This window comes from Rhodococcus sp. ACS1 (assembly GCF_002300155.1).
GTDB classification, from domain to species: Bacteria; Actinomycetota; Actinomycetes; order Mycobacteriales; family Mycobacteriaceae; genus Rhodococcus_F; species Rhodococcus_F koreensis.
Genome location: NZ_NSDZ01000007.1, coordinates 335,165 through 392,835, shown reverse-complemented (window position 1 = coordinate 392,835; position 57,671 = coordinate 335,165). Strand labels below are relative to the sequence as shown.

Annotated in this window: 43 protein-coding genes and 3 pseudogenes (1 of these 46 cut by a window edge); 30 read left to right on the top strand and 16 right to left on the bottom strand. The window is 66.1% G+C overall.

Annotated features, from left to right (window positions below):
- Positions 1-557 precede the first annotated feature (557 nt).
- Together pabB and CJ179_RS33165 are read left to right on the top strand one after the other, a co-directional pair.
- Positions 558-3,437: an aminodeoxychorismate synthase component I gene (pabB, locus tag CJ179_RS33170; protein WP_095864232.1), complete on the top strand. Its 2,880-nt coding sequence runs from the start codon at positions 558-560 to the stop codon at positions 3,435-3,437.
- A 40-nt stretch (positions 3,438-3,477) separates the two neighbouring features.
- Positions 3,478-7,512, top strand: coding sequence for a non-ribosomal peptide synthetase (locus CJ179_RS33165; RefSeq protein WP_179377716.1), 4,035 nt, complete (start codon positions 3,478-3,480; stop codon positions 7,510-7,512).
- Here the strand turns inward: CJ179_RS33165 and CJ179_RS50765 are convergent.
- Positions 7,509-8,291, bottom strand: coding sequence for an IS630 family transposase (locus tag CJ179_RS50765; protein WP_218834851.1), 783 nt, complete (start codon positions 8,289-8,291; stop codon positions 7,509-7,511). The genes CJ179_RS33165 and CJ179_RS50765 overlap by 4 nt on opposite strands.
- The gene (locus CJ179_RS52225; RefSeq protein ID WP_095863992.1) at positions 8,180-8,650 is read right to left on the bottom strand and encodes a helix-turn-helix domain-containing protein; all 471 of its coding nucleotides are present in this window, start codon (positions 8,648-8,650) and stop codon (positions 8,180-8,182) included. The genes CJ179_RS50765 and CJ179_RS52225 overlap by 112 nt, the downstream gene beginning before the upstream one ends.
- Before the next feature lie 92 nt (positions 8,651-8,742).
- Here CJ179_RS52225 and CJ179_RS33150 point away from each other — a divergent pair, with 92 nt between their 5' ends.
- Positions 8,743-15,015: a non-ribosomal peptide synthetase gene (locus CJ179_RS33150; protein WP_179377715.1), complete on the top strand. Its 6,273-nt coding sequence runs from the start codon at positions 8,743-8,745 to the stop codon at positions 15,013-15,015.
- A 106-nt stretch (positions 15,016-15,121) separates the two neighbouring features.
- On the opposite strand, the pseudogene CJ179_RS54130 reads toward CJ179_RS33150, so the two are convergent.
- From CJ179_RS54130 to CJ179_RS33115, 6 genes and pseudogenes are all read right to left on the bottom strand, one after another.
- Positions 15,122-15,640: pseudogene (locus tag CJ179_RS54130) on the bottom strand (IS3 family transposase); the annotation flags it as partial.
- A 475-nt stretch (positions 15,641-16,115) separates the two neighbouring features.
- On the bottom strand, positions 16,116-16,928 hold the full coding sequence (locus CJ179_RS33135) for a GvpL/GvpF family gas vesicle protein (RefSeq protein WP_095864229.1): 813 nt from the start codon (positions 16,926-16,928) through the stop codon (positions 16,116-16,118).
- A complete protein-coding gene (gene gvpJ / locus CJ179_RS33130) occupies positions 16,928-17,293 on the bottom strand; it encodes a gas vesicle protein GvpJ (protein WP_072947444.1) in 366 nt (121 codons plus the stop codon). Before gvpJ (CJ179_RS33130) ends, CJ179_RS33135 begins: the two co-directional genes overlap by 1 nt.
- Positions 17,294-17,702: 409 nt before the next feature.
- A complete protein-coding gene (gene gvpJ / locus CJ179_RS33125) occupies positions 17,703-18,116 on the bottom strand; it encodes a gas vesicle protein GvpJ (protein WP_072947445.1) in 414 nt (137 codons plus the stop codon).
- Complete coding sequence (locus CJ179_RS33120) at positions 18,113-19,462, bottom strand: SRPBCC family protein (protein ID WP_095864228.1); 1,350 nt, start codon at positions 19,460-19,462, stop codon at positions 18,113-18,115. Before CJ179_RS33120 ends, gvpJ (CJ179_RS33125) begins: the two co-directional genes overlap by 4 nt.
- 6 nt (positions 19,463-19,468) lie before the next feature.
- Complete coding sequence (locus CJ179_RS33115) at positions 19,469-20,074, bottom strand: hypothetical protein (protein WP_072947447.1); 606 nt, start codon at positions 20,072-20,074, stop codon at positions 19,469-19,471.
- 1,403 nt (positions 20,075-21,477) lie between these two features.
- Between CJ179_RS33115 and CJ179_RS33105 the strand changes: the two genes are divergently transcribed.
- Entirely contained in the window at positions 21,478-22,983 is a 1,506-nt protein-coding gene (locus tag CJ179_RS33105; protein WP_083395417.1) for a diguanylate cyclase domain-containing protein, read from the top strand.
- A gap of 378 nt (positions 22,984-23,361) precedes the next feature.
- Here CJ179_RS33105 and CJ179_RS33100 read toward each other — a convergent pair whose 3' ends face one another.
- Together CJ179_RS33100 and gvpJ (CJ179_RS33095) are read right to left on the bottom strand one after the other, a co-directional pair.
- On the bottom strand, positions 23,362-24,147 hold the full coding sequence (locus tag CJ179_RS33100) for a GvpL/GvpF family gas vesicle protein (protein ID WP_095864227.1): 786 nt from the start codon (positions 24,145-24,147) through the stop codon (positions 23,362-23,364).
- Positions 24,144-24,512, bottom strand: a complete 369-nt coding sequence (gene gvpJ, locus CJ179_RS33095; RefSeq protein ID WP_095864226.1) for a gas vesicle protein GvpJ — start codon at positions 24,510-24,512, stop codon at positions 24,144-24,146. Before gvpJ (CJ179_RS33095) ends, CJ179_RS33100 begins: the two co-directional genes overlap by 4 nt.
- Before the next feature lie 863 nt (positions 24,513-25,375).
- Here gvpJ (CJ179_RS33095) and CJ179_RS33085 point away from each other — a divergent pair.
- The 13 genes from CJ179_RS33085 to CJ179_RS53050 all read left to right on the top strand — a co-directional run bounded on the left by CJ179_RS33085 (position 25,376) and on the right by CJ179_RS53050 (position 40,923).
- Positions 25,376-25,771, top strand: a complete 396-nt coding sequence (locus CJ179_RS33085) for a hypothetical protein (RefSeq protein WP_179377714.1) — start codon at positions 25,376-25,378, stop codon at positions 25,769-25,771.
- A gap of 710 nt (positions 25,772-26,481) precedes the next feature.
- Positions 26,482-27,552, top strand: a complete 1,071-nt coding sequence (locus CJ179_RS33075) for a carbon-nitrogen hydrolase family protein (RefSeq protein WP_095864225.1) — start codon at positions 26,482-26,484, stop codon at positions 27,550-27,552.
- Positions 27,545-28,633, top strand: coding sequence for a phenylacetaldoxime dehydratase family protein (locus tag CJ179_RS33070; RefSeq protein WP_095864224.1), 1,089 nt, complete (start codon positions 27,545-27,547; stop codon positions 28,631-28,633). Before CJ179_RS33075 ends, CJ179_RS33070 begins: the two co-directional genes overlap by 8 nt.
- Before the next feature lie 16 nt (positions 28,634-28,649).
- Positions 28,650-29,639, top strand: a complete 990-nt coding sequence (locus CJ179_RS33065; protein WP_095864223.1) for a helix-turn-helix domain-containing protein — start codon at positions 28,650-28,652, stop codon at positions 29,637-29,639.
- A gap of 301 nt (positions 29,640-29,940) precedes the next feature.
- Positions 29,941-31,566, top strand: coding sequence for a hypothetical protein (locus CJ179_RS33060; protein ID WP_095864222.1), 1,626 nt, complete (start codon positions 29,941-29,943; stop codon positions 31,564-31,566).
- Entirely contained in the window at positions 31,559-32,074 is a 516-nt protein-coding gene (locus tag CJ179_RS33055) for an SCO family protein (protein WP_095864221.1), read from the top strand. Before CJ179_RS33060 ends, CJ179_RS33055 begins: the two co-directional genes overlap by 8 nt.
- Positions 32,075-32,252: 178 nt before the next feature.
- Positions 32,253-32,669 carry a hypothetical protein gene (locus CJ179_RS33050; RefSeq protein ID WP_143548940.1) on the top strand — a complete coding sequence of 139 codons (417 nt, stop codon included), beginning with the start codon at positions 32,253-32,255 and terminating at the stop codon, positions 32,667-32,669.
- 63 nt (positions 32,670-32,732) lie between these two features.
- Positions 32,733-34,433, top strand: a complete 1,701-nt coding sequence (locus tag CJ179_RS33045) for a sigma-54-dependent Fis family transcriptional regulator (RefSeq protein WP_179377713.1) — start codon at positions 32,733-32,735, stop codon at positions 34,431-34,433.
- Between the two features lie 74 nt (positions 34,434-34,507).
- Positions 34,508-35,968, top strand: a complete 1,461-nt coding sequence (locus CJ179_RS33040) for an aldehyde dehydrogenase family protein (RefSeq protein ID WP_218834850.1) — start codon at positions 34,508-34,510, stop codon at positions 35,966-35,968.
- A 53-nt stretch (positions 35,969-36,021) separates the two neighbouring features.
- Positions 36,022-37,158 carry an NAD(P)-dependent alcohol dehydrogenase gene (locus CJ179_RS33035; RefSeq protein ID WP_095864218.1) on the top strand — a complete coding sequence of 379 codons (1,137 nt, stop codon included), beginning with the start codon at positions 36,022-36,024 and terminating at the stop codon, positions 37,156-37,158.
- Positions 37,155-38,732 carry a class I adenylate-forming enzyme family protein gene (locus CJ179_RS33030; RefSeq protein ID WP_095864217.1) on the top strand — a complete coding sequence of 526 codons (1,578 nt, stop codon included), beginning with the start codon at positions 37,155-37,157 and terminating at the stop codon, positions 38,730-38,732. Before CJ179_RS33035 ends, CJ179_RS33030 begins: the two co-directional genes overlap by 4 nt.
- Positions 38,733-39,402: 670 nt before the next feature.
- Positions 39,403-39,861, top strand: coding sequence for a nuclear transport factor 2 family protein (locus tag CJ179_RS33025; protein ID WP_179377712.1), 459 nt, complete (start codon positions 39,403-39,405; stop codon positions 39,859-39,861).
- Positions 39,862-40,662: 801 nt separating this feature from the next.
- Positions 40,663-40,923, top strand: a complete 261-nt coding sequence (locus CJ179_RS53050) for a hypothetical protein (protein WP_257015900.1) — start codon at positions 40,663-40,665, stop codon at positions 40,921-40,923.
- Positions 40,924-41,227: 304 nt separating this feature from the next.
- Here CJ179_RS53050 and CJ179_RS51550 read toward each other — a convergent pair whose 3' ends face one another.
- A complete protein-coding gene (locus CJ179_RS51550) occupies positions 41,228-41,398 on the bottom strand; it encodes a hypothetical protein (RefSeq protein WP_179377711.1) in 171 nt (56 codons plus the stop codon).
- Positions 41,399-41,545: 147 nt separating this feature from the next.
- Here CJ179_RS51550 and CJ179_RS51545 point away from each other — a divergent pair, with 147 nt between their 5' ends.
- The 3 genes from CJ179_RS51545 to CJ179_RS33000 all read left to right on the top strand — a co-directional run bounded on the left by CJ179_RS51545 (position 41,546) and on the right by CJ179_RS33000 (position 43,780).
- On the top strand, positions 41,546-41,701 hold the full coding sequence (locus tag CJ179_RS51545; RefSeq protein ID WP_179377710.1) for a hypothetical protein: 156 nt from the start codon (positions 41,546-41,548) through the stop codon (positions 41,699-41,701).
- Positions 41,702-42,038: 337 nt separating this feature from the next.
- Positions 42,039-42,983, top strand: coding sequence for an ABC transporter ATP-binding protein (locus tag CJ179_RS33005; RefSeq protein ID WP_143548939.1), 945 nt, complete (start codon positions 42,039-42,041; stop codon positions 42,981-42,983).
- Positions 42,980-43,780 (top strand): ABC transporter permease, encoded by an 801-nt coding sequence (locus CJ179_RS33000; protein ID WP_257015899.1) that lies wholly within the window; start codon positions 42,980-42,982, stop codon positions 43,778-43,780. The genes CJ179_RS33005 and CJ179_RS33000 overlap by 4 nt, the downstream gene beginning before the upstream one ends.
- A 43-nt stretch (positions 43,781-43,823) precedes the next feature.
- Here CJ179_RS33000 and CJ179_RS53045 read toward each other — a convergent pair.
- Positions 43,824-44,208: pseudogene (locus tag CJ179_RS53045) on the bottom strand (DNA-binding protein); the annotation flags it as partial.
- A gap of 268 nt (positions 44,209-44,476) precedes the next feature.
- Between CJ179_RS53045 and CJ179_RS32990 the strand changes: the two are divergent.
- The gene (locus CJ179_RS32990) at positions 44,477-45,124 is read left to right on the top strand and encodes a ScbR family autoregulator-binding transcription factor (RefSeq protein WP_095864214.1); all 648 of its coding nucleotides are present in this window, start codon (positions 44,477-44,479) and stop codon (positions 45,122-45,124) included.
- A 332-nt stretch (positions 45,125-45,456) separates the two neighbouring features.
- Here CJ179_RS32990 and CJ179_RS32985 read toward each other — a convergent pair whose 3' ends face one another.
- From CJ179_RS32985 to CJ179_RS32975, 3 genes are all read right to left on the bottom strand, one after another.
- Positions 45,457-45,828, bottom strand: coding sequence for a nuclear transport factor 2 family protein (locus CJ179_RS32985; protein WP_095864213.1), 372 nt, complete (start codon positions 45,826-45,828; stop codon positions 45,457-45,459).
- A gap of 20 nt (positions 45,829-45,848) precedes the next feature.
- Positions 45,849-46,562 carry an SDR family NAD(P)-dependent oxidoreductase gene (locus CJ179_RS32980; RefSeq protein ID WP_095864351.1) on the bottom strand — a complete coding sequence of 238 codons (714 nt, stop codon included), beginning with the start codon at positions 46,560-46,562 and terminating at the stop codon, positions 45,849-45,851.
- Positions 46,563-46,744: 182 nt separating this feature from the next.
- The gene (locus tag CJ179_RS32975; RefSeq protein WP_095864212.1) at positions 46,745-47,656 is read right to left on the bottom strand and encodes a LysR family transcriptional regulator; all 912 of its coding nucleotides are present in this window, start codon (positions 47,654-47,656) and stop codon (positions 46,745-46,747) included.
- 96 nt (positions 47,657-47,752) lie between these two features.
- On the opposite strand from CJ179_RS32975, the gene CJ179_RS32970 reads away from it, so the two are divergent.
- From CJ179_RS32970 to CJ179_RS32940, 6 genes are all read left to right on the top strand, one after another.
- Positions 47,753-48,073 (top strand): muconolactone Delta-isomerase family protein, encoded by a 321-nt coding sequence (locus tag CJ179_RS32970; RefSeq protein WP_257015898.1) that lies wholly within the window; start codon positions 47,753-47,755, stop codon positions 48,071-48,073.
- 56 nt (positions 48,074-48,129) lie between these two features.
- Positions 48,130-49,392, top strand: coding sequence for a YbfB/YjiJ family MFS transporter (locus tag CJ179_RS32965; protein ID WP_257015922.1), 1,263 nt, complete (start codon positions 48,130-48,132; stop codon positions 49,390-49,392).
- 1,137 nt (positions 49,393-50,529) lie between these two features.
- The gene (locus CJ179_RS32955; protein ID WP_095864208.1) at positions 50,530-51,054 is read left to right on the top strand and encodes an ester cyclase; all 525 of its coding nucleotides are present in this window, start codon (positions 50,530-50,532) and stop codon (positions 51,052-51,054) included.
- A 241-nt stretch (positions 51,055-51,295) separates the two neighbouring features.
- Positions 51,296-51,568 carry a hypothetical protein gene (locus CJ179_RS32950; protein ID WP_072947473.1) on the top strand — a complete coding sequence of 91 codons (273 nt, stop codon included), beginning with the start codon at positions 51,296-51,298 and terminating at the stop codon, positions 51,566-51,568.
- Positions 51,569-51,721: 153 nt separating this feature from the next.
- Positions 51,722-52,096, top strand: a complete 375-nt coding sequence (locus CJ179_RS32945; protein WP_072947474.1) for a hypothetical protein — start codon at positions 51,722-51,724, stop codon at positions 52,094-52,096.
- Positions 52,093-52,674 carry an AAA family ATPase gene (locus CJ179_RS32940; RefSeq protein WP_072947475.1) on the top strand — a complete coding sequence of 194 codons (582 nt, stop codon included), beginning with the start codon at positions 52,093-52,095 and terminating at the stop codon, positions 52,672-52,674. Before CJ179_RS32945 ends, CJ179_RS32940 begins: the two co-directional genes overlap by 4 nt.
- On the opposite strand, the gene CJ179_RS32935 is transcribed toward CJ179_RS32940, so the two are convergent.
- Positions 52,671-52,868: a DUF6308 family protein gene (locus CJ179_RS32935; protein ID WP_241031204.1), complete on the bottom strand. Its 198-nt coding sequence runs from the start codon at positions 52,866-52,868 to the stop codon at positions 52,671-52,673. The two genes, CJ179_RS32940 and CJ179_RS32935, sit on opposite strands and share 4 nt — an antisense overlap.
- Before the next feature lie 487 nt (positions 52,869-53,355).
- Here CJ179_RS32935 and CJ179_RS32930 point away from each other — a divergent pair.
- From CJ179_RS32930 to CJ179_RS32920, 3 genes and pseudogenes are all read left to right on the top strand, one after another.
- Positions 53,356-54,003: pseudogene (locus CJ179_RS32930) on the top strand (IS21 family transposase); the annotation flags it as partial.
- A 74-nt stretch (positions 54,004-54,077) separates the two neighbouring features.
- Entirely contained in the window at positions 54,078-55,298 is a 1,221-nt protein-coding gene (locus tag CJ179_RS32925; RefSeq protein WP_011600104.1) for a site-specific integrase, read from the top strand.
- A 5-nt stretch (positions 55,299-55,303) separates the two neighbouring features.
- Positions 55,304-57,671, top strand: the 5' portion of a protein-coding gene (locus CJ179_RS32920) for a site-specific integrase (protein WP_237724009.1). 71 nt of this gene lie beyond the right edge of the window; the window shows 2,368 of its 2,439 coding nt (coding positions 1-2,368); it begins with the start codon at positions 55,304-55,306; the stop codon falls past the right edge of the window.

Below are 57,671 nucleotides of genomic sequence, written 5' to 3'. Positions count from 1 at the left end.
ACCACTTGCTCTGTGCACCACTGCCGACTGGGCGATCTTGCTTCCACGGACTTTCGTGACTTAAGGTGGAGTGCGCGCATCGCGCGGCGTGTCGGGGTCTGGGCGGATTGCGTTGATAGACAGGCTAATTAGCCCTTCTAAGGATTGATCATGTCCACCAGACCCAGCCTATCGACGGTACAAATATCCTGTTGCTCCTCAACGGGCTCGTCAGCAGGAATGCACGAGCGGGCATCGCCGGCACTAATGCGCGGATAGTCGGTTTTCCGCAGGTAGCGGAGCCTCCCGACTGGGCCGACGCGTCGAGAGGTCTTGGTGGCAATCATCCGCACCGCCGGGACGGGCGGACTTCACGGCATGGCGCCTCATTCCACAACGTCGGCCGTATCGCCTCCAGTCGGTGAATCACACGAGCTCCCCGTGCTGGAGGAGGGCGCCACAGGGTGCACGCTCAGACGAATTCTCCTGCAACAAGTTCGAGGGACCTCATCAAGTCGTTGCACCGGCGAGAGACAACGCAGTGTCGCATCCCTCACGCGCCGAGAGCCGGGCGAACGATGTTTACCAAGACGTTGTTGATCGACAATTACGATTCCTTCACATACAACCTCTACAGCTTTCTCAGCGACGTCAACGGGTGCCCGCCGACGGTGGTGCGCAACGACGTGGACTGGTGTGCGATCGACCTGGCCGAGTTCGACAACATCGTGATCTCTCCGGGGCCCGGTCGTCCCGCAATCGAACGCGACTTCGGCATCAGCTCGCGGGCCATTCTCCAGGGTGGGCTTCCCACACTAGGAGTGTGCCTCGGTCACCAGGGTTTATGCCAACTGTTCGGTGCGCATGTCGTCTTGGCTCCAGAGCCGAGGCACGGTCGCAACTCAGAGATATTTCACGACCAGAGGGAATTGTTCGCGGGTCTCCCCTCGCCTCTGTCGGTCGTTCGGTACCACTCTCTCGCCGTCGAAGATCTCCCCGCTGAGCTGGAGGCGACTGCGTGGACATCCGACGGGGTTCTTATGGGGGTAAGGCACCGTCTGCGCCCACTGTGGGGGTTGCAATTTCATCCGGAGTCGGTCTGCACCGATCATGGACATGAACTCCTCGCCAACTTCCGCGACCTCACCCCGACCCACCGGAAGGGATCCGTCCCGAAGCCACGACGTCGGCGGCGGACCCTATCTCCATACGTGGTCGAAACACGACGGATAGATCGGCGAGTCGACCCACAGATGGTGTATGAGCGCCTGTTCGCAGACAGCCCCGACAGTTTTTGGCTCGATGGCAGCTCCGCCGTGGAATCGGACGCCCGCTTCACCATCATGGGTGACGCATCTGGTCCACGCGCCGAGTACGTTACCTACGACGTAACGGACGGCACCGTCCTAGTGCACCGTTCCGGCGTTCCGGCCGACAAACGACGCGTGCGATTCTTCGACTACCTCGACGAACAGTTGCGGATCCGCGCGGTGCCGCGATCACCTGACCTGCCGTTCTCATTCAATCTGGGCTACGTGGGCTACCTGGGCTACGAGTTGAAAGCCGAAGCCGACGGCAGTGCACAACACTCCGCGGACACACCCGATGCGGCCCTGGTATTCGCCGACCGCGCAGTCGTGATCGACCATGTCGACGGCAGCTGCTACCTACTGGCGCTCAGCGAGCAGGCACACGAACCCGGAACCCGCGACTGGATGCGCCGTACGGCGCGGGTAATCAACCGGATGCCCGTCACGACCGACGATGCGCTTCCCGCCCGGCCGCTCATCAGGTCGGCGGCAGACCCGCGCATGACGCTGCGCCACAACCGTGAAACCTACCTCAACAAGATCCGCACCTGTTTGGAGAACATTCGGGTCGGCGAAACGTACGAAGTGTGCTTGACGAACCACGCCCAGATCGATGTCGATATAGACCCCGTCGAAACCTTTGCCTACCTCCGATCCATCACGCCAGTGCCGTACGCAGCACTCCTGAGGTTCGAGGCGGCGGACATACTCAGCGCCTCCCCCGAGAGGTTTCTGCGCGTGGGCGCCGACCGGGTCGTGGAGTCCAAACCGATCAAGGGCACCCGACCGCGGGGTGCAACCGCTGCCACGGACGACGCGCTCCGCCAGGACCTTCTGACGAGCGAAAAGGATCGGGCCGAGAACCTCATGATCGTCGACCTCGTGCGCAACGATCTTTCACGGGTCTGCACTCCCGGTTCGGTGCACGTACCGCGATTGTTCGACGTCGAAACCTACGCACCGGTCCATCAGCTCGTGTCGACGGTTCGGGGGACGCTGCGCAGTGACGCGACTGCGGTCGAGTGTGTGCGTGCCTGCTTCCCGGGTGGCTCGATGACCGGAGCACCGAAGCTACGCACCATGGAAATCATCGATCGGCTGGAGGAGGGGCCGCGAGGGGTGTACTCGGGCGCCCTCGGCTGGCTGTCGATCAACGGCACCGCCGACCTCAGCATCGTCATCCGAACCATGGTGTCCCGGCGCGGGACAGTGAGCTTCGGGATCGGGGGCGCCATCGTCGCGTTGTCCGACCCCGACGAAGAGTTCATCGAGACCCTGGTCAAGGCGGCCGCCATGCGCAGGGCCCTCACGATCAGCGCCGGCAGATCGCCCGCCCTCGCCCACCACGTTGGTCCGCCGACCTCGAGTGACACCATCGATCGAGCCGGGCGACTCTCGCGGGCCGAAGTGGGCGGTGTAGAGGTATGGGTCCGCCCCGGTATGCCGGCGCCCCAGGCAAATGCCGAACTTGTACTTGCCGAGGCCCTCGCCGATATTTCACGTATCACGGCTCCAGTGGTCGTGGACCTGTGCACCGGTTCCGGAGCAATCGCCCTGGCGATCGCGCATGCCCGAGCCGATGCCGGTGTACACGCCGTGGATGTGGATCCGGCAGCCCTGAACGTGGCGCGACGCAACATCGAACGTCAGATCCGCCTCGGTGGGAGCCCGATCGTGCTTCACGAAGCCGCCGTCACCGCGCCCAATCTGTTGTCCGGCCTGGACGGAACGGCAGATCTGGTCCTCGCACGTCCACCGTGCATTCCCGACGACAACGAATTTCCCTTGCAGCGCAGCGAGTACCACCGAGGGGCCTTGGTCGGTGGTACAGAGGGGTTGAAGCTCGCCCGGCAAACCATTGTTGCGGCGGCACGGCTCCTGCACGCGGGCGGCAACCTCGTCGTCGAGCACCGTCCCGACCGCTACACGACAGTGCTCGCACTACTCGACGAGAACAAGTGCTTCGCCAACGTGGCAACATATTTCGACCACGCCGGAGAAGCGATCTACACCACCTGCGCGCGGACCTCGATGCCGCCCCAACACACCGAGGTCGGGCCCGAGCCCAACCCCTGCACGCATCCTGGCGCAAAGAGCAGATCGGAGAACAGTCGTGGACGCCGTCCCGCCACGGGTTCCAGGAGTTGAAAAGCGCTCGGGGAACCGTCTTCCGTCGAAGGCGTGCCGTTTGTCTGCCGCGCAAAAGGGCATCTGGTTCGCCCAGCAACTGGCCGGCGAGCTCCCGATCACGATCGCGCAGTACGTCGAGGTCTTCGGCGAGTTGGATATCGATTTACTCGAGGCGACCAGTCGCGTCGCCGCCAGGGAGTTCGGTTCGGGGTTCTTACGCCTGGTCGATCACGACGGTGAGCTGTATCAACTGGTCGACGATTCTTCCGACGACGGGCTCCGGCGAATCGACTTTCGCGCGGAGAACGACCCGAGGGTCGCCGCGCAGCAGTGGATGCGCCGGGAGTTCAGCACCCCGATAGACCTCCTCCGGGATGCGCTCGCAGTCTCGGCCATTCTCCGGATCGGTGACCGGCACCACTACTGGTACTCACGCATTCACCACATCGCGCTCGACGGCTACGGCGCCATGAATCTGGTGCAGCGTATTGCCGAGTTGTATTCGGCCGCAGTTGCCGGTGTCGACGCCCCGCCGCTCCGCGTGCTGGACCTCGCGCAGATCGTTGAACTCGATGCTGCCTACCGGAACTCGGATCGCTTCGAAGAGGATCGGCGGTACTGGGCGGAACGGACCATGGGACTGCCGGAGCCTGCGAGCCTGGCCGGGCGGTCGGCGCCCGTCAAGGCGCATCCGCGAGTGGCCAGCGCGGCCTTGTCACACGACGTAGCCTCAATGCTCGAGTCGGTCGTCGCGAAGCACAACTCGAGTGCGGCGCCGGTCTTGGTCGCTGCTCTTGCCGGCTACCTGTGCCGGATGACAGGCAGATCGGACATCGTACTCAGTCTGCCGGTTTCGGCCCGAACGACCGCACCGCTGCGACGCTCAGGTGGGATGGTGGCCAATGTCGTACCGCTACAACTCGAGGTGGGCCCGGACGTGACGATCGGGACACTGATCAAGTCCGCCCAGCTCGAGTTGACCGGGGCGCTGCGACGGCAGCGGTACCGGCGCGAGGACATCTGCCGCGATCTCGGCAGGGACATCAGCCGAATTCGCTCGTTTGGTCCGACTCTCAACATCATGCCGGCCGACCGTGAGATCCGGCTGGGCCCCCACTTGGGCCGACTACATGTGTTGACCTCCGGGCTCGTCGACGATCTTTTCGTCAACATCTACCCGAGCGTGGGGGGCACCACGACGCACATCGACTTCCAGGCCAACCCGAGCCTGTACGACGGCGACGTTCTCGATCGTCATCACCACCGCTTGTTGTCCTTTCTCGAACGCTTCCTTTCTGCCGATGTGGGGTGTCGGGTCGGTGACCTCGACATCCTCGACGCCGACGAACGACGGAACCTGCTCGACCGCACCGGCGGCCCCGAACACCCCGCCACGACACTGCCCCAACTGCTCACCACCGCCGCCACACACGACCGCACCACACCCGCGGTGCTATACGAAGACCACCACCTGTCCTACCAACAACTCGACACCGCATCCTCCCAGCTGGCACGGATCCTCATCGCCGAAGGCATCGGCACCGAAGACACCGTCGCCATCGCACTGCCCCGCTCCCCCGACGCGGTCCTCGCAGTCTGGGCGACCACCAAAACCGGCGCCGCGTTCCTCCCGATCGACCCGAACTACCCGAAAGACCGCATCACCCACATGCTCTCGGACTCCCGAGCCGCACTCGGATTGACCGCCACCCCACACGCCACAACCCTGCCCGGACCACTGCCGTGGCTCGTCATCGACACCCCCGACTTCGAAACCCGATGCAACACCATGGATTCAGGTCCGATCACCGACGACGACCGACTCCGACCCCTGCACACCACCAACACCGCCTACCTGCTCTACACCTCCGGCTCCACCGGCACCCCCAAAGGCGTCGCCGTCACCCACCAAGGGCTGGCCAACCTTGCCGCCGAACAACGCGAACGATTCACCACCACCCCCGACTCCCGCACCCTGGCCGTGGCATCACCGAGCTTCGACGCCTCGGTCTTCGAACTGCTCCTCGCCGCCGGATCCAGCGCCACCATGGTCATCGCCCCACCCACCGTCTTCGGCGGCGACGAACTCACCCAACTCCTCCACCACAACCACGTCACCCACGCCGTGATCACACCGGCCGCACTGGCCACGATGGACCCCACCCACCTCCACACCCTGCACACCGTCCTCTCGGCCGGCGAGGCCTGCACCCCCGACCTGCTCACCCGCTGGGCCACAAACACCGACACCTCCCGCACCCACGCCCCCCGCCGCTTCTTCAACGGCTACGGCCCCACCGAGACGACCGTGATGAGCAACTGCAGCGGACCACTGCCACCCGGCGGCCCGGTCACCATCGGCGGCCCGATCCGCGGCACCCACGCCTACGTCCTCGACGACCGACTCCGCCCCGTCCCCACCGGCGTGACCGCAGAACTGCACCTGGCCGGGATCCAACTCGCCCGCGGATACCAGAACCAGCCCGCACACACCGCCGAACACTTCGTCGCCAACCCCTACGGCCCACCCGGCCAACGCATGTACCGCACCGGCGACCTCGTCCGCTGGCACCCCGACGGCACCCTCGAATTCCTCGGCCGCCGCGACCTCCAAGTCAAAATCCGCGGCCACCGCATCGAACTCGGCGAAATCGAAGCCACCCTCACCACCCACCCCGACATCACCCACGCCGCGGTGACGGTACACAAAGGCCCAGCCACCGAACAACTGGTGGCCTACGTCGTGCCCACCCCAGGCGCCCACGTCGACCCCACCGCCATCCACACCTTCGCCGCCGAACACCTCCCCGACTACATGCTGCCCAACCCCATCACCATCCTCGACGCACTACCCCTGACCACCAACGGCAAGATCGACCGCCGCGCACTCCCCGCACCCGTACTACCAACACCCCAGTACCGGCCACCGACCACCGCCGTGGAAGGAATCGTCGCCGGCATCTTCGCCGACGTCCTCGGCCACGAGCGGGTCGGACTCGACGACGACTTCTTCACCCTCGGCGGCAACTCGCTGCTTGCGACGCAAGCGGTGTCGCGGCTGGGTGTGACGTTGGATGTGCGGGTGCCGATGCGGGTGTTGTTCGAGGCATCGTCGGTGCAGGCACTGTCGAAGTGGCTCGAGTCCCGGACGGCTACGGGCGCACGCGCACCGCTGCTGCCGCGGACCCGGCCCGAACACATCCCGCTATCGTATGCACAGCAACGGATCTGGTTCCTCAACCGGTTCGACCCACACTCACCGGTCTACAACATCCCATTCGCCCTGCGCCTGTCGGGAACCATGGACACGGCCGCACTGCTGGCAGCGATCGCAGACGTCGTGGACCGACATGAGACCCTGCGGACGATCTACCCCGAATCCGACACCGGCCCGCACCAAGTGGTTGTCCCGGCGGCGGAGGTCAGCGGCGGATTCGTCACCGCCGCCGTGACCGAGAACGAACTCGCCGCGCGGCTGACCGCGATGGCCTCGGCCGAGTTCGATGTCACAGAATCGGTGCCGGTGCGGGCCGCCGTGTTCGAGACGGCCGACGATGAGCATGTGCTCGCCGTGGTGCTGCACCACATCTGCGCCGACGGCTCCTCGATCGCCCCGCTGGCCCGGGATCTCGTGGCCGCCTACACGGCCCGCACTGGCGGACACCCGCCATCGTGGCCACCGCTGGCGGTCCAGTACGCCGACTACACCCTGTGGCAACGCGAACTCCTCGGGTCCGAGGACGACCCCGATTCGTCGATCGCACAGCAGCTGACCTACTGGCGCACGACTTTGGATGGTCTACCGGAACAGCTCGAGCTGCCCGGGAACAGAACACGGCCTGCCGTCACCCGCCGTGGACGAACACACACGTTCACCATCGACGCACGCACCCACGGCGCGGCAGCCGCACTAGCACGACAGCACACCGCGACCGTGTTCATGGTGCTGCACACCGCGTTCGCGGTGTTCCTGGCCCGGATGTCGGGCACCGGCGATATCGTGATCGGCACCCCTGTCGCCGGCCGCGGCGACCCAGCCCTCGACGACCTGGTCGGCATGTTCGTCAACACACTAGTAGACTGTCGCGGCTAAGTGTTGGGATATAGGTGGCGGAGTTTGATGCGGGCGTCGTCGGTGGTGAAGTGCCACTGGACCTGGCGTTGATCGGCGTTGGTCTGTCGTTGCCAGGCGGCGAGTTCGGCGCCCAGGGTCTCGAGGTCCTCGATGCGCCGGTCCAGACACTGGCGGGTCAGCACAGAGAGCTCGATCTCGGCGACGTTGAGCCACGAGCCGTGTTTGGGGGTGTGGTGGATCTCGAGTCGCTGCGCGAGCGCGAACGCCTCGGCCGGCTCGAAGGCCTCGTAGAGCGATCCGATGCCGTGAGTATTGAGGTTGTCCATCACCAGCACCACCGTCTCCGCGTCCGGGTAGTCCACGCACAGAAGCTCTTTGACCTGCCGAGCCCAGTCGATCTTGGTGCGCCGGGGCTGGGCATCGACACGCCGCCAGCCGGCCAGAGGCTCGACCCAGCAGAAGATCGAACAGGTCCCGTGCCGCACATACTCGGAGTCCTCCTTCAGATCGCGTCCCGGGCCTGCAGGGAGCGGGTCACGCACGTGAGCGAGGAGCTGGTAGGGCTTTTCGTCCATGCACACCACCGGGCGAGAGGGGTTGTGGGGGCGGGCGTAGACCGACAGGACATCTTCCATCCGGGCTGCGAACTCCGCGTTCGCCTTTGGTGGGATGGTCCAGCACTTCTTCAGGTGAGGACGAAGTTTCGTTTTTTTAAAATCCGGCCGATGGTCGAGTGGTCCAGGTCGGGGATGTCGTCGATCAGGGCGACGTGCTTCTCCAGCAGTCGCAGCGACCACCGGGCATGTCCCGCCGGGGGCTGTGTGCACGCCAACGCAATCAACCTGGCCTCGATCTCGCCGGTGATCTGCGACGGCACCGGTGGCAGGTCGCGCTGCTTGCGCCCGATCGTGGCCTCCACGTCCTGACTGGTCTCAGCGAACCGCTTGGCCACCAGTCGCACCGTCTCACCCGAGACCCCCAACCGTGCCGCGATCACCTTCTTCTCATCGACCGCCCCGACCGAGGTGTCCAGCGCCAGCAACACCCGGGCCCGCCGGATCATCGAAGCCGGATGCACCCCGGTCGTGGTCAACCGTTCCAAGAACTCACGATCAGCCGAGCTCAACGTCACCGGACGCTTCTTCTGCGAAGGCATTGACAACGGTCCTGACCGGCAGAGGGGAAGGGGAAGTCTGCCGCCTCCAACTTAAACGAAACAAGGCAGAACTAAGCAGCGACACGCTACTAGTGCTGCGAACCCCGGTCGACGGCGCCAGCAACTTCACCACGCTGCTCTCGACGGTCCGGGAAGCCGACCTGGCCGCGTTCGAGCACGCCGACGTGCCGTTCGAACGGGTGGTACAGGCACTCAACCCGGCACGATCGACCACCCGACACCCACTGTTCCAGGTGATGCTCGTCCTCCAGAACCAGGAGCACCCGAAACTGGAATTGGCTGGGCTGAACGCCCGTATCGAGGACATCGACCACGCCGCCACCCAGTTCGACCTCACCCTCACCATCAGCGAACGTTATTATGACAAGGGCGCACCCACCGGGCTGAACGCAGCGTTCACCTACACAGCCGACCTGTTCGACGAGGACACCGTCCGCGGCTTCGCCGACCGGTTCACTCGCCTCCTCGACGCTGCGGTCGCCGATCCCGACAGCCCGGTCGGCGACATCGACCTCCTCGACCCCACCGAAAAACAGCTGATCCTCGCGGACTGGAACCACACCGATCATGCTCCAACCACCGACACACTGGTGTCGATATTCGGTGCGCAGGCCGCCCGCACACCCGACGCGCCCGCGGTGGTGGATGGGGACCGGTGCCTGTCCTATGCCGAGTTCAACGCACGCGTCAACCGTCTCGCCCGACACCTGATCACAGAAGGAGTAGGCCCGGAAACCATCGTGGCACTGCGGATGCGCCGCTCCCTCGACTTCGTCGTCGGAGTCTACGCTACCCTCACCGCCGGTGGAGCATATCTACCCATCGACCCCGACCACCCAGCCGAACGCACCCACTTCATTCTCGCAGTGGCACAACCAACCTGCATGCTGACCACCACCCACGACGACCACATCGATCTGCCGGACCCGGTACCGGTCCTCCACACCGACACCATCGATCTGTCACGGATGTCCGCGGCGCCGGTGACCGACGCCGACCGCCGCGCACCACTGCGCCCACAGAACACGGCATACGTGATGTTCACCTCGGGATCGACCGGCCGCCCGAAGGGAGTGACCGTGGCCCACAGCGCGATCGCCAACGAGGTGCAGTGGGTTGCGTCAGATTACGGCTTCGGTGACCGTCTTTTGCAGAGCAACGCGGTGACCTTCGACGCCTCCACCCCCGACCTCTTCGCTCCGCTGCAGGTCGGCGGATGCGTGGTGTTGGCAGGGCCCGACGGCCAACGCGACCCCGACTACCTCGCCGAACTCATTCACACCCAGGCGATTACCCACATGTCCTCGGTACCGACCGTACTGACCGCCCTGATGGCCAGCCGACCACCCGACGTTCTCCGCAGTGTGCGGGTGATCTACCTCGGCGGTGAAACACTGTCCGGGCGCACGGTGACGCGATTGACCCAGTCCGGTCCGGCAACGGTATGGAACCAGTACGGGCCCACCGAAACCACCGTCAGCGTCATCTGTCACCGCTGCACCCAGCCCGAAGAGTCAGTGGTACCCATCGGCACACCCCAGACCAACTGCCACGCCTACGTGTTGGACCGCCGCTTGCATCCGGTGCCGGTAGGGGTGGTGGGCGAGTTGTATGTGGCTGGGGTGCAGCTGGCGCGGGGTTATCACGGCGCGCCCGGACTGACCGCCGAACACTTCGTCGCCAACCCCTACGGCCCACCCCGCGAACGCATGTACCGCACCGGCGACCTCGTCCGCTGGCACCCCGACGGCAACCTCGAATTCCTCGGCCGCCGCGACCTCCAAGTCAAAATCCGCGGCCACCGCATCGAACTCGGCGAAATCGAAGCAACTCTGGCGGCTGATCCCGACGTCACCCAGGCTGCCGCCGCGGTGCACCACGATCACCACACCGGGGACCGGTTGGTCGGCTACGTCGTCTCCCGTGACGGCGCCCACCTCGACCCGGCTCGTGTCCGCGCGATGGTCGCGGACCGCCTCCCCGACTACATGGTGCCCTCGCCGATAACCGTCGTCGATCGGTTGCCGTTGACGGCGAGTGGGAAGGTGGATCGGCGGGCGTTGCCGGTACCGGTGTTGCCGGCGCCACAATACCGGGCGCCGATGACGGTGGTGGAGGGTGTCGTTGCCGGGGTGTTCGCCAATGTCCTCGGCCGCGAACGGGTCGGACTCGACGACGACTTCTTCACCCTCGGCGGCAACTCGCTGCTTGCGACGCAAGCGGTGTCGCGGCTGGGTGTGACGTTGGATGTGCGGGTGCCGATGCGGGTGTTGTTCGAGGCGTCGTCGGTGCAGGCACTGTCGAAGTGGCTCGAGTCCCGGACGGCTACAAGCGCACGCGCACCGCTGCTGCCGCGGACCCGGCCCGAACACATACCGCTATCGTATGCACAGCAACGGATCTGGTTCCTCAACCGATTCGACCCACACTCACCGGTCTACAACATCCCATTCGCCCTGCGCCTGTCGGGAACCATGGACGCGGCCGGGCTGAGCGCGGCTCTCGGCGACGTCGTGGACCGACATGAGACCCTGCGGACGATCTACCCCGAATCCGACACCGGCCCGCACCAAGTGGTTGTCCCGGCGGCAGAGGTCAGCGGCGGATTCGTCACCGCCGCCGTGACCGAGAACGAACTCGCCGCGCGGCTGACCGCGATGGCCTCGGCCGAGTTCGATGTCACAGAATCGGTGCCGGTGCGGGCCGCCTTGTTCGAGACAGCCGACGATCAGCATGTGCTCGCCGTGGTGCTGCACCACATCTGCGCCGACGGCTCCTCGATCGCCCCGCTGGCCCGGGATCTCATGGCCGCCTACACGGCCCGCACAGGCGGACACCCGCCCTCGTGGCCACCGCTAGCGGTTCAGTACCCCGACTACACCCTGTGGCAACGCGAACTCCTCGGGTCCGACGACGACCCGAACTCGGTGCTCGCACAGCAGCTGACCTACTGGCGTTCCACACTCACCGGGCTACCGGATCAGCTCGAATTGCCGCGTGACCGCACCCAGCCCATGGTGTCGCACCGTGGACGGACACACGCGTTTACACTCGGCGCAGAGACCCACCTCTCGCTCATTGAGATCGCACGAGAACACTCCGCGACGTTGTTCATGATGCTGCACACCGCATTCGCGGTGTTCCTGGCCCGGATGTCGGGCACCGGCGATGTCGCGATCGGCACCCCTGTCGCCGGCCGCGGCGACCCAGCCCTCGACGACCTGGTCGGCATGTTCGTCAACACACTAGTGCTGCGAACCCCGGTCGACGGCGCCAGCAACTTCACCACGCTGCTCTCGACGGTCCGGGAAACCGACCTGGCCGCGTTCGAGCACGCCGACGTGCCGTTCGAACGGGTGGTACAGGCCCTCAACCCGGCACGATCGACCACCCGACACCCACTGTTCCAGGTGATGCTCGTCCTCCAGAACCAGGAGCACCCGAAACTGGAATTGGCTGGGCTGAACGCCCGTATCGAGGACATCGACCACGCCGCCACCCAGTTCGACCTGACCCTCACCATCAGCGAACGTTATTATGACAAGGGCGCACCCACCGGGCTGAACGCAGCGTTCACCTACACAGCCGACCTGTTCGACGAGGACACCGTCCGCGGGTTCGCCGACCGGTTCACTCGCCTCCTCGACGCTGCGGTCGCCGATCCCGACAGCCCGGTCGGCGACATCGATCTCCTCGACCCCACCGAAAAACAGCTGATCCTCGCGGACTGGAACCACACCGATCATGCTCCAACCACCGACACACTGGTGTCGATATTCGGTGCGCAGGCCGCCCGCACACCCGACGCGCCCGCGGTGGTGGATGGGGACCGGTGCCTGTCCTATGCCGAGTTCAACGCACGCGTCAACCGTCTCGCCCGACACCTGATCACAGAAGGAGTAGGCCCGGAAACCATCGTGGCACTGCGGATGCGCCGCTCCCTCGACTTCGTCGTCGGAGTCTACGCTACCCTCACCGCCGGTGGAGCATATCTACCCATCGACCCCGACCACCCAGCCGAACGCACCCACTTCATTCTCGCAGTGGCACAACCAACCTGCATGCTGACCACCACCCACGACGACCACATCGATCTGCCGGACCCGGTACCGGTCCTCCACACCGACACCATCGATCTGTCACGGATGTCCGCGGCGCCGGTGACCGACGCCGACCGCCGCGCACCACTGCGCCCACAGAACACGGCATACGTGATGTTCACCTCGGGATCGACCGGCCGCCCGAAGGGGGTGACCGTGGCTCACACCGCAATCACCAATCAGGTTCGGTGGGTGGTGGAGGCGTTCGATCACCGCGCCGGTGACCGCCTCCTGCAGAGCAACGCGGTGACCTTCGACGCCTCCACCCCCGACCTCTTCGCACCGCTGCAGGTCGGCGGATGCGTGGTGTTGGCAGGGCCCGACGGCCAACGCGACCCCGACTACCTGGCCAAACTCATCCGGGCTCAGAAGGTCACCCACATGGCGTCCGTGCCAACAGTGCTAACCAGTCTGATGGCGAGCCGGTCGTCGGACGCTCTCGGTGGGCTGAAGGTGGTCTACCTCGGCGGTGAAATGCTGTCCGGGCAGACGGTCGCGCAGTTGGCGCAGTTCGGTCCGGCGACGGTGTGGAACCAGTACGGGCCCACCGAAACCACCGTCAGCGTCATCTGCCATCGCTGCACCCAGCCCGAAGAGTCAGTGGTACCCATCGGCACACCCCAGACCAACTGCCACGCCTACGTACTGGACCACCGCTTACATCCGGTACCGATCGGCGTGACCGGAGAACTGCACCTGGCCGGGATCCAACTCGCCCGGGGATATCACGGCCGACCCGCCCTGACCGCCGAACGCTTCGTCGCCAACCCCTACGGCCGACCCGGCCAACGCATGTACCGCACCGGCGACCTCGTCCGCTGGCACCCCGACGGCACCCTCGAATTCCTCGGCCGCCGCGACCTCCAAGTCAAAATCCGCGGCCACCGCATCGAACTCGGCGAAATCGAAGCCACCCTCACCACCCACCCCGACATCACCCACGCCGCGGTGACGGTACACAAAGGCCCAGCCACCGAACAACTGGTGGCCTACGTCGTGCCCACCCCAGGCGCCCACGTCGACCCCACCGCCATCCACACCTTCGCCGCCGAACACCTCCCCGACTACATGCTGCCCAACCCCATCACCATCCTCGACGCACTACCCCTGACCACCAACGGCAAGATCGACCGCCGCGCACTCCCCGCACCCGTACTACCAACACCCCAGTACCGGCCACCGACCACCGCCGTGGAAGGAATCGTCGCCGACATCTTCGCCGACGTCCTCGGCCACGAGCGGGTCGGACTCGACGACGACTTCTTCACCCTCGGCGGCAACTCGCTGCTCGCCACCCGGGTCAGTGCGCGGCTGCGAGAGGCTCTCGGCGTCGAGATCCAAGTTACGTGGCTCTTTGCTGACTCCACGGTGGAGTCGATCGCCAGTAAAGTCGAGGCAGTCTCCGACGATTCGACACATCTTGCACCGACCGGACCTTCGGCGTTCGACGTCCTGTTGCCGATCAGATCAACCGGGAATTCAGACCCTATCTTTTGCATACACCCAGCCAGCGGATTAGCTTGGTGTTACGCAGGTTTGGCTCCACATATCCAACCGGGACGGCGAATGTACGGGCTCCAGTCCCCCGAACTTGTCGAAGACGACCCGCATCCCCGGTCGATCGAGCAGCTGGTGGAGCAGTACGTCCGGGAGATCCAGGCCGTGCAACCACACGGCCCATATCACCTACTCGGCTGGTCATTGGGCGGAGTCATCGCCCACGCCGTAGCCACACGGTTTCGCCATCTGGGGCAAAGGGTCTCACTGCTAGCGATGCTGGACAGCCGGTTACGCGAAGCGGAATCGGCTGCGGCCCCAGAATTCACCGTAAGAGACATTCTGGTCGAGCTATCCGATCTGATTGGATTCGATGCCGAAGACTTCGATGCCGCGGGAGCACCCATGTCGCCTGAACACGCGACCGAACTGATCCACATGCGGACTGGAGCATTCGAGTTTCTCCAGTCATCACATGTGAAGCGGATCGTCGCATCATTCAATGACGCGCCACGGCTGGTCGCCAATTATCAACCCCCCGCGTTCGACGGAGACGTGGTCTATTTCGCCGCCGCTGCAGCCGACGGCATGACCGAAGAGCTTGCCGACAGCTGCTGGAAGCCATACATATCCGGTTCCCTCAAGTACTATCCCATCGATGCCACGCACATTCACATGACCACGCCGCGAGCTTTGGCGGACATTGCACGAGTTCTCAACACCTATCTCGGCGACGGAGCCAGTTAGTTGCGACTCGACATCGGCCAGCGCCAGCTCCGCCGGGTTGGTTAGCGCCCCCATCAGGAGCGGCAGATGATCAGGCGCACCAGGATCAGGGAATCCACCACTATCTGATCAGGTCCGGGACGGCTGGCGCCGACTTGTCCGCGATCGTCGTGCGCTTGCTGCGGCGCAGGTGCCGGCCCACGACGTGGTGGATTCGCATCAGCCGGGCCACCCGCTTGCGGTTGATCCTGCGTCCGCAGGACCGGAGTTCGGCATGCGGGCGGGAGCGCCGTACGCGCTGCGCTGCTCGGTATGGATGGCGCGGCTCTCGGCGACCGTCGTGGCCTCGTCGGCCTGGCGCTCGACCCGGGCCGGCTCAGTAGCCAGGTGCTTGTAGGGACCCGAGCGGGAGATCCCGAGCGCCCGGCACAGCCGCTGCACGTGTCGCGCGTTTTTGTGGTCGACGATCGCGTCCTGCCCCTGACGGTCGGAACACTCGCGGTCCGGTGCGCAGAGATCGGGAACCCCGAGCCGTGCGCCGATCTGCGCCCAGGACGCGCCCTGTGTCAGGGCGGCAGTCACCGCCCGGGCGAGGAGTTCCTCGGCCAGCTCCCCGGGCGGGGCGAGTTGAGTGCGAGCGTCTCAGTGCTGCCGCCGCCGATCCTGATGGTGGACTGGCGCCATCTTCGGGACTGTATCGATTCACGGGCCGGTAAGTGACGACGTTCGCCCGCGGAGACGCCGGAGCCCGAGCGGCCTCACGTGAAGGACGTTTCTTTTCGAAACCTGCGCGCCGCTCCCGCGCACGGAGGTAAGCGATGAGCAGACCACTGACCGGCCCGGGACGCGATGGCGACCCGCGCGGATGGAGCTCGGGGTCGACGACCGCCCGGTCGCTGTTGAGGAGCGGGTGGTGACCAAGCCCGCCCGCACCAGCACGGCCGCGACCTTCGCGCGCCTTCGGGGTGAGGGTGTGGCGATCGCCGGCCTCGTACTGAGTGCGCCTGGCGATCGTCCTCGATCGCCTTCACCGCCGGCGTGGTTCGAGACGCCCGGTGCTGTGGGGTGCTTCAGGGCTGTGGGACCTCGACGTGGCCGGGGAGTTGATCGCGCATCTTGGTTCAGCCCTGCCCCGCCGGATTCTGGGTGACCACGAAGTCGTAGGCGGCCATGGGCCCGAGCAGCTTTATCTCGACCCGGCCGTCCCACTCCTCGGCCAGCGCTCCCACCGCCCGCTCCAGTCCGTCCTGCCGGTCCACGTCGACGAGGACCGCCACGTGCACGGCCTCCTCCTCGTGCGTGGGTTCGCGGCGGTTGACGGAGTCGGTGAGGTCGCCCAGGGCCTCGACCGTCTTGCGGGTGTCTTCCTCGCGCGTGCCGGCGATCGCGTTGTTCACCAGTTCCCCGAGCGCCATCCGCGCCTGGCGGCCGGCGTCCTCCGACTTGTCCCGGATTTCGTCACGCAACTGCGCCGCCTGCTCGTTTTCGTCGAGGATCTCCCGCAGGATCACCTGCTCCACGTACCGGCCCTTCACCACGTACTGGGCCTTGCCCTCCAGTTGTTGAAGGGCCGCCGCGAACTCGTCCGCATGCGCCGAAAGCAGTTCCTCCTTCACGGCGTCGGCGTCGGTGAGCACCGCACCGAACCGCAGAGGCAGCACCGCCGCCACCCGGGACGTCCCGTCCAGCACGTTCGCGTGAGCACGGAGGTCTTCGGGTCTGCCCAGTGGACGGTTCACGGATATTTCGCTGACCACGGCGGCGATGTCACCGTCCGTGACGACGTCCACCTTCCCGTCGGCGACCCCGGTCGCGTCGCCCCCGGGTTCGACGTCGGCCGGGACGATGCCGTAGACGTACACCCCCGTCGTCTGCCTCTTGTCCGACTTCTCTGTGTTCTCGCTCTGCTGGTTCTTCGTCTGCTCCGTAACCATCACCTGTCACCTCGAGTCGACTTGCGCGACGCCCGTTCCCGTTCCGGTTCCTCTTGCCCGCCCAGCAGCCCGCCGAGCTTCTCCTCGATCGCACTCTTCGTCTTCGACTTCGCAATCTTCTCCGTCCCGCCCGACACCAGATCGGACAGCCCCTTCGGCTCGCTGCCGATCGCCAGCCGGTTCGCCGCCTCCGCGAATCGCAGATAGGTGTCGACACTGGCGACCACGACCCGGGCGTCGATGGTCAGCAGTTCGATACCGACCAGCGAGACCCGCACGTATGCGTCGATGACCAGGCCCTTGTCCAAGATGGTGTCAATGACGTCGGCCAGACTGCTCGAACTCGGCCCGCCCGCTGTGGTCATCTCCTCGCTCCTCCCTGCCCCGCTCTCGCCCCTCCCGCAACACCGCGTGCGGGCGGCTCGGTGACGCGTGGCGGTACCGGTCGTTCCTCGGCCCGCTCGGCGCTCTCGCCGCGTCCAGCTCGTCCCGGTGCAGAACCGAAATGGAGATGTACGTGCGGCCTACCGGACTACCCGAAACCCCGGACGCTCAATCCAGCAGAGACCGCTAAGGACTGAGTAATTCGACGCGCCCACCCCTGCGCGAAACGGTCCGACCGGTCGGCTCCTCGGACGCCGGTCACCGTCGGCACGATGCCGTACACGTAGACACCGTTGGGACGTGGCCTCGGGTGTGTCGTTGATGTTCTGTTCCGACGTTTCTGCGCGCCGTCGCCGGTGTCGCGCAGACGACCAGCGGGACGATTTGACATCACTTGTCCTCGCGAGTGGACTTGCGTGAAACCCGTTCGCGCTGAGGTTCTTCCTGTCCGCCGCCGAGGAGGTCGCCGAGTTTTTCGCCGGCGGCTCCGAGTGCGCCCTGGGTTTTCGATTCAGAGTCGCCATCGCCGCCTCCAGCCAGGTCCGTCAGCCCCTTGGGCTCGCTGCCGATCTCGAGCCGGTTCACCGCTTCCGCGAACCGCAGGTAGGTGTCGACGCTGGCGACAACGACGCGGGCGTCGATCGTCAGCAGCTCGATGCCGACCAGCGACACGCGCACGTACGCGTCGATCACGAGGCCCTTGTCCAAGATGGTGTCGATGACGTCGGCGAGGCTGCTCGAGCTGGGCCCGCCGCTGACTCCGCCGCCGCCACCGCCACGACCTGCGGGTTGTATCGACGTCATCGCCGCGCTCCTTGCTTCGAACCGGCGGACTTGGCCGCGGTCTTGCGTGGGCGGCCACGGCGTGCCGGCGCCTTGTCCTCACTCGCGGCCGCCGTCTTGCGCGGGCGACCCCGGCGTGCCGGCGCCTTGTCCTCACTCGCGGCCGCGGTCTTACGCGGGCGGCCACGACGTGCTGGCGGCGGTGATGCCTCCTCGGTCTCCTCTTCGGGCTCCTCAGCCTCCTCCTCGGGCTCCTCAGCCTCGGTCTCGTCTGTTTCCTCCGGCTCCTCGGTGTCCTCCTCGGGTTCCTCGTACTCGTCCGTTTCCTCGGCCTCGTCCTCCTCTGTTTCCTCCGGCTCCTCGCCTTCGTCCGTTTCCTCCGGCTCCTCGTACTCGCCTCCGGTCTCGTCTGTTTCAGCGGGCTCCTCGGTCTCGTCCTCTTCGCCCTCGTCCAGCTGCGCTTCGTCCTGCTCGTCTTCTGGTTCCACTTCCTCGGGCTCGACGACCTTGCCGTCCCGGATTTCTCCGCGCCACCCCTCTATCTCGTCAGGATGGAGAACGGACTGGGTCATGACGTGACGACCGAAGTGCTTCAACTCCAAACGCGCTCGCCGACCCTGCGCACGCCACAGGTTTCCCGTCCTCTCGAACAACCCCTTCGGGTGATACTCGAGGATCAGAAGAATCCGGGTGAGATCGGGAGTCACCTCGTGGAACGTCACCGCACCGTCGATGAAACCCTTGGCACCCTTCGACCGCCACACGATCCGCTCATCCGGGACCTGCTCGAGGATCGACGCCTCCCAGGTGCGATGCGACAGGAAGATCTGCGCCTTCCACTCGAGCTTCTCGTCCGCTTCCTGCTCCACCCGTTCGACCTTCTTCATGAACGAGGGGAAGTCGGCGAACTGGGTCCACTGGTTGTACGCCAGTTGGACCGGGACACCGACATCGATCGTTTCGACGATGTTGGTCAACTTGAGCTTCTTGCCCTTACCGCCACCACCGCCGCCGGTGACCGCGTCCTTCACATCCGACGCCGTGTCCTTCACCTTGTCGGTCAGCCCGGAGAACAGTGACTTGCCGTCGCCCTTCCCGTTCCCGTCACCGTTGCCGTTGCCGTTGCCCTGTTGCTCTTTGCCGGTGACCGCGGACAGTAGGCTGCCACCGCCGCCCTCGGCGTAGTCGGTCAGCCGGCCGGTCGCGCCCGCCACCTTGTCCGAGACGGTGGATAACGCCTTGTCGGTCACGGTGCCGAGCAGGCCCTGCGCCGCCTTCTGCAGCGGTGACACCGAGGCGGCCTCACCGGACGCACCGGAGACATTCTTGCGCAGCTTCTTCGCCGCACTGTCGAGATTCGAGGTCATCGCTGATCACTTCCGGGTGCGTCGAATGGGGATGACATCGGTCGTCGCCTTCGCGCGCGACTTCCGGACACGGGTGGGGGTCTCGTCCTCGTCGTCCTTCTTCGTCGACGACCGGGACCGGGTGGGCCGGGAACCACCACTACTCGAGGAGCGGCGGCGCGGGGCCGGACGCTTCCGGGCGCGAGGCGCCTCCTCCTCGGAACCCTCGTCCTCGTCTGCGTCGGGCTCCTCCTCGACCTCTGCGTACTCCTCGTCGTCGTAGTCGTCCTCAGGCTCCTCACGACGCCTGCGATTGGACCTCTTCCCGTCCGGGGTCTCGTCACCGCCCGATTGCAACCGGGAGTTCAGCGAGTCGATGCGACGACTGGCCGCGGTCACCGCGGCCGTCTTCGCCGCGTTCATCAATTCCTTGCGGACCGTCTCGCCGAGCTTGGCAACCTCGGGTGAGTTCGCGAGCAGCCTTCCTCCTTGTCCGAGAACACCCAGTGATCCGGAAGGAAACCGACTGGATGCTCCGGCACCCGCGAGCATCAACGCCAACTTCATCTTGTGCGTGCGGCCCAGCATGTAACCGGCACCCACGGCCAACGCCATCTGACCTTTGCCTGTCATCGCCCAACCCCTTGTTGTCGAGAAGATGTGGTGCACCTCGGCGCCGGCGTCGGCGAAAAGGATGGGGCCGTGGTCGGTGGGTGGTGCCTTCGTTCCGCCGACTACCCCGGGGCCGCTCCGCTCAATCTGCCGAAGCCCTCGAGTTCCGCGAGGGCGGAGGCGAACTCGTCGTCGTGTTCGGCGAGCAGTACGTTCGTCACCGCGTCACATCGGACAGGACCGCACGGTATGACCGCGGGCCTTCGGGGATACCCGCGTATCGCAGTTGTCTGCGGGTACCCGCTCAGTACGCTGCCCGCGCCGCGAAGGTGGACCGGGCAGCCAGCCCCGCTCGGTCGCCGAACCCCTTCGGCCGGCGGGGCGCCCCGCCGCGCGCGGACCGAGGTCGAGCGCTCGCCCACCCCGCCGTAGCCCACGTGTGGTCCCACCTCCGTAATCTCGTGGATCACGCAAATACACACGAGAGACAAACGCGCCGAGTAATTCGGAGTTGCCCCCATTTCCCAAATTGATTACCCAGGAACATTATGGGCGGTCGTTAATTTGCGCAGAACATTATGGGCGGTTGTTAATTTCATTATGTGAGAAATTCGCTTTTTTTGCGAAACGCTTCCCAGCCCCGAGCGCGATAGGCATGGTAAGCGGGGATCGACGAACCCGTGGATTCATCACCAGGAAAGGCGTGAATTCTGATGGGTTCTGCAGGAATCAACTTCGACGTCGCGTTCGAGGCAGGTGACTGAGCGTCACCTTCGGCGGCATCCGACCGAGCCGACCGACCGAGCAATCCAGGCCAGCGGTGACCCGGCTCACCTGGGGCAGCCGGGCCACCGCCCCGATCAGTACGATCACCGGCCAGGTGACGCCTGTCCCTACCGCCATCCTCGGCCGGCAGGCGAGCTCGGCCTGCGGGGTGCCCGGTCGGCGGGCGATTACGCAGTCGAGTCGAAATTGTCACCTCGAAATCAGGCCGGTCGACCCCAGAATAACCTTGCGCGAAGCGCGGTTCGAGAATGTGGGCCTCGCAGTATGTACACGTGATTTTGCCGACATCGGATATCTGAGGGTCCCGTTTCTGCATTTTCATCTCACCGTGCACGAGAGTGACTGGTCTCGGAAATTCCCGGCCGCAGCATATACAAAGGACACCCTCACGGAGACGACCCGGATGAACACCAGATACGGCCTCGTCACCAGCTCGTTGATCAGCGCGACTTGCCCGAAACCACACCCCGCACCCATGGATCAGCAGGGAGCCCGCGGCGTAGGGCATCGGGCCCCAGGACATCTCCGCCTCGGCATGTCCGCGCCGCCTGGGCGGCCTTCACGCGAAACGAATGCGCCATCCGGTGCGACATACCAATTCACTGAAAGCTGCTGAACGAGAATGAAACCGACCAGTAGTGACTGAATTATCCGAACCATGCCGGGTGCCGGAGGGCGCCGGACAATCCGGGTTCCCCGAAGAGGGGACCCGATCCGAAACGGGATCGTTCCCGGGCGCGGCGATGTCGGCGCAGCTGGCCGCCGCACTGGAATGCGCACCGACCCCCGTAGGACTGTGGGAATTCAGGTCGGGCCGCCTCCGGTACCTCAACCCGGCCGGCGCCGCCCTGCTCGGATTCCCGGACGGCGGCGAGGCGTTCGGGCACACGGTCGCCGACGTCTGCACCGACACCGTGGTGGAACAGGCACCGGAAGTCTCCGCCGCCCTGACCGAACATGGTCGGTGGTGCGGGCAAACGGAGCTGCGGCACCTACGCACCGGAACACCGATCCCGACGGTCCTGTCGGTTTTCGTCACCGAACGCGACACGGACGGGCGGCCACTGCTGATCGGGGCGATCGCCCGGGAGCCGTCCACCTCCGGCGAGCGGGAACACCCGCTGCTCGCCGCTCTCGCGGACGCCGACCGCCGGTGCCGGGAACAACACGTACTCGCCGAACTGAGCCGGCTCGCGGTCACCGCCGACCTCGACACGCTCCTGACCGCGGCGACCGGGATGGTCACCGCGCTGCTGGGGCCGCGGTGCGCGGCGGTCGCCCGGGTGCACGGTACCGGCGGGGCGGCCCTGCCGGTGCTCGGCTACCACGGACCCGGGCCGCGCCCGAGCACCGTCGCCGCCGGCTGCGGCTCGCTGACCGGGTACGCGGCCGCCGAGGCGGTGGTGGTGTGCTGCCCGGACCGCGCCCGCGAGCGACGGTTCGCCACCGCGGATATGGCCGCGCACGGGCTGGGCAGCGGCATCGGCGTGCCGATCGGGCACGATCCGATCTGGGGAGTGCTGACCGCCCATTTCGCCCGACCGCGTGTCGCCCCGGAGCGTGAGGTGGCGTTTGTGTCCGCGGTGGCCGCGGTACTGTCCACCGCGATCGACCGACTCGGCGTGGAGGAGCGGTTGCGGCATCAGAGCCTGCACGACCCGCTCACCGGGTTGCCGAATCGCACCCTGGCCCTGGAGCGGATCACCGCCGCCCTCGACCAGGCGGCGCACACCGGCATTCGGGTCGCGGTGCTGGTGATCGACCTGGACAACTTCCGCCGCCTCAACGCCCGACTGGGGCACGCCGGCGGCGACGCCGCCCTGGTCCGACTCGCAGACCGCCTGCGGTCCCTGGTCCGGCCCACCGACACCGTGGCGCGCCTGGGCGGCGACGAATTCCTGATCCTGTGCCCGGCCGTCACCGGTCCCGCGGAGGCGACCGCGATCGCCGACCTGATCGCCACCGTGGACCCGCACCCGGGGGCTGCCCCGATCACGGCGAGTGTCGGGATCGCCGTCACCGGTGCCGCCGTCTCCCCGCACGAGCTGATTCATCACGCCGACCGGGCGATGTACCGGGCCAAGGCCACCGGCCCCGGCCGGTACGCACTACACAGCCCCGACCCCGCAGACCCAGGCCGCTGAGCGGTACCCCGGGACCGAGGCTCAACAAACCCGCCACGGTATGCGTCAAACCCCCGACATTCTGCCGCTCCAACACCGGCAACGGCGGGAACGCTCCGAGTAACAACTGCTCACCGCGATGTCGTGCCTGCTGAACGTGCAACATCTAGGCCGGTCCACCGCGACACCCGCCCTCGGGTGCGCCCACCACTCCTCATACCGGCCACCGCGGAGGCCCTCGACTGCCGCCGGGAGCACCGCACCGCACCGCGAATGTTCCGACGATCAGCGGCAGAACACGCATCGTCGACCACGAAAGGAGTCCTGTGCTCACAGCGCGTCACCGACTGCAACGATGAACACAGACTCCTCGAATGCTGCACGCCACAGAATCGTTCGTCAGCCCTCCGGTTTCGGTCTCACCACAAAGTCGTAGGGGGCCATGGGGCCGAGGATGCGCATCGTCACCCGGTTGTCCCAGCGTGCGGCCAGCTCTCCCACCGTCTGCTCGAGTGCGTCTTGCCGGTCGACCTCGAGGAGGATCGCGATCTGGACGGCGTCCTCGTCGTGGGTGGGTTCGCGAACGGTGACGGTGTCGGTGAGCGGTGACAACGCGTCGAGAGTGATACGGGTGTCCGTCTCCCGCTTGGCCTCGAGGGCGTGGCCGATGATCTCGCCCAAAGCCATCCGGGCGTCCCGGGTGAGCTCCTCGGGTTGGCCGCGGATCGACTCGAGCAGGGCGGTAGCCTTCGGGCTTTCGTCGACGATCTCCCGCACGATGCTCTCCTCGACGTAGCGGCCCTTGATCATGTACTGCGCGAAACCCTCGAGTTCGTCGAGAGCCGAGGCGAACTCGTCCTGGTGGTCGGCGAGCAACTCGTTGATCACCGCGTCGCGATCGGACACAACGGCACCGAACCGCAGCGGCAGCACCGGGGCCACGTGCGAGGTGCCGTCGAGGATGCGGGCGTGGGCCTGCAGATCCGCGGAGGTGCCGAGTCGGTGGTCCGGGTCGATCTCGCTGACCAAGGCCGCGATGTCGCCGTGCGTGACGATCTCGATCGGGGCATCGTGAATACCGGTCGCATCCTCTTCCGGTTGCACGTCCGCGGGCACGATTGCATACACGTAGATCACGGACGCCGCAGCACCCTCGGTGTCGTCGGTGTCCTCCGGGGAGGTCATTTTTGTCTCCGCCGCGGTGCCGGTTCGCGTTCGCCGCCGGATGATCCGCCGAGCAGCTCACCGAGGGTCTCCCCCACCCCCTCGAGGACACCCTTGGTCTTCGACTTCGTGCTGCCGCTGCCGTTGACGTCGGAGACCAGGTCGGACAGACCCTTCGGTTCGCTGCCGATCTCCAGCCGGTTCGCCGCCTCGGCGAACCGCAGATAGGTGTCGACACTGGCGACCACGACCCGGGCATCGATGGTCAGCAGCTCGATACCGACCAGCGAGACCCGCACGTACGCGTCGATGACCAGGCCCTTGTCCAAGATGGTGTCGATGACATCGGCCAGACTGCTCGAACTCGGCCCACCCGCTGTGGTCATTGCATCGCTCCTCGCTCCCGGCCAACCCCGTCCCGGAACTTTCCGTCTGTGGTCCGCTCGGCGCCCCGGCCGGACTCGCCCCGCGCGGGCATACCCCGAAACGGATGCCCGCGCGCGAACTACCGGACTACCCGCAACGGCCGAAGTTCAATCCGTCAAAACCGCTGGAGGCTGGTCGATTCGGCCCCGAAGGTGTGCTGGATACTGGCGGTTCCTTCGTCACGGCCGCCGCGGCGCCGAGCGTGGCATTGCCCTGCCCTCCTTGAATGTGACCGTGCCACCGGTGAAAGCGGGCGCAACCTGAGCGGTCAAGGTGACTGGGCACGTCGTCGCAGCCATACCCTGGATCGAGACTGTCGTTGTGGTGTTGATGGCCGCAGCTGCGGCGTGCGGAGCCACCAGCATCATTGCCGCGGCGGTCGCTGCAAGGGTCAACATTCCGGCCCGCAGGCGGCGGGCAGGTCTGCGTCGACGATGCGCACCACGGCCTGCAGACTCCCCACCTGACAGGTTGGATGCCACTGATGTGATCATGGCCGCACTCCTTCGATTCGCGCTGTGGGGAACGCGAAGCGGACGACCACGCATCAGATGTTTTCGCGGCCGCCCGGGCCGCTGAAGTTGACGCTACTCGGGGCAGTAGCCACCAACAATGCCAAACCGACCGTTCGGCACTGTGTGGTCGGCGGTACTTCTTTCCTGGCGATCTGGGCATATCGGCAAATCTCGTACCTCCTGACCCCTCGGGGCGGCACGGACGGCGGCCGTGCGCGACATGCGTGCAGTGCTGATGCTTCCCGCGCACCGACCTCGGGCAGCCGATCATCCACATGTTTCCGCCGCGAGGGTTAGCATCCCAGAGCGTGACAACATTGCGGTCGATACCGCTCACGCTTTTGCGAATGAATTACCGAATGTTACGTATCCCTTTGCAATTGATCGAACAGGTCGCGGAATCACGCCTGGATGAGCACGACCGGTCCAGGCTGACCTACGAGGGATTCCTTGTCCAGTGCGACCGAACTGCCGCCACTCATCTCGGTGACACTGTCGCTGCAGAGCGCGCCGAGGAGTTACGGCGCCATATCCTCACCACACAGATGACCGTCGCTCTGCAACGGCGGCGGCTCGAGCAGCGACGAGAAGCCGAGGCCGCCGACAGGACGGCGCAATGGGAGGAGCGGCAGCGACACAAGGAGCGGCTCCGTGCGGCGACGGTGGTACCGCTTTTCGACCCCATCGAACCCCCGTCGCCGTAACATCGCCACGATCATCGCGGATGTCCGGTCGATCCCCCGCCACGTCCTCGAACATTACGCCCGGGATGCGATCCGCCCACCGCGCGTGCACCAGGCCCGCCTGCGCGAGCCAAATCAGCACGTCTCGTGCAACACTCGAGTACAAGCACATTCGCGTCGCAGAAGCCGGTGAAGGTCACGTCAGTACAGTCCGCGGCCTTCTGTCAGGGTCGCCGGCTCCTCCGCGGCGCCAGTTTGTGCAGCACCCTCCCGGCCGCCGTCCCTGGGCGCATCCCAGCGCCGAGCGGGTCATCCCGCGAACCCCATTTTGGCCGCGAGAGGGGGACCGATTGCGGCGGGTCGGCGCCCAGGCACCGCCCGATGCCTCGGGCAGCAGTCGCCGACCATCCCGACACGCAGTAGCTGCCGCACGTGGTTTCGGCCAGTGCTCGCGGCACATTCTCGTGTGAGACTCGACAGGTGACCAGGGCCCACGATCCGGGACCACTGGCCGTCGAGACGGACACCGGCGGTGAGAGCACACGCACGGTGATCATCGCGTTCGGCGCCAATGCCGGGGTCGCCATCGCCAAATCGGTGGCAGCACTGATGACCGGCTCCGGATCCATCGTGGTGTGCGGCTGTCAGTCAAGAAGGTCGCGTCACTGGGGCCACAGCGGGGGTGTTCTGAGGCCTAGGTTTCTCTCTATTCCCCAGCAGAGGAGATTCTCATGGCGTCACATCATTCCTTCCGCGCCGCGGCGGTCCAGGCCGCACCGGTCTTCCTCAACTTGGAAGCGTCAATCGACAAGGCCATCGCACTGATCGAGGAGGCGGCGAACGCCGGCGCCGAGCTGATCGCCTTCCCGGAGACCTTCTTACCCGGTTACCCCTGGCACATCTGGCTCGACTCCCCCGCCTGGGCCTTCCAGTTCACCGCAGAGTATTTCGACAACTCCCTCGAGTACGGATCGGTTGAGGCCGATCGCCTCGCCGCCGCCGCCCGCGATAACCACATCATGGTCGTGATGGGGCTGAGCGAGCGATTCCAGGGCAGCCTCTACATCGCACAGTGGATCATCGGCGCAGATGGCCGCACGATCGCCACCCGGCGCAAGCTGAAGCCGACCCACGTGGAACGGACCGTGTACGGGGAGGGCGACGGAACAGACCTTTCGGTCTACGACACCGATCTCGGCCGAATCGGGGCACTGTGCTGCTGGGAGCACCTTCAGCCGCTGTCGAAATACGCAATGTACGCGCAGAACGAACAGATTCACGTCGGTGCCTGGCCCAGTTTCTCGCTCTACCCAGGCGCAGCGTATGCGTTGGGCCCCGAGGTGAACACGGCCGCCAGCCGCGTGTATGCCGTCGAGGGCGGGAGCTTCGTGATCGCGCCCTGCGCCACGGTTTCGGCGGACATGGTGGAGATGTTGTGCACCGACGACGCGAAGCGGGCGATGCTGTCGGAAGGTGGTGGATACGCCCGGATCTTCGGCCCCGACGGTCAGCTGTTGCACGAGCCCCTCGACCCGTCGACCGAAGGCCTGGTCTACGCCGACATCGACACAAGCGCGATCGCTGTCGCCAAATCCGCCGCCGATCCCGCCGGACATTACGCGCGACCCGATGTAACCCGGTTGTGGCTGAACAAGTCTCCGGGCGATCGCATCATCTCAGGGACGCCCGCCGAAGCCGGTGCGACCCGAATAATCGAGGGAGACGACACCATATCCGCTGATGTCAACAGCCTCCCCGAAGAACTCGCGCTCGTCGACACCGTCACCCGGCAGCATGTCTGATTACGAGTCGGCGATCCCGGCGCACCTGGCCTCGGCGCGGACGTGCCCTGTTCGCACACCCCACAATTTCCGCCCGCCATATCCGTCGTACACGGCCCGCTACGACACCTCAACGACCCGAGTGGTGATGGCCTACTTCGGAGTTCAGTCGATCAGCGACAAACGACACGTCGCACAGGAAGCGGTGACAGGCCTGCGCCGACAACTCGCCGTCGCGGCGGGATCGCCACGGATCGAACGTGCCCGCTACCTCGATGAGAGAGGGTACGAGACGGAGATCGTCATCGGGTATTGGGGCAATGACGAGACGTTCAACCGGTGGTTCACCGAAATAGGTTCGGAGTGGACCGCGCCGAGGCGCCACACCGACGGCATCGGCTTCTTCGTCGAGGTCCTTCACCCCGAGGTCCGACGTTTCGAGACACTCTTCTCCGCCGTCGACCGGCTCGAGGGTGTCGCTCGAATCTCCGAGACCCTCAGTGGTGAGATCGGCGAGCACGGCTACTGGGGAGGTATGCGTGACCGGCTTCCCATCGCCGCTGCGAGCGCCCTCGAACCCTCCGGTACTCCGTCCGTCACCCACGACGGGCCGCGCACACGCGTGCATCCCGTGGACAATCTGTGCCTGATCCGCTCCGGACAGGACTGGACCGACGCAGACGACGATGAGCGGGCGCTGTATCTGAACGACGTCGCACCGGTCCTCCGCACCGGAATGAACTTCCTGCGAGACGCCGGCCGACCCCTCGGGTGCTTCGCGAACCGGTACATGACCGTGCTCTCGGACGACGGCGACCCGCTGGACAAGACGTTCGGGATGAGTTGGTGGCGCAGCCTCGGTGACCTCGAGCGGTGGGCGGAATCCCATCCCACACATGTCGCGATTTTCGGTGCCGCGCTTCGCTACCTGTCCACTCTGGGCCCGGCGGCCACGCTCCGCCTGTACCACGAAGTCACCGTGGCGGCGGCCGACGAGCAGTTCTTCGAGTACCTTGGGTGCCACGATGAAACCGGGATGTTGGCGTCGACCAGCCATCGGTCCGGCGCAGCGCTCGACTCCGAGGTAGTCGAGACGTCGTAGGTCTGAAGGTGAACAGATGATTCACGATCCCGCCGGGCGGACGACATCGAGAACCGTCCTGAGTACCGACTCCGTGGACCATGCCGACCGGAGAGAGTTCTGGACACGGGCCGTTAGCCAGACGTATGTCGATCTCCAGTGCGAGGTGCCGGGTTCCTCGGCTGCGGCCGCCTCGATCGATGGCTCGATCGAGGCGGCCCAGTTGGTGACGCTCGGGTTGTCCAAGGTCACGGCCACGGCCCAGTCCGTTTTGCGGACCCCGGCCGGCATCGCGCGGACCAGTGACGACTACTTCCTTGTCAGTGTGCAGAACCGGGGCAACGGATTCGTCGTGCAGGATGACCGGATCGCCCGACTCGAACCCGGCGACTTCGCGATGTACGACACCACCCGGCCGTACGAACTCCACTTCGCCGACAACTTCGAGCAATACGTCCTCCGGTTGCCGGGCTCGACGCTGCGCACCCTCGTGCGCAACACGGCCGACCTCACCGCCCGCCGAGTCCCCAGCGCTCAGGGCGCCGGGAAACTACTCCTCACTATGGTGCGCACCCTCCTCGACGACACCGAGATAGCCACCCAGTCGGCGGAGGCGCTAGCGCAAAGTGTGGAATACCTCGTAGTCGCAGGCTTGTCCGGATTCACCGGTCTCGACGCACCGCCGCCGCAGCTGGCGGCGCGGCGGCTCGCCGCGATCAAACAGGAGATCCGCGCCCGCCTCCGCGACCCCGACCTTTCCGTCGCTTCGGTCGCTGCGACGCTCCACTTGTCGCCCAGCACACTCCACCGTGCCTTCGCCGACGAACCGCGCTCGGCCAGCGAGTGGATCTGGACGCAACGGCTCGACGGGACGAGGCGGGAACTCGTCGATCCGACTCTGTCGAACATCTCGATTTCCGACATCGCCTTCGGTTGGGGCTTCTCCGACGCCGCGCACTTCAGCCGGGCCTTTCGTGCTCGATTCGGATGCAGTCCCAGCGACTACCGCAGATCCGCGCTCGGGTAGCCGTCCCGCCCGGTGCACCTCATGTGCCCTTCACCGATCGACAACATCGCCCGAAAGGCTGGTGATGCGATTGCGCTCCGCGCGCCCGACACGAAGTCGGGCCCAGTCCGCGCGGACGTGTTCGCGATCGGAACACTTCACCACACCAAAACGCGGCAGTGTGAATCACGTCACGAACACCGGCGGTGGTTTCGGTCAGGGCAACCTCCGAGTGCACGTGCACAACCGGCACTCTCGGAAATCAAATATTCACGCGGAGAACCCGCCCAGACGGGCGAGTTCCAGAGGAAGGGACAAACTAGTGTCGTCGCTGAAGACCGGGCCGGAAGTGGCACATGGACGAGACATCGCTGACGTCGACGCTGTATTGACCGCAGAGCAACTCGGTCACATCCGGCATTTCGACAACCTGTCCCGGCAGCTACCCAACGACTGGTCGTTGATGCAGGGCAAGGGAATCGGCCAGTTCGACTTCGGGGGGATACGGTTCCAAGTTGCCTACATGGCCTACGCGCTTGCGCTGGCCCATGTCCATCGGTTGCCGAACGCACCGGGTGTATTCAAACCCGTATTCGAACGTCTTATCGAGAAGATCTTGATGCCCGAGGCGTGGCTGTACTGGCGCGACGTCAGTCGCGGCGGTGCGGTGTTCAACGCGCACCTGGCCGAGAACTACCACGAGGAGTGGAACCCGGTCGCCCGCGACAACATCATGTACAGCGCCTACGTGCAGTCCATGACCCTGATGTATCACCACCTCTTCGGTGACGACCGATATGCACAGCCCGGCGCCCTGAGCTTCGACTACTGGTCCTTCTTCTGGGGCGGCGAACCGAAACGATTCGAGTATGACGAGAACTCCCTCAACGAGCACCTGTACTGGCAGATGGTCGAGAGCGGCTATCTCGGCGTCGCCTGCGAACCCAACTGCACCTTCCAGATCTGCAATCAACCGGCGATCCTCGGCTTCCGCATGCACGATCTGGTGACCGGAGAGAACGTCGCGGCCGGGGTCACCCGCAGCTACGAACAAGCCTGGAAGCAACTGGGCAGACTCGACTCGACCGGCCACTACAACATGATGCTCACGCAGGATTCCGGCACCGTCGTCCCCAACGAGGCGACAGCACCGTGGATCGACGCCTGGTGCGGAACGTTGATGAACACGTGGAACAGCGAGTTCGTCCACGCCCACTACCCCCAGCAGATCACGGACCTCCTCGTCGACGGCCCGGACGGCACGAAGTCCGTGCGCACCCCACCCGCCCAGCAAGTGATGGGTCAAACCGTCATCAACGACACCTGCGATTTCGGATGGGTCGCGGCGTGGGCATCGGAGATGGGCGACACCACCGCACTCCACGGACTCCTCACTCACGCCGACCGCTTCATGAACCCCACCTGGCGGGACGGGGGCCTGTTCTACCCGCGCAATGACACCGAGGTCGACGAACACGGCAACCGCACCCTGATCGAACCGCTGACCGGCAACGCCTTACTCGGGTACGCCCGACTGAACGTCCCGGACGGTATGCGGAAGTTGTACAACGAACCCTGGGGCCCAGCACATTTCACCGAACCTGTGTTGTCCGATGCGGCTGGTGACATCGCGGTGAGCCAGGCGCGCTTCGATCCCGCCTCGGACGTGCTGACTTTCCGCGTGCAGCGACATGGTGAGCGCGAGGGTGACGGGTCGATTGTGCTCGGCAACGTCGCCGACAGGAAGCACTGGTCGTTGACGGAGAACGGTGTCGTCGTCGCGACGGGCGGGGCCGGCGGACCGATCGCACCGGGACCGCACACCGGCGGTGCACAGGAAATTGCGATCGATCACGTCGAGGGTGGTATCGGAATCCGGGTTCCCGCCGGCGCACCGCGCACATTCCACCTCGAGGTGTCCCCTATGAAGGGACACAGCGATGAATGAGACCACGAGCAACGTCACCGGCCGACACATCGGCGGAACGTTCGACCTCGTCGACCATCACGGGCACGAGGTGAACGAGCGCACCTACCGCGGCACGTACGCGGTGATCTTCTTCGGCTTCACCCACTGCAAGATGGTGTGCCCCCGTGCGCTGCACCGCCTGTCGACGGTACTCGACCGCCTGGGGCCGCTCGCCGAACGCGTTCAGCCGCTGTACATCACCGTCGACCCGGAACGGGACACCCCGGAGGTGATGAAGGATTTCCTCTCCCCCGGTTATCCGCGGTTCACGGGGCTGACCGGTACACCGGCACAGATCGACCGGGCCAAGAAGTCGTTCCGCGTGTTCGCCACCACCGTCGCCGACCCGGATGATCCCCACAGCTACCAGATGCCGCACTCGGCGTTCACCTATGTCCTCGGTCCGGACGGTAACTATCTGACCCATTTCACCGACGCCGTCGACGAAGACGAGCTGGTCACGCGGCTGTCGTCGATCCTTCGGTGACTCAGCACCCCTCCCGCCGTCAACCAACCACATGTGAAGTTCGAAGGTTCCGATGCACGATCTCCCTCTGATCCAAGCGTTTGGGCTTGTTGGCATCATCGGGGCCGCGCTTCCCCTGTTCAGGCCGCGCAGCCGCGCGCGCAGGGTATGGGTTGGACACCTGGCGATGGTGGTGGTGATGGCGGCGATGTTCATCCCCGGCGGCATGACGGGGTGGGTGAGCGTGGGGACGGGATGCCTTCTGATCGCTCTGGCGATGTGGGTGACCGCCGACGCGGCGGACCGCGCGACCGCCTCGTGCGCAGCAGACCTCACGGCAATGGCTCTGATCCTATTGTTCGTTTCACCCGCCCTGACCTATTCCGACGGGGCACCCCGATCGGACGGGTATCAGGTGCCCCTCCACGCACACCAGATGCTCGGTGGGCCGCCGATGATCTTCACTACCTGGCTCGGCCTGCTCGTTCTGGCCTGCTGGGCCACCATCGCGCTGTACCCCCTCCTCTCGCAGCGGGGCCCGATCGGCAGGCAGACAAAGATCACCGTGGCCTCGGGCATACTGATGATTACCGGAATGGTGCCGATGGCAGCATGACGGGAGATGAGGAACGCAAGCGCCTGACATGCGGAATCATTCGCGAGGGCGATGGAGCAAGAGATGACACCTGAGCAGTCCCCGAACGCGTCGTCCCGCCGGCGACCGGAAATCGAGCTGGCGTGGCACCGTGCCACGCTGAGCGGACTCGACCCCGGCATGGAGGTCCGCGAAAGCGCGATCAGTGACATCGAGGTGCGCAGCACCCTCACGATCGCCGCCGGTCCCGTCCTGGACAAAATGGTCGACGAATTGGCGGACACCCGATTTTCGATACTCCTCGCGGACCGGACCTCCCGCATCGTCGACCGGCGCGTGACCAGCAGCACGATCGGCCGTGCCCTCGACCGCGTCCTCGCCGTTCCCGGCTTCCAGTACCTGGAAGAGGTGAGCGGGACGAACTCGTTGGCCACCGCCTTCGAGCTCCGGCGGCCGATCGCGGTGACCGGTGAGGAACACTTCCTCGAGGCGCTGCGGTGTTTCTGTTGCTACGGAGCCCCGATCATCCATCCGGTCACCCACCGGCTCGAGGGCGTCATCGACGTCTCCGGCCCCGTGGCCGACGCGACCACGCTGCTCGGGCCGTTCCTGATGCGGGCCGCACGCGACATCGAAGAACGTCTGCTCGAAGGATCACGGGTGGCGGAAAAGCAGCTCCTCGCCGAATTCCAGGCCCACGCGAACCAGCGAAGGTTCGCGGTGGTCGCCCTCGGTGAGAACCTGGTGCTGACGAACTCCGCAGCCGTCGATCTCGTCAAAGGTTCCGACCATGTCGCCCTGCGTGCCATCGCAGCGGATCTTCCCGGGACCGCGCCGGTCGAATGCTCGCTCACCCTCTCCTCGGGCGCGGAAGTGTCCGTCCGGGCCAGAGCGGTCACCGGGAGCCACGGGGGCGCGCTCTTCGAGATCACCGAAGGCGGGATTCCCAGGACGCGCCGGCCCCGGCCGCGCAGCGCACCCGTGACCGGCGCACCGGACAACGAGCCACACCCGACCGGCCTGGCCCGGACCATCTTGATCACCGGAGAGCCGGGAACCGGCCGAACCACCACCGCGCGGACGATGGGCGGCCCGGAGTGCGCGATATTCGACGCCGCCGACGCGATCGGGGAGGAAGCACAGTGGTTCCTCCCCGTGCGATCGGCTCTGCTCGAGGAAGACAGCTCGATCGTGATCGACAACATCGACGCCCTCAGTGCGTGGTTGGCCGGTCAGCTCGCCGGCCCCGTGCGAGTCAGCCGCAACCAGGTCGTCCTCACCAGCGCGCCCGTACCCGACCTCGACAACCCGCACCGCGCCCTCGCGTCCTTGGCCCTGACCCGGCACGAGCTGCAACCGCTGCGCACCTACCCGCACAAGCTCGCAGCAGTCGCCAAGTCCGTTCTGGCAGAGCTACTTCCCGAATCCACCGTCGAGCTCGCCCCCTCGGCCCTCCACCTTCTCGCCACACAGCCGTGGCCGGGCAACATCCGCGAACTGCGAGCGGTCCTCGAGTACGCCGCCCGCGGCCGAGAACGCGGAATGATCGTCGAACACGATCTCCCGGACACGGTGCGCATGAACACCAGCACTGCCCGGTCACTGACCTTGATGGAGACCGCCGAGAGGGACGCGATCGTCGCCGCCCTGCGGGCGTCCAACGGGAACAGGGCAGCTGCGGCAACGGAACTCGGCATCGGACGGACGACGCTGTATGCCCGTCTGCGCCGGTACGGTATCGCGGAGTCGGTACCGCGGCCGGGTGTTCGTAATCGGAACAGTTGAACCGTCCCTGATCGACAAATGTGAGTGGGGCCACTCCAGTGGGGAGTCGGCCTTACTCGCAAAGGACGAATCTGGTGACCGTTCACGCCCAGTCCCGAGTCAACCTCGACGCAGAATTCCCGATGACGATCGGCGGTGACCCCGTCACTACCGCCGACACCGCGCCGGTCTACAACCCGGCAACCAAGGAGATCATCGCCCGCGTGCCGGTCGCCTCGCGCGGCGATCTCGACGCCGCCGTAGTGGCCGCGAAGACCGCGTTCGTGACCTGGTCCGCGACAGCACTCGAGGAGCGTCAGGCGATCGTGGCGGCGATCGGTGACCGGCTCGAGGCGCACGCCGAGGACTTCCTCGCGCTACTGACCGCCGAGCAGGGTAAGCCGCGGCCGATGGCGGAGTGGGAGGTGTACGGGTCCGTTGCCTGGTTCCGGGAGATCGCCACGCAATCGCTGGACGAGGAGATCCTCGTCGACGACTCCGAGCGCCGGGTCATCAGCCGGCACACACCGCTCGGCGTGGTCGGAGCGATCGTGCCGTGGAACTTCCCGATCCTGTTGGCGGTGTGGAAGATCGCGCCGGCCTTGGTCGCGGGCAACACGATCATCGTCAAGCCCTCGCCGTTCACCCCGCTGTGCGATCTCAAGCTCGTCGAACTCGTTCAGGATCTGCTGCCATCCGGTGTGCTCAGTGCGGTCAGCGGTGACGACGACCTCGGCAAGTGGATGACCGCGCACCCCGATATCGCGAAGATTGCCTTCACCGGCAGCACCGGAACCGGGCGCCATGTGATGAGCTCGGCTGCGGGCACGTTGAAGCGGATCACCCTGGAACTGGGCGGTAACGATCCGGCGATCGTGCTCGGCGACGTCGACCCCGTCAAGGTGGCGCCGCAGATCTTCTGGGCGGCCTTCCAGAACAACGCCCAGTTCTGCAATGCCGCCAAACGCATCTACATTCACGACAGCGTGTACGACGCAGTCCGCGACGAGTTGGTGAAGTATGCGCGAACGGTCAAGGTCGGCAACGGAGCCGACCGCGACACCCAGCTCGGCCCGATCCAGAACCTGCAGCAGTACGAGAAGGTCGGCGAATACTTCGACGACTGCGCCGCGAACGGATACACCTTCGCGCTCGGCGGCCGGATCGACCCGAACGCCGACGGTTGGTTCGTGCCCGTCACCCTGGTCGACAACCCGCCGGAGGACTCCCGCCTCGTCACCGAGGAGCCCTTCGGCCCCATCCTGCCGCTGCTGCGGTGGACCGACGAGGCCGACGTGATCGCCCGGGCCAACGACACCATCTGGGGCCTCGGTGCGACGGTCTGGGGTCAGGACCTCGAAGCGATCGAGCGGATCGGACGCCGCCTCGAGGCCGGCACCGTCTGGCTCAACGAAGTGCACCAGTACTCCCCCCATCAGGTGTTCGGCGGCCACAAGCAATCCGGAATCGGTGCCGAGAACTCCCTGCACGGACTCGCCGAGTACACCAACAACCAGACCATCACCCTGAACAAGGCGCGGAACGTCGTCTCCTGACCGCATCGGCCCTTGCTCCGATGACCCGCCCCACCAAGAAGGAACTTAGTTTGATGGACACCACCGCTGCTGTTCTGCGCTCCTCCGACGGCCCGCTCACGCTGGAAGAGCTTCGTATCGACGATCTGCGCCCGCATGAGGTGCTCGTGCGGGTCGTCGGATCCGGAATCTGCCACACCGATCTCGGCGTCATCGCCGGCCACGAACCCGATCAGTCGCCGATCGTGCTGGGTCACGAGGGCTCCGGCATCGTCGATGCAATCGGATCCGAAGTCACCACCGTCGCCCCGGGCGATCACGTGGTGCTCTCCTACAACTTCTGCGGCGAGTGCGACAACTGCGTCGAGCACAACGTGCCCCAGCATTGTCGACACTTCGTCGAGCTCAACCTCGTCGGGGCCCGCCTCGACGGCAGTACGGCGTTGGCCCACGGCAACGAACCGATTCGTGGCCACTTCTTCGGCCAGTCGTCCTGGGCGGCCCACGCCGTCGCCAACGAGCAGAACTGCGTGAAAGTGCCGCGCAATCTGCCCCTGGAGCTGCTCGGGCCCCTCGGCTGCGGCATCCAGACCGGCGCCGGCGCCGTCCTGAACACCCTGCAGCCCGACCCCGGCTCCTCGATCGTCGTCTTCGGAGTGGGATCGGTGGGACTGGCCGCACTGCTCGGCGCGGTGGCCGCCGACTGCGGCACCATCATCGCCGTCGACATCCAGCAGTCGCGGCTCGAGCAGGCCACCAAGCTCGGCGCCACCCACACGATCAACTCGGCCACCGAGGATGTCGCCGCCCGGGTCCGTGACATCACCGGCGGCCCCGGCGCCCAGTATTCGGTCGACTGCATTGCGCTGCCGGCGGTTCTGCGGAGCGCTTTCGAATGCCTGCAGTCCCCCGGTGTCTGCGCCACCGTGGGTTTTCAGGGCATGTCCAACGAGATCACGATCGATCAAGGACATCTGCTGTTCGGGCGCACCCTGGTAGGAGTCATCGAAGGCGACGCCATCCCCGCCGAGTTCGTCACCCGCATGATCGACCTGTATCAGGCCGGACGGTTCCCGTTCGACGAACTGATCACCACCTTCCCCTTCGACCGGATCAATGACGCCCTCGACGCGGTCCACCGCGGCGAGGTCACCAAGGCCGTCTTGACCTTCGACACCTACTCCCGCGAAACCGAAAGCACAGAGCAGTGAGTGATCTCCGCCCCGCGGCCGGCGTCCCTTCGGTTGGCCCCGGTCAGATTCTCCCGTTCGCCGCTGCCCGCCATCCCGACAAGGTCGGGTTGGTGGTCGGCGACCACAGGCTGACCTACCGAGACCTCGACCGACTCTCCGACGGTGTCGCAGCCTCCCTGCGCGCCCGCAACATCGGGCCCGGGGACGTAGTCTCGCTGTACGGCCAGAACAGCTGGGAATGGATCGTCAGCTACCACGGCGCCCTCAAAGCCGGCGCCGTAGTGAACCCCGTCAACGTGATGCTCACCGGCCCCGAACTGTCCTACGTCCTCAGCGATTGCGGCGCGAAGGCAGTGTTCGCCGGGGCCGCACAGGCGGACACCGTAGAAGGTGCGCTCCAGGCTGTGGCGTCGGTCGAACTGTTCTGCGTCGTCGACGGTCCCGGCGGGTCACACGAGAACGCCGTCCCCTGGGCAGAGTTCCTGGCTACGACGAGCGCCACATCGATCTCGTCGACGCCGGAAGTGAGCCCGAAAGATCTGTGCTGCATCGGATACACGTCGGGAACCACCGGGCACCCGAAAGGCGCCATGCAGACGCACCAGGCGGTACTGCTCAACTGCGCCCTGACCGCGACCATGCACGGTCGGCGCGACGACGACATCGTGGTCACCGCCCTCCCCTCAGCGCACGTCTACGGCAACGTCGCCATCAACAGCACCTTCCTGGCCGGCGGAACCGTCGTGTTGATGGAACGGTTCGACGCAGCTCAGGCCCTACGACTGATCGGTACCGAGAACGCCACGATCTTCGAGGGCGTCCCCGCCATGTACTCGATGATGCTGGCCGACCCCTCGTTCGACACCGCCGAACTGTCGAGTCTGCGCACAAGCACCATCGGCGGCCAGACCTTCAGCCCCAGCCTGGCCGAACGCTGGCAAGCACGCGTCCCCGGGCCGCTGCTCGAACTCTGGGGCATGACCGAAATCGCCGGCCTCGGCACCACCCACTCCCTCTACGCTCCCCCCGTCCCCGGGTCGATCGGCGTCGCCCTCCCCGGAATCGAGATCAAAATCGGCCCCATCGACGGCGGCGTAGGTGAGATTCCCGTCGGCACCCCAGGCGAACTCATGGTGCGCGGGCCGCTGGTGATGCTCGGGTACCACGGCCGCCCAGACGCGACCGCGGAGGTACTCGGCCCCGACGGGTGGCTCCGCACCGGTGACGTCGCGTACGTCGACGACACCGGTCACTTCTTCGTCGTCGACCGACTCAAAGACATGATCCTCACTGCCGGCTACAACGTGTACCCGGCCGAGATCGAACGCGTCATCAGCTCACACCCCCAGGTGACGATGGTCGCGATCGGCAAACGCCCGGACGAGGTGAAAGGCGAGGTCGCGGTCGCCTACATCGTGGCCGCGCCCGACAGCGATCTCGACGCCACCATCATCTCCGAATACTGCAGGGTGCACCTCGCCGCCTACAAACGCCCCCGCGAAGTCGTCTTCGTCGACGCCCTCCCGACAACGTCCTCAGGAAAGCTGATGCGCCGCAAACTCACCGAACTCGATCCCACCTTCACCCGGTAGATTCCGGGTCTGCACAACGAACTGGATCACCAACCATCGCACCCGATGCCAAACCGAACTCGATACTTGCAGGTACTCCGATCACAGCTGATCCGCGCGTCAATACTGTCCACGCACAAGTGAAAGCACCCGTCCCGCATCCGAGGCGGCGTCGAGGACCTCTCGAAACGGAGAACATGTTCATGGCATCGCCAAAACGACCTGACTTGCTCGTCCACTGCGCCTTGTGCTGGAAGTCCTCGAAGAGAAACCCACCGACCGAGGGTGAACAGTGTCCTTCCTCGACCTTCCCAGCGTGGCCGAGAAGGGTCCACCACGTCTCGGCATGCACGATGACGCGGAGGCCGTTCGAACTGCGTTGGAGAGCCTCAACGGCCCGACCGTCATCGTCGTGCATTCCTACGGAGGCATTCCACCTCATCTATCTGGCAGCGTTCCAACCTGATGTCACCGAGTCGCTGCTCGCGCTGACCGGCGGTGAGCATCCAGCCTGGACGAACGTCGAGGGCGATGTCATCACGGTGGTCGCCTCACCATGCATCGTCAAGTGTTCGCGGTTGGAGCATTGTGGCTTCGACAATCGCGTGCAAAATGAGCGATGTATCAACCCGCCATACATGCAGACGTCGAGCCACGAACGGGCTGGCCTCGCGATTCGAAGGAGAACGACATGACCGACATTTCAAGCAAATCGATCGAACAAATCTCTCGCCGTTGGGTCGACCTGTTCAAGGATCGGGACGGCATAGCCTTCGCGGCACAGTACAGCGACACTGGCGAGTACATTGACCATGCTTTCCAACTCCGCAGGAAGGGCCGAGAATCGATCGCTCTACACATCGACATCTGGAGCAACTCAATTCCGAACTTCGAGATGAAAATCGCTAAGATCGATGTCGTAGGGTCACGGTCGATGTTCTCATTCGTCGGCTCCGGCACTTTCGAGAAAGACCTCCCCACGATGGCGGCGACCGGTACTACCTTCTCCTACAGGGGATTCATTGTTCTTTCCGTGAACGAACAAGGACTCATCACGCGGACTGAAGAGTTTTACAGCACCAGCTTTCCGAATGGGATTCCGTTCGAGGACTATAACTTTCGGGGAAGCAGTGCTCCGTTGGTTCGATAGGTTTTCGCCGCCTTTTCAGCCACGGCACGAACACCGAAACTGTGCCTACCGACGCAAATGACACGGACGACAGTGCTGCGGCGACAGGCGTGAGTGCCACTCCGCCGTCGTGAACTGTCGTACCGGTGACACAGCTTCGCTATGGTTCCGCGATTCGGTCATCGACGAACGCCGACAACCACGCTCCGATGGCTTGACAGTGGCCTTGACTTCGACGGCGGTACGGTGATCACCGTGATTCCGGCAAAGCAACACCCACCCCGGTAAAAAATCGTTCCCGCTCAGCCACAATCGGGTCTGGTCGGCGTGAGAAACCGGCCGGGTCGTCGAATACACCGCAACGAACCCGAGACCGGCCACCGCCTCCACCTCGTCCCGGCCCGGCTCGGTGGCTGCCCGAAAATTCTTGCCACCTCTGCCACGCCGTCGACCAGATCGACGCCGACCTCCGGCGACTCGTCGAGTACCTCAACCAGATCACCCGCGACGCCATACAGGTCACCGCCCTCCAATTGGCCTACGCCCGGCACGGTGACCTCGGGATCCTCATCACCTCCACCTACGGCGGCGAGATCGCCGCAGCCAAAGCTCGCACCTCGGCCGACACCACCACCCGGGGGACGAAGGACAGCTTTCTCGACACCATCGGCTCCGACACCGACCGCGCGAGCGCCGAGAAACTCTACGCTCCTCGACCAGGTCGACGACCGGCGCGGAACCCACGACGACCTCTGGTGCGGCAACCAACCCGGGTGTGGCATCTTCTTCCACCCCTACGGGCCGCGGTACGCGCCGATCCAGTTGTGGATCAACAAGGCCGGGCAGCTGATGGCCTACGGCAACTGGTACCAGTACGACAAAATCAAATACCACCGTCGGTTCGCCGAACTCGCCCATCTCGTCGGCCAGGACCACCAATCCACTGCGAAAGGCTTCCCCATCGCCGACCTCCCCGACCTCGACCAGTTCTGGTCCGTCACCCTGCGATGCGCCGAACACATCAACCGACCGGACGCCGGGGCCGATCACCGGGACGTCGACCCCGACACCGCAATCCTCTGAACCGAACCGGCACGCCTCGGTGCCGGTCCGCGAGCGTCGATCAATGGCACCGGGAAAGAAATTCGCCACGCCGCGGTCCGTGGTGGCCGACGACGAGCGGCATCGTCGCGGGCCCCACTCGGCACCGCGGGATTCACCGTCTCCTCGATCATCCTGTTCCCATGCCGGCGCATCTGTGAACCGCCAACACGGCAATCGCATGTGCGGTCACCATCCGGACTGACCCACACCACCCACCATCGTCCCCGGCCCACAGGTGGCTCCATCAAGACCACCACACCTCGGGGTGCCGCACCGCCGTCAATCACGTCGGAGCCCACCGTGATCTTTCGACACTGTTCAGCTCGTCGAGAACCTCATCGACCGTGGTCGTCGGGATGCGGAAGTCTTCGCCCGCCGACGCGCGGAGACAGTCGCGTACGTAGGCGAGCATGGCGAGTTCACGCTCGAGGTCTGCTGCGGTTCGGTCGCCCACGGCCTCAGCCTGTGCTGGGCGGGCGGTCATCAGAGCGTGCCGCTCGACACACACGAGTGGCACCCTCAGCGCGGCGCAGCATCCTCGTCACGGGGAGGGACTTGGCGTTCGAGCAGCTCGGCCAACTCCTCGATGGTGACCTCCACGGTGCCGAACAGGGGATCGCCCTATGGCAGCGCGGGCGACAGCCCGGCCGAGACGTTCGGTGAGGTGGGCATGCAGCGGATCCGTCATGACGGACATGTCGGCTGCACCCGCATCACCGTGCTCACCCATGCGCGCCCACACGTCCCGCATGGGTGATACGCACTCGGCGGTTCTCATGCGATCGACTGCAGGATGTGCCGGTGAAGTGACCTCCCCATGGACGGCTGCCGGGCTTTCCTTCACAGCTGCGGCGCCGGCCAGCGCCCCGGCGTTCCCTGGTCCCCGACCTCCAACAGGCCAGCGTGGTCAGCGCACACCCTCGATGCTGCATCCTCGCCGTCGCCGCGACACCGGTGTGCCCATACCAAATTCTTTGGTCCCGTTCGTCAACTCCGGCGGGGAGCACTTCACGGATAGGGACCACGAACTCGCCGGATACTCGGCCTCGATGCCGCACTGCCCGAACCCGGAATCGGGGAAATACCATGGCCAGATGGCGCCCGACCATCAAGGCCGCGAAGCCGCGCGTCCGCACCCTCCGCAGCGGGGCGCAGCCGACAGCGTCATCGAAATGCGCGGATTGTCGAAACGCTTCGGTGATCTCGTCGCCGTCGACGCGCTCGACCTCGATGTCCATCGGGGTGAGGTGTTCGGGTATCTCGGCCCCAACGGGTCCGGGAAAAGCACCACGATCCGCATGCTGTTCGACTTCATCCGTCCGTCCGCCGGAACCTACACCGTGCTCGGCGGCAGCGGCGCCGACCCGGCGATCCGCCGCCGGGTCGGCTACATCCCCGGCGAGCTCCGGTTCGATCCCCGATACACCACTTCAGACCTGATCGCGTTCTACGGCCACCTCCGCGGCGACATCGACACGACCTACGTCAATGAGCTCCTCGCACGCTTCGACCTCGATCCGATGCGGCCGATCGGGCAGCTCTCCACCGGCAACCGCCGCAAGACCGCGATCGTGCAGGCGTTCCTGCACCGTCCGGAGCTGCTGATCCTGGACGAACCCACCGCGGGTCTCGACCCGTTGCTGCAACACGAGTTCCACCAACTGATCGGCGACGTCACACGCGCCGGCGCGACGGTGTTCCTGTCCTCCCACGTCCTGCCCGAGGTGGAAGCGCTCGCCGACCGCGTCGCGATCTTGAGGACGGGCCGGCTCGTCACGGTGGCCGCCGTCGACGAACTCGCCCGCCACGCCCGCCAGCACATCGACCTGCACCTTGCCGGCGAAGCGAGTGCCGAGCCGTTCGAGAAGCTCCCGGGCGTCGTGCGCGCCACGGCGTCCGGGGCGGTGATCCGGCTCGTCGTCGAGGGCAACGTCGACGCCGTCCTCAAGGCGGCGGCGACGCTGCCGGTGCGGCGGATCGTCACCCACGAGACCGACCTCGAGGACGTCTTCCTCGACTTCTACCGGGACCAGCCGTGAAGGTTCTGGGGCGTTTCCTCGAGGACCGGCGTCGCTCGATGGTGTGGTGGGCGGGCGGCGTGGCCGCCTACGTGGCGGTCAACAACGCGTTCTACCCGACGATCAAGAACGTGACCGGGATCGAGAACCTTGTCAAAAACCTTCCGGACACCTTCAAGACCCTGATCGGCTCGAGCGACCAGATCCTCATCACCTCCCCGCCCGGGTACCTGCAGGGCCGATTGTTCGGCCTCACCCTGCCGGTCCTGCTGTTGATCTTCGCCGTGGGGGCCGGCGCATACGCGATCGGCGGGAGCGAGGAGGACGGCACCCTCGAACTGCTCCTGTCCAACCCGGTGACCCGCGGACGTGTCCTGATCGAGCGATTCGTCGCCGTCGTCGCGCTGTCGCTCGGCCTCGGGATCGTCACCACCGCGAGCCTTCTCGCGTTCTCCCCACCCTTCGGTCTGCTCGTGGGTGTGTCGATCCCCGGGCTCGTCGCGGCGGTGTTCGCGGCGACCGCCTTCGGGTTGATGCACGGCGCGATCGCGTTTGCTGCCGGCGCCTGGACCGGCCGCCGGTCGGTGGCGATCGCCACCGCCGCAACCGTGGCCGTGGTGGGAAACCTCCTCAACGCCGTCGCCGTGTCGAGCGAGAGCCTGCACTTCCTGCGGTTCGCCTCACCCTGGCACTGGTACGGGGGTCGGAACATGCTCGCGCAGGGGATCGCGCTCGAGCCGTTCCTCGCCCCAATCGCCGTTTCCATGGTCTGTGCGGCGGTGGCCTGGTGGAGCTTCCGACGGCGGGATCTGCACTGACCACCCGCCGCACATGGAATGAACTTCGAACCGCGTCACGTCCCACCCCGGCGGCCACCGACACCGCGACGGTCATCACGTAGTCGACGAGCAGGGCGGCGGCGACCGTCAACCCGGCGGACGGCCCCAGGTTGCGGTTCGCGACCTCGTAGGATCTGCCGCCGCTGGGGTAGGCGAACACCACCTGCCGGTAGGAGAGCACCACCACCGCCAGCAGCACCACCACCGCCGCACCCAGGTACGGGGTGACAGGTGCCCAAGGACAGCACCAGCAGGATTTCCTGAGTGGCGTAGGCCACCAACGACAGCGGGTCGGAGGCGAAGATCGGCAGCGCCAGCCGCTTGGACAGCAACTGGTCACCGAGATACTCACTGCGCAGCGCACGACCCAGAATCAGGCGCCGCACCGCATGGACGGCTTTGGACACCGCCGAAGCGTACGGCCTGACAACGCCGAAATCCGCCGCCGAGGCGTAAGGATTCCGCTAAGAAACCAGCCCGCGCGGCAGCCCTCTGCTACGACCGAACTCGGTGCCAGAGATTCCCCCGGACGGATCAAGCCTCACAGGCCATACCGAACATCATGCGACGAACCTCCACATCGGGTAAGCATTGTGCAGGGCGTCGGTCAACCCCATCCAGGACCGTTCATAATTCGCGTCCGGTCGATGATCTCGGTACTCGAAGGGCAGGTGAATGGCCACCCAGAAGCGGGCGGAAGTCACTCGTCGCGCGTTGCTCCATGCCGCGGCTGAGGTATTCACCCACCGCGGCTACGCAGAGACGAAGCTGAGCGAGGTCCTCACCCAGGCCCGGGTCACCAAGGGGGCCCTGTACTTTCACTACGCCTCCAAGGAAGAACTCGCCCGCGCCGTCATCGAGGAGGGCACGAGGCGGTTCACCGCCGTGTGCACCCCGTATCTCGCCTCCCCCACACCGGCATCCGAGGCCATGATCGGCATCTCCTTCGTCACGGTCGATGCCGCCCTCCACGACCCGGTGATGGGCGCAACGTTCCGCCTCATCACCGAAATGGGCGACTACCGAAGTTCGGAGACGGACACCTTCGCGACCTGGATTACCACCTACCAACTCCTCGCCCGCCGAGCAATCGACGAGGGTGACCTCCGCGAGGACGCCGATCCGGACGCTGTCGGCCGACTCCTGGTGGAACTCTTCGCCGGGGCACGCCTCCTGGCGACGGCCACCGACACCCCCACCACCCTGCCCACGCGGACCGCGATGGCGTGGGATCTGCTGCTCCCGGTGCTGGTGACCACACCGAAGATCGACTACTTCCGACAATTCGTCACCCGCAGGCTGCCCACGGTGCGGCTGCCGTAAAAGGTTCTGTCAACAAGGGCCGAGGATCCTCGGTGTAACGGAACGCAGGATAGAGCCCTCGCGCAGTGCTTGTTCGATCAGGAAGTCCTTGACCATATCCGGCGTCGAGGCTGCGGTACCCGTCCAGGTCGGGGATGTGGTCGCGGAGCAGGGTGCTTGCCGGAAAGGCCGAGCGCGGAAACGACGCTCGGTAACCCTCGAGTTGTGTAAGCGAGGTCCCTGCCAGCAACTACCCCAATCCGCGAGTAGTCACTACATACGATCTACGACGGGAGTTGGACGCGGCCCCAGCAACTGCTCAGCCGGATTACGATCGGGCAACGCAGGCTGTTTCAGCTGAGCCGGGAAACCTGGTAGTGGATGATCCGATCGCCGTCCGGCGACTGGCTGATCAGCACGCCGAGGTTCACGGTCAGCGTCGGTCGGTCCGTGAAGGAGAAATCGACCCTCAGGTAGCCGAGCACCACGTCGTCTGCGAGTCGACGGGTTTCGAGGATCCGGTATTCGGCGGTCATCCCCGGCGGCTGGGAGTCGTAGTAGTCGGCGACACCTTGCCGTCCGACGGTATAGGGATGCAGGCCCTGGAAGATCGCGTCCGCGGTGAACCCGGCGGCGACCCGCTTAGGCTCGTGCGCGTCGACGGCGGCCTTCCACCGATCGAGCACCCTGCGCAGGATCTCTTCGTCTACTGCTGTGCTGTTCATGAGATGTCCGCCTCGTGCTCTCAGTGCCCGGCGCTCTGGCCGCCGTCCACGTGCAGGATCTCCCCGGTGACGAACCCGGCGTGCTCGAGGTAGAGGATCGCGTCGACGACCTCGTCGATCTCGCCCAGCCGGCCGACCGGGTGCAGGGCGGCGAGCGCCTCGTGCGTCTCGACCGGGTGCATCGGGGTGCGGATGACGCCGAGCGCGACGGCGTTGACCCGGATTCCGCGGGTCGCGTACTCGACCGCCAAAGATTTGGTGACCGCGTTCAGTCCGCCCTTGGTCAGCGATGCGAGTGCCGAGGGCACCTGCGAGTTGGCGTGGTCGACCAGGGTGGTGGAGACATTCACCAGATGGCCGCCGCTGCCCTGGTCGAGCATCGCGGCGACGGCGCTACGGGAGATGTCGAAGAAGCCGCGCAGGTTCACACCGGTCACGGCGTCGTAGTCCTCGTCGGTGTAGTCGGTGAACGGCTTGGCCACGAAGACGCCCGCATTGTTCACCAGTGTGTCGATCCGGCCGAACCGCGCCAGCGTCTGCTCGACGATGTCGGCGCCGGTACCCGGCTGGGACAGGTCGCCGGGCACGGTCAGTACCTCGGGATCGTCGGATGCGCCGATGGAGCGGGAGGTCGCGGCGACGGCGTAGCCGAGCTTGCGGTACCCGGCAACCAGGGCCGCGCCGATGCCCTGGGAAGCGCCGGTGACGATGACGACTTTCTGCATGGTGCTCATATGCCGAATGCTCGCTTTCGCAATGGGGTTGGTGCACAAGGACTCGGTGACCGAAACCCCGGTAACACCGTTCGGAACACGGATGGTTTCGTTCACGGATCGATGATGTGCCCGAGGCGGGGGTTCGCGCCACGACCTGTTTGCTCCCTCGTGGGAGGCTCAGCCTCCCACGGCGCCCCCGATTAGCGGTGGGGGTCGTCCGCGGGCAACCAGACTGTGCTGTCGCGGATGCCGAGATCGCCGATGTCCCCGGTGAGGGCGTCGGCGGCGGCGAGCACGACGGGGCGGATCTCGTTCCGGCGCCACACCAGCGACCACGTCCAGATCACCGCCGGGTTGATCACTGGGCGTGCGGTGAGGTCGGGCGGCAGCGTCGTGGTCTGCCCCTTGGGTGAGTTGAGCACGGGGCGGCCCGCGGCGCGGACGTGGTCGAAGAATGCGGGGCCGGTGATGCCGCCGTCGTCGATCCGCACGATCGGAGCGCCGGTGTCGTGGGCGAGTTGTTCGGCGAAGAGGTTCCACGACGACCAGGACGTCGCGTCGTCGTCGACGAGCAGCAGGGCGTCCCGCGCCCGCACCGCTGTGGCTTTCTCACCGGTGGACACCGCGTAGAGCCGGTCCGCGCCGAGCAGCCGGGCCTGCAGGCCGTACTGGGCGAGATCGGCGTTGCGCACCCAGCACACGGCCAGGTCGAGGCTGCCGTCGGCGACCCGTGCGGCCTGGGCGTGCGAGGGCACCACCCACGGGTCCACGTGCAGTTGCGCCACACCCGAGGTGCGCGCGGTCAGGTCCGCGGGAAGCCAGCTGACGTAGCCGATCCGGACCGGCTCCGCCCCGGAGAGGCGCTCGGCGCGGGCGCGCAGGTCGTCGGCACGCTCGAGCAGGGCGCGGACGTGGGGGAGCAGCTCCGCACCGGCCGGGGTGAGGGCAACGGAACGGCGGTCGCGGGCGAACAGCTGTACGCCGAGGTCACGTTCGAGAGCCCTGATCTGCTGGGACAGCGAGGGCCCGGCGATCAGCAGCCGCGTCGCCGCCCGGCCGAAGTGCAGTTCCTCGGCGACGACGAGGAAGTACTTCAGCTGGCGCAGCTCCACGACCGCCCATGCTACGTGCGGTGAGAGGCTGCGCCTACCAGTCGGGAGCACAGCGATCGTGGCGAGCCGGCCGGACCCGGACGCACGATGAGTTCCATGGTTTCAGCCCCTGAACGGAAAACGACCATGCAGGAGTTTCTCGTCGAGATCACCACCACGGTCCCCGACGGCACCACACCCTCCGAAGTGGCTGCACGCCGCGCCGCGGAAGCACTGCGCGCCACGGAACTTGCCTCTGCAGGGCGCCTGGTCCGGTTGTGGCGCCCGGTCGGTGAGCTGCGCAGCATCGGGGTGTGGTGCGCGGACGACGAAGCCGACCTCCACGCGAACGTGCTCGACACGCTGCCCCTGCGGCCGTGGATGAGTGTCACCGTCACCCCGCTGCGGCCCCACCCGAACGACCCGGGCCAGTGGTGAGTGAGGTTTCCCCGCGGGCGCACGCCATCCAGGCCGCCGCGGCGTTGGCGGCGAGCATGGGCATCGGCCGATTCGTTTACACCCCGATCCTGCCGTTGATGCACACCCAGGCCGGTCTGTCCTCCTCTCTCGGAGCCGCGCTGGCCACGGCGAACTACGTCGGATATCTGGTCGGGGCATTGGCGGGGATCCTCATTCCGGGAGGGGTGCGCTCGGCAACGGTGATGCGAATCTCGCTGGTGGTCCTCGTCGCGACCCTGGCGCTCATGCCCACCACACACGATGGATCGGCCTGGTTCGTCCTCAGACTCGTCGCCGGCATCGCGAGCGCACTGATCTTCATGATCGCCGTCAGCGCCATGCTCTCCCGCCTGCGGGTGGACGCCCAGCACCTGGCCGGGTGGGCGTTCGGCGGCGTCGGAGCGGGCATCGCCCTCTCCGGTGTCCTCGTGTTCATCCTGCGTTCCGCCGACAGTTGGCGCTCGACCTGGTGGGCGGCCGCCGCCCTCGCGGTGGTCTGTGCCGTCGCAGCCTGGGCACTGGCACCGGAGCCGTCACCGACCGCCACGCCGTCCGGACCGGCAGCACATGGCCGCCCCCGGACCGGTCGCTGGTTCACGGCCGTGTTCATCAGCTACTTCCTGGAAGGCATCGGCTACATCATCGCCGGCACGTTCCTCGTCGCCGCGATCGATCACACAGCAGGCGGGTGGGTCGGCAGCGGTGCCTGGATTGTCGTGGGATTGGCCGCGTTGCCGAGTTGCGCAGTGTGGGCGTGGCTGGGCCGCCGTTGGTCGCAGCCGACCCTCCTGCTGGTTGCCCTGCTCATCCAGGCGGTCGGCATCGCGCTGCCCGCCGTCATCGACGGTGTCGGCCCCGCCCTGATCTCCGCCTTCCTGTTCGGTGCCACATTCCTCGGGGTCGGGTCGATCGCACTGGGCATCGGTACGCATCTGCAGTTCCCCCGCGCGGTGGCACTGCTGACCACCGGATACAGCGTCGGTCAGATTCTTGGCCCCCTCGTCGTCGCCCCGTTCCTGCACGACGGCTACCACCAGGCCCTGCTGGTCGGCGCCGCTATTGTCTTGGCCGCGGCCCTCGCCGCCGCAGCGCTGCGCTTCCGTTTTCCTCACCACGTCGGTGTGATGCACGCACCACCGCACTCGAACATCCAACACGCGGAGACCCAACCTGACCGCAGTGTCGAGTGGGCTCAGTGCCCCGTTGTGCCTCCCGCACAGCAGCTTCGAGGAGAGGGAGTTCACCCCGAACGGCGTTCCAGTGCCGGCGTCTTTCATCCACGCAGCACCCTGAAGTAGGACGACATTCTCGTCCGCGATGCGCCGGAGGAGATCGGCGCTCCCTCCGGTGCTCCCGCGTGATGTCCTGGGAACAGTCGTTGTCGGCGGCGAACAGCCCGAAGCTGCGCCCTTCGCCGGGCTCGAGCGGCGGTTTCGATTTTGCCGTCGAAATGGTCGTTGTCCTCGAGCGGGTCGCCGTCGGGAAGTGTGATGCCGTTGCGTCGGCTTCGGCCCCGGATCGGGCAGGCATAGATGCGGAAGGCGTCGGCGTCGACGGCCACCGGGTTACAACTACTCATTGATCGACAAGACGTCATGACCTGGCCGGCCTTGCAGTCAGAGTTCAGATTTGGGCTGCCTGCGGCTTGCACCAGTCAGCTTGGCCCGCCAACGGCGAGTCGACCAGCACTGCTGACTTCTGTCCAGAGATCAATCGGAATGGTCTCTGCGCAGCGACCATCCGTGTCGAGGATTCTGCCGTAGATTTTGACTGGTCGAATCCCTACCACCGCGTCGGACGTCATAGAGCAGATCGGACAACTCTCCCGAAGTGTCGGCGAGCTGGTGGACCGGGCCCGCGCGAGCGATCTTGCCGCGGGACCGCACCACCCCCACCGAAGCCGCCGGCATATATTGACGCCACAGCCAGTTGCGGCGTCTGATCAGCTGGTGGGCAATTCCGGTCACCGTCAGCGTCTGTTGGCGCACTCGCCTCCGTCACCCGGTCGTGCGAGAGTTGCGCCCCCGTCGCCGAGATCACCGCCAAGACCGGGCTGACCCGGGTCGCACCCGACCAGCACCTCGTCGAACGAATCGGGCGGAAACACCCTGGTCGACACGCCCAGCGAGATGCGATCAGGAAACCGCTGATCGCTCTCCAGCTTCACCAACCCCACCCCGTCTCCCGGCGTTCCACGCCGGGAGACGGGACGGGTCGCTCCATCTCCCCGCCAGGAAGCCGTTGTAAATCAACAGCTTTCAAGACTGCTCTACACGGGACGGACCAGGCACCCCACGCGCCCGGCGCCGCCCGCGCCGGCACCCCGACACGTCGCCGGTACCCCCACATCACAAACCGGGGGACATGTCATCACACCAGGTCACAGCACCATCACATCCCGTAAAACCGACCCGTAACCCCCTAGCCTGGAAGGCATGGGAGAACCGACATCGGCGCAGAAACTCGACCCCACATGGGTCGACGAGTTCGTCGAGCGCTGGGGCAACGCCTGGAACGCCCACGACCCCGCACAGCTCCTCGAGCTACTCACCGACGACATCGTCTACCACGACTCCGCCTGGCCCACGATCATGCGCGGCAAAACCGACGTACGCGAATTCCTCGACCACACCTGGCGCGCATTCCCCGACCTGACCTTCGAGCTGATCGCCGGCCCCCACATCGCCGGTGACGGCGCCCGCGCCGCCTACTGGTGGCAGGCCGCCGCCACGCACCAGGGCCCCATCGACCCACCCGGCATCCCCGCCACCGGCAAGCACATCGAATTCGACGGCGTCGACATCCACGAATACCGCGACGGCAAAATCGCCACACTACGGATCATCTGCAACATGAACGACATCGCCATGCAGCTGGGCCTGCTCCCCGCACCCGGAAGCACCGCAGAAAAGATCATGGTCGGCATGCACAAACTCAGATCCCGCCTCACCCGCTCCTGAGCCACCCCGCACCAGGACGTGTCATCCTCCCAGCACAGAACGTGTCACCAGGAGCGCGGTCCTTACCGAGGTATCGAGCGGGCCGCGGGCACGACCTGCCCGAGTCGTTCACACAGAGACGGAGTGATCGCATGACCGACGTCGACCAACCGGCAGCCGGCGTGCGCCAGCAGCCCGGCACCCTGACCGACGTGCAGCTGCACCTCACCAACGCCGCCGCGGCACTCCGGGACGTGATCGTGTGAGCACCCCCGCCGACCTCGACGAGCAGGTAACCCAGGTCCGGGATGCGCTGCACGCCCTACGCCGAACCCTCCTCGACCTCGAGCGCACCTACGCAGCCCTCGACGCGCACACGCTCGACGTGAACGAGCCCGGCGACCCGACCACCGCACCGGAGACGTTGGAGAGCGCCGTCGACGCCCTCCGCGCCGCCCAGGACACCCTCGGAATCGCCGACGCCGACCTCGACGTGGCGAAGCGGCACACCGCACGGTTGACAGAACGCCAATGACCGCCGCCGCCGGTGCCGACCGATCCACTCGCCGATAACAGCAAAATGCCGGCAGCAGGCCCGCTCGGAAACGCTTCGGAACTGACCTCAGGCACCACACCCACCTGGGGTGTTGCAAACTGCTACAGTGGTGTCGAGAGGAAGGTGCACGACATGGCAGCCACATCCCCGACTCGAATCGACAACGAGCTCTACGCATCGGCGAAACTGGTCGGTGGACGGATGAGTCGCAGCGCCGCGCAACAGATCGCGCACTGGGCGCGGATCGGCCGCGAGCTGGAGGCCTCTCACAGCGTTTCCTACCGCGACGTCGCCGACGTGCTGGACGGACGACGCGACTACGACGAGCTCACCGACCGGGAACAGGCGGTCGTCCGCGCCGAATGGACCGAGCGCATCACCGAGCGCCGAGAAGGACTGAACCTGGCAGAACAGTTCGCCGACTCCGGCCGTTCCTACGTCGAGTTGGACCAACACGGGAACATCGTTCGGCACCCCGCACAAGAGGGCGGGTCGGCCGACGCTTGAGCCCCGATCCCGTCCTGCACGCCATCGCCGGACCGAACGGTGCCGGCAAGACCACGTTCTACGAACACGTACTCGGCCCTGTCACGCACCTGGACTTCGTCAACGCAGACGTCATCGCCGCCGCACGCTGGCCGAACGAGGCGGCAACCCACGCGTACGAAGCGGCCGCCCTTGCGGCCGAACAACGAGCACAGCGGATCGCCCAACGCCGATCGTTCGTCACCGAGACCGTGTTCTCCCACGAGTCGAAACTCGACCTGCTCCGCGCCGCCCAGCAGGCAGGATTCCACATAACCTTGCACGTGGTCCTGATCCCGGAGGAGTTAGCTGTCGCGCGCGTGGTCGACCGCGTGGCGAACGGAGGCCACCACGTACCCGAGGAGAAAATCCGGGCCCGGTTTGGGCGGTTGTGGCCCCTACTGCGGGCCGCGATCGCCGCCGCCGACCAAGCCTACGTATACGACAACACCACCACAGCCCACCCGTTTCGCCTGATCGCAACCTTCACCAACGGCAATCCGATCGACGACCCGACCTGGCCGTCCTGGACCCCGACCGCTCTCCGCACGGACAGCTAGCCTCCGGTGGGACCTGCACCGACGGGCACACCCGCCGCAACCAGATCGTCCGCGGTGAACCGGTCCGCCTCCCCTGCCCGGTCCCCGGTGCTCGACCAGGAATCGAAGTGCGCCCCGACGTAGGCGGCGTCGCCCAGATACGGGCGGCCGTAGTACCGGTTCAGCGCCGCGACCGCCGCAGCATCCAAGTCCATCGCAAGAGCGTGGGCAGCCGCAATGTCATACCCCGCACCCTCTCACCCCTCGGGCGCCGGCGCCCGAGAACCGAGCCGAAGTGGTCCCTACGCGCCCGGCCCGGGATCAGAGGCGGTGTCGGCCGCGGCGTTGACCTCCTCTGGCATAACCGGGCCTGAACTTTGCGCAACACCTGCAGCAGGTGGATTCCACATCGAATGGGAAGATCGGCGCGCGACTAACTCCCAAGACCGCGTTATCGAGTGTCGGCGGACATGAAAAACTGCCCATGGGCGGTCACGAAAGCGCCCGGTAGTGGCCACGAAACTGCCCGCTGACGGATACGAGTTTCTGCCCACTGGCGGACACGAAACTGCCCACTCGGGTGTCTCAGCTGTACGACACGTTCGATTTTCTTCCCGATCGCCTCCCCGGATCGGGGCCTCTCCTCGGGTTCGCTCGACGGTGCTACCACGCCGAAACGCGAGTCCTCGAGGAGAGGCCACTGTGAAGTCTGCCAAGGAAGCCATGGAAATTCTTGCCGCCTACGACCTGACGAAGTCGTATCGTGCCGCCGCCGCGTTGGCGGGGTGCTCGCATCACACCGTCGCCCGCCTCGTCGCCGAACGCGACAGCGCCGGTGGGCCGAGCACGCCGCGGGAGAGGAGACCGATGTTGATCGACGAATATCTACCGAAAATCGAAGAGTGGGTGGAACATTCGAAGGGCCGGGTTCGCGCCGACGTCGCCAATGACAAGCTGCTGGTCCTCGGATTCACCGGCACCGAACGCACTACCCGCCGTGCCGTGGCCCGGGTCAAGCGCGCCTACCGGCTCGGACACACCCGGGTGCACAGGCCGTGGATCACCGAACCCGGGCTCTGGTTGCAGTACGACTTCGGTGACGGCCCGGTCGTCGACGGCGCCAAGACGGTGCTGCTGTATGCGTGGCTGGCCTGGTGCCGGCACCGGGTGGTGATCCCGTTGCGGGACCGCACCGCCCCCTCCGTCTACGCGGGCCTGGACCGGATCTTCCGGCAGGTCGGTGGTGTCCCGACGTATCTGCTCACCGACAACGAGAAGATGGTCACCACCGAACACATCGCCTCGGTCGCCGTCCGCAACCCTGGCGTGGTCTCGTTCGCCCGGCACTACCCGTTGACTGAACAACGACACGCGTTTGCCCAGGTTGACGGGCTGGGACGGGATCGCTCGGTAATGTCCGGATTGTGAACGAAGACGAGGAGCGGCCACGGGATCTGGCGGCGCTGGCGGTGCCGTTGGTCGGTTCGCTGGAGGAGACCGGTGACCCGTGGTTGCCGTTCCGACTGATCGATCCGTCCGGGGCGGCGGTGGAGGCGGTGTCGGCCTACTTCCGTGATCTGCAGGCGGCCGACCGATCCGAGGCAACGATCCGCTCCTATGGCATGGATCTGCTGCGGTGGTTCCGGTTCCTGTGGGCGATCGAGGTTTCGTGGAACCGGGCGACGCGGGCCCAGGCCCGCGATTTCTGCCGCTGGATGCTTGTGGCGGGCAAGCCGTCTCGCCCGCATTGGCGCAGACCGCAGGAGGTGCCTGACCCGTCGTCGAGTCGGGATGCTTACGCGCCGTCGGTGCGTGCGCACTCGGAGACGGTGCTGCGCGGATTCTACGAGTTTCACCTGGATGCGGGCAGCGGACCGCTGGTGAATCCGTTCCCGCTGGACCGGTCGCGGCGGGGCCGACGAGCGCACGCCCATCACAATCCGATGGAGCCGCACCGCAACGAGCGGACGGGTAGGTATCGACCGGTGGTGCCCGACCGGATTCCCCGCAGCGTCTCGGACGCGGAGTTCAACGAGATCTTCGCCCGGCTTCCCTCGAACAGGGATCGGGCATTGGTCGCCTTCTACGTTTCCACCGGTGCGCGGGCCTCGGAGCTGTTGTCGGTCACGCAAGGCGGTGTCGACCCCGGCCGGCAGCTGATCACGGTGATCCGCAAGGGCAGCCGGGAGGCGCAGGAGCTGCCGGCGTCCACCGATGCGTTCGTGTGGCTGCGGCTCTACCAGGTGGAGATGGCCGGCCTGACACTCAAGGGGCGGCGGCAGCCGCTGTGGTGGACGTCTCGAACCCCGGTGCGTCCGTTGACTTATCATGCGGTGCACCGCATGTTCGAGCGGGCGGTCGACGCAGCGGGAAGCACGGTCACCTTGCACGCGCTGCGTCACACCGCCGCCTATCGGATGGCCGAGGACCCCGAACTGCCGCTGACCGATGTGCAGTTCGTCCTCGGGCACGCGCTGCTGACGACGACCCAGCGCTATCTGACGCCCCGCAAGCAAGACGTGATCCGGCGGATTCTGGCTCACCACGCGCAGCAGAACCGGAAGGCGGCCGAGCGGGCGGCCCCGCCACCCGCTCCTGGCTATCGGCCGGAGACACTGCAAGTGTTGTTCGGCGGCGCCGGATGACCACCATGAGCGTCGAAGAACCCCGGGATGTTTCGGCTGGGCGGACGGCAGCCGGCCCGTCGGCCCGGCTGCGCCCGTCGGCCCGGCCCCCAGCGGCGGACTGGCCGACGATCCGACAGGATCGTGACGCCGTCTGGGCGCGGCTGACGCGTGCGCCGTTCGCGCCGGACAGGCCCGGCAAGCGACACCCGAACGCCTACAAGACCGGGGTGGGCCTGCTGCTGGACTGGTTGGCAGAGCAGCCGGGCCGAACCTGGCAGGACCGGTGGCGGGCGAGCGGCGCCGACGCCGACGGTCGGTCCTGGCGGCATATCCCGATTGCATGGCTGCGCGATCACGGCCACCCTGCCGGTTGGCTGCACGACTGCTTCTTTCGGGCGCTATATACGGCGGTGGCCGCCGACCTCATCCGGCCGTCGTTGACATGGCTGGTCACCGCCAGCTTCCGGGGCGGATCTCTGGTCAACGTCCTGGCTCAGTGCCGTGATGCTGAGGGGTTCGCGCGGCTGCGAGCGCTATGCTCGGCCGATCCGGACGTGTCCCCGGCGGCGGCGACTCGCACCGCCTACCGCGCCGCACTGATACTCGCCGCCAAGGGCGGCACCCTGGCCGATGTCACCACCGGCGATGTCCTCGAGCTGCTCGAGGCAGAGGCCGACGCCCGCGGAACCTCGGTCGGTGCCACCCACCTGTTCTACCGGACCCTGCGCACTATGGGGGTCTTCGCGGAGAACGCACCGGCGACGCTGAGGGAGCTGCGCACTGCCGGGCAGCGCACGCCGGAGGAGATGATCGACCGCTACGGGCTGGCCTGCCGTCCGATCCGGGATCTGCTGGTCGATTACCTGCGCGAACGCCAGCCTGTTCTGGACTACACCAGCCTGCACTCACTCGCCGGCTATCTCGGTGGCCTGTTCTGGGCCGACCTCGAGCGTCACCATCCGGGCATCGACAGCCTCCACCTGTCCGCGGCGGTCGCCGACGCCTGGAAGCAACGGCTGCGCACCGTCCCCAAGACGATCCGGACACCCGACGGGAAGAAGGTGCAGACCACCGCCGCGCGGATCAACTACCGCGAATGCCTGACCCCGGTCCGAGCGTTCTATCTCGACCTGGCCCACTGGGCCGTCGAGGACCCGGCCCGCTGGGGACCGTGGGTCGCCCCGTGTCCGGTCGGGAGCGAGGAGATCAACAGGCGAAAAGACAAGCGTCACCGCAAGTCCCGCATGGACGCCCGGACCCGGGAGCGGCTGCCCGTCCTGCCGGTCCTGGTCCGCAGCGTTGACCAGCGACGCAAGGACGCCGCGGCGATACTCGACGAGGCCCGCCGAACCCAGCCCGGCGAGGCCTTCACCGCCGCCGGGCAGACGCTGATCCGCCTCGCCCCGACACGCTCGGCGGCCGCCAAGATCTGGGCGCAGGATTCGGCGAACGGCGAACGCCGGGACCTCGGCCGGGAGGAAGAGCACGCGTTCTGGACGTTCGCCGCCGTGGAAGTGCTGCGGGCCACCGGCATCCGCATCGAGGAACTCTCCGAACTGTCCCACCACAGCCTGGTCCAATACCGGCTTCCCACCACCGGAGAGGTGGTGCCGCTGCTGCAGATCGCCCCGTCCAAGACCGACACCGAACGACTGCTGGTGGTCAGCCCCGAACTCGCCGACGTGCTCTCCGCGATCATCTGCCGGGTCCGCGGCACCACCGGCGCGGTCCCGCTCGTCTGCGCCTACGACGACAGGGAACGCGCCTGGTCGCCGCCACTGCCGCTGCTGTTCCAGCGCCGCTACGGCTACGAACACCGAGCGATCAGCGCCAGCACCATTCGTGACATGCTCACCGCGGCTCTCGCCCACACCGGCCTGGACGACCCCACTACCGGTGACCCAATCCGGTTCACTCCCCACGATTTTCGAAGGATGTTCATCACCGACGCCATCCTCAACGGGCTGCCACCACACATCGCCCAGATTATCGCAGGCCACCGCGACATCAACGTCACCCTCGGCTACAAGGCGGTCTATCCCGACGAGGCCATCCAATCCCACCTGGCCTTCCTCGCCCGGCGGCGGGCACTGCGCCCCACCGACGAATACCGCGTCCCCACCGACAAGGAATGGCAGGAATTCCTCGGTCACTTCGAGCGACGCAAGGTCTCCATCGGAACCTGCGGCCGGGCCTTCGGATCGGCGTGCATTCACGAGCACGCCTGCGTCAGATGTTCACTGCTCTGGCCCGATCCCGACCAAAGACCCCGCCTGGCCGAGATCCGCGACAACCTCGCCGCCCGGATCACCGAAGCCAACCGCGAAGGCTGGCTCGGCGAAGTCGAAGGACTCCAAGTCAGCCTCGCCGCCGCCGAAGACAAACTCGCCC

What these genes read in the sequence shown, in the direction of transcription:
- gvpJ (WP_095864226.1), bottom strand. Translation starts at nt 24,512, where the DNA reads ATGACCACAGCGGGTGGGCCGAGTTCGAGCAGTCTGGCCGATGTCATC.
- CJ179_RS33055 (WP_095864221.1), top strand. Translation starts at nt 31,559, where the DNA reads ATGAATGAGACCACGAGCAACGTCACCGGCCGACACATCGGCGGAACG.
- CJ179_RS33135 (WP_095864229.1), bottom strand. Translation starts at nt 16,928, where the DNA reads ATGGTTACGGAGCAGACGAAGAACCAGCAGAGCGAGAACACAGAGAAG.
- CJ179_RS33120 (WP_095864228.1), bottom strand. Translation starts at nt 19,462, where the DNA reads ATGACCTCGAATCTCGACAGTGCGGCGAAGAAGCTGCGCAAGAATGTC.
- gvpJ (WP_072947445.1), bottom strand. Translation starts at nt 18,116, where the DNA reads ATGACGTCGATACAACCCGCAGGTCGTGGCGGTGGCGGCGGCGGAGTC.
- CJ179_RS33070 (WP_095864224.1), top strand. Translation starts at nt 27,545, where the DNA reads ATGTCTGATTACGAGTCGGCGATCCCGGCGCACCTGGCCTCGGCGCGG.
- CJ179_RS32980 (WP_095864351.1), bottom strand. Translation starts at nt 46,562, where the DNA reads ATGAGCACCATGCAGAAAGTCGTCATCGTCACCGGCGCTTCCCAGGGC.
- CJ179_RS32935 (WP_241031204.1), bottom strand. Translation starts at nt 52,868, where the DNA reads ATGGACTTGGATGCTGCGGCGGTCGCGGCGCTGAACCGGTACTACGGC.
- CJ179_RS33100 (WP_095864227.1), bottom strand. Translation starts at nt 24,147, where the DNA reads ATGACCTCCCCGGAGGACACCGACGACACCGAGGGTGCTGCGGCGTCC.
- CJ179_RS32990 (WP_095864214.1), top strand. Translation starts at nt 44,477, where the DNA reads ATGGCCACCCAGAAGCGGGCGGAAGTCACTCGTCGCGCGTTGCTCCAT.
- pabB (WP_095864232.1), top strand. Translation starts at nt 558, where the DNA reads ATGTTTACCAAGACGTTGTTGATCGACAATTACGATTCCTTCACATAC.
- CJ179_RS32945 (WP_072947474.1), top strand. Translation starts at nt 51,722, where the DNA reads ATGGCAGCCACATCCCCGACTCGAATCGACAACGAGCTCTACGCATCG.
- CJ179_RS33065 (WP_095864223.1), top strand. Translation starts at nt 28,650, where the DNA reads ATGATTCACGATCCCGCCGGGCGGACGACATCGAGAACCGTCCTGAGT.
- CJ179_RS32985 (WP_095864213.1), bottom strand. Translation starts at nt 45,828, where the DNA reads ATGAACAGCACAGCAGTAGACGAAGAGATCCTGCGCAGGGTGCTCGAT.
- CJ179_RS33115 (WP_072947447.1), bottom strand. Translation starts at nt 20,074, where the DNA reads ATGACAGGCAAAGGTCAGATGGCGTTGGCCGTGGGTGCCGGTTACATG.
- CJ179_RS32965 (WP_257015922.1), top strand. Translation starts at nt 48,130, where the DNA reads ATGGGCATCGGCCGATTCGTTTACACCCCGATCCTGCCGTTGATGCAC.
- CJ179_RS32970 (WP_257015898.1), top strand. Translation starts at nt 47,753, where the DNA reads ATGGTTTCAGCCCCTGAACGGAAAACGACCATGCAGGAGTTTCTCGTC.
- CJ179_RS33035 (WP_095864218.1), top strand. Translation starts at nt 36,022, where the DNA reads ATGGACACCACCGCTGCTGTTCTGCGCTCCTCCGACGGCCCGCTCACG.
- gvpJ (WP_072947444.1), bottom strand. Translation starts at nt 17,293, where the DNA reads ATGACCACAGCGGGCGGGCCGAGTTCGAGCAGTCTGGCCGACGTCATT.
- CJ179_RS33045 (WP_179377713.1), top strand. Translation starts at nt 32,733, where the DNA reads ATGACACCTGAGCAGTCCCCGAACGCGTCGTCCCGCCGGCGACCGGAA.
- CJ179_RS32955 (WP_095864208.1), top strand. Translation starts at nt 50,530, where the DNA reads ATGGGAGAACCGACATCGGCGCAGAAACTCGACCCCACATGGGTCGAC.
- CJ179_RS33025 (WP_179377712.1), top strand. Translation starts at nt 39,403, where the DNA reads ATGACCGACATTTCAAGCAAATCGATCGAACAAATCTCTCGCCGTTGG.
- CJ179_RS33075 (WP_095864225.1), top strand. Translation starts at nt 26,482, where the DNA reads ATGGCGTCACATCATTCCTTCCGCGCCGCGGCGGTCCAGGCCGCACCG.
- CJ179_RS33005 (WP_143548939.1), top strand. Translation starts at nt 42,039, where the DNA reads ATGGCGCCCGACCATCAAGGCCGCGAAGCCGCGCGTCCGCACCCTCCG.
- CJ179_RS33050 (WP_143548940.1), top strand. Translation starts at nt 32,253, where the DNA reads ATGGCGGCGATGTTCATCCCCGGCGGCATGACGGGGTGGGTGAGCGTG.
- CJ179_RS52225 (WP_095863992.1), bottom strand. Translation starts at nt 8,650, where the DNA reads ATGCCTTCGCAGAAGAAGCGTCCGGTGACGTTGAGCTCGGCTGATCGT.